Origin of the sequence: Streptomyces fuscichromogenes (assembly GCF_014645815.1) — a bacterium.
Classification (GTDB): Bacteria; Actinomycetota; Actinomycetes; order Streptomycetales; family Streptomycetaceae; genus Streptomyces; species Streptomyces fuscichromogenes.
In genome coordinates, this window is record NZ_BMML01000035.1 from 1 (window position 1) to 57,671 (window position 57,671).

The 57,671-nt window shown below is 69.6% G+C and carries 51 protein-coding genes, 3 tRNA genes and 1 pseudogene (1 of these 55 running past the window's edge); 41 read left to right on the plus strand and 14 right to left on the minus strand.

Annotated features, from left to right (window positions below; genetic code table 11):
• From IEZ11_RS44435 to IEZ11_RS44450, 4 genes are all read right to left on the minus strand, one after another.
• Window positions 1–905 (minus strand): 2-oxoacid:acceptor oxidoreductase family protein (locus IEZ11_RS44435; protein WP_189268785.1); only part of this gene is annotated, 905 nt, incomplete at its 3' end.
• 202 nt (window positions 906–1,107) lie between these two features.
• Complete coding sequence (locus IEZ11_RS44440) at window positions 1,108–1,815, minus strand: response regulator transcription factor (RefSeq protein WP_189268786.1); 708 nt, start codon at window positions 1,813–1,815, stop codon at window positions 1,108–1,110.
• Between the two features lie 419 nt (window positions 1,816–2,234).
• A complete protein-coding gene (locus tag IEZ11_RS44445; protein WP_189268787.1) occupies window positions 2,235–3,614 on the minus strand; it encodes a sensor histidine kinase in 1,380 nt (459 codons plus the stop codon).
• A 141-nt stretch (window positions 3,615–3,755) separates the two neighbouring features.
• The gene (locus IEZ11_RS44450) at window positions 3,756–4,946 is read right to left on the minus strand and encodes a sensor histidine kinase (protein WP_189268788.1); all 1,191 of its coding nucleotides are present in this window, start codon (window positions 4,944–4,946) and stop codon (window positions 3,756–3,758) included.
• A 245-nt stretch (window positions 4,947–5,191) separates the two neighbouring features.
• On the opposite strand from IEZ11_RS44450, the gene IEZ11_RS44455 reads away from it, so the two are divergent.
• From IEZ11_RS44455 to IEZ11_RS44515, 13 genes are all read left to right on the plus strand, one after another.
• A complete protein-coding gene (locus IEZ11_RS44455) occupies window positions 5,192–5,602 on the plus strand; it encodes an NADH-quinone oxidoreductase subunit A (RefSeq protein WP_189268789.1) in 411 nt (136 codons plus the stop codon).
• Window positions 5,593–6,219 (plus strand): NADH-quinone oxidoreductase subunit B, encoded by a 627-nt coding sequence (locus tag IEZ11_RS44460; RefSeq protein ID WP_189268790.1) that lies wholly within the window; start codon window positions 5,593–5,595, stop codon window positions 6,217–6,219. Before IEZ11_RS44455 ends, IEZ11_RS44460 begins: the two co-directional genes overlap by 10 nt.
• Window positions 6,216–7,826 carry an NADH-quinone oxidoreductase subunit C gene (locus tag IEZ11_RS44465; RefSeq protein ID WP_189268791.1) on the plus strand — a complete coding sequence of 537 codons (1,611 nt, stop codon included), beginning with the start codon at window positions 6,216–6,218 and terminating at the stop codon, window positions 7,824–7,826. The genes IEZ11_RS44460 and IEZ11_RS44465 overlap by 4 nt, the downstream gene beginning before the upstream one ends.
• Entirely contained in the window at window positions 7,823–8,791 is a 969-nt protein-coding gene (locus IEZ11_RS44470; protein WP_189268792.1) for a complex I subunit 1/NuoH family protein, read from the plus strand. Before IEZ11_RS44465 ends, IEZ11_RS44470 begins: the two co-directional genes overlap by 4 nt.
• Window positions 8,792–8,793: 2 nt before the next feature.
• The gene (locus tag IEZ11_RS44475) at window positions 8,794–9,366 is read left to right on the plus strand and encodes a NuoI/complex I 23 kDa subunit family protein (protein ID WP_189268793.1); all 573 of its coding nucleotides are present in this window, start codon (window positions 8,794–8,796) and stop codon (window positions 9,364–9,366) included.
• The gene (locus tag IEZ11_RS44480; protein ID WP_189268794.1) at window positions 9,363–10,088 is read left to right on the plus strand and encodes an NADH-quinone oxidoreductase subunit J family protein; all 726 of its coding nucleotides are present in this window, start codon (window positions 9,363–9,365) and stop codon (window positions 10,086–10,088) included. Before IEZ11_RS44475 ends, IEZ11_RS44480 begins: the two co-directional genes overlap by 4 nt.
• Complete coding sequence (gene nuoK, locus IEZ11_RS44485) at window positions 10,088–10,480, plus strand: NADH-quinone oxidoreductase subunit NuoK (RefSeq protein ID WP_189268795.1); 393 nt, start codon at window positions 10,088–10,090, stop codon at window positions 10,478–10,480. The genes IEZ11_RS44480 and nuoK overlap by 1 nt, the downstream gene beginning before the upstream one ends.
• Window positions 10,477–12,471, plus strand: coding sequence for an NADH-quinone oxidoreductase subunit 5 family protein (locus IEZ11_RS44490; RefSeq protein WP_189268796.1), 1,995 nt, complete (start codon window positions 10,477–10,479; stop codon window positions 12,469–12,471). The genes nuoK and IEZ11_RS44490 overlap by 4 nt, the downstream gene beginning before the upstream one ends.
• Window positions 12,472–12,477: 6 nt before the next feature.
• A complete protein-coding gene (locus tag IEZ11_RS44495; protein WP_189268797.1) occupies window positions 12,478–14,052 on the plus strand; it encodes a complex I subunit 4 family protein in 1,575 nt (524 codons plus the stop codon).
• Window positions 14,049–15,572, plus strand: a complete 1,524-nt coding sequence (locus IEZ11_RS44500; protein ID WP_189268798.1) for an NADH-quinone oxidoreductase subunit N — start codon at window positions 14,049–14,051, stop codon at window positions 15,570–15,572. Before IEZ11_RS44495 ends, IEZ11_RS44500 begins: the two co-directional genes overlap by 4 nt.
• A 206-nt stretch (window positions 15,573–15,778) precedes the next feature.
• Window positions 15,779–16,642: a zinc metalloprotease HtpX gene (gene htpX, locus IEZ11_RS44505; RefSeq protein ID WP_189268799.1), complete on the plus strand. Its 864-nt coding sequence runs from the start codon at window positions 15,779–15,781 to the stop codon at window positions 16,640–16,642.
• Window positions 16,639–17,031 (plus strand): YccF domain-containing protein, encoded by a 393-nt coding sequence (locus tag IEZ11_RS44510; RefSeq protein ID WP_189268800.1) that lies wholly within the window; start codon window positions 16,639–16,641, stop codon window positions 17,029–17,031. Before htpX ends, IEZ11_RS44510 begins: the two co-directional genes overlap by 4 nt.
• 129 nt (window positions 17,032–17,160) lie before the next feature.
• On the plus strand, window positions 17,161–17,334 hold the full coding sequence (locus IEZ11_RS44515) for a hypothetical protein (RefSeq protein WP_189268801.1): 174 nt from the start codon (window positions 17,161–17,163) through the stop codon (window positions 17,332–17,334).
• A gap of 118 nt (window positions 17,335–17,452) precedes the next feature.
• Here IEZ11_RS44515 and IEZ11_RS44520 read toward each other — a convergent pair whose 3' ends face one another.
• Window positions 17,453–18,697 (minus strand): APC family permease, encoded by a 1,245-nt coding sequence (locus IEZ11_RS44520; protein WP_373295058.1) that lies wholly within the window; start codon window positions 18,695–18,697, stop codon window positions 17,453–17,455.
• A gap of 203 nt (window positions 18,698–18,900) precedes the next feature.
• On the opposite strand from IEZ11_RS44520, the gene IEZ11_RS44525 reads away from it, so the two are divergent.
• The gene (locus IEZ11_RS44525) at window positions 18,901–19,167 is read left to right on the plus strand and encodes a GlsB/YeaQ/YmgE family stress response membrane protein (RefSeq protein ID WP_189268803.1); all 267 of its coding nucleotides are present in this window, start codon (window positions 18,901–18,903) and stop codon (window positions 19,165–19,167) included.
• A gap of 128 nt (window positions 19,168–19,295) precedes the next feature.
• On the opposite strand, the gene IEZ11_RS44530 is transcribed toward IEZ11_RS44525, so the two are convergent.
• Window positions 19,296–19,784: a YajQ family cyclic di-GMP-binding protein gene (locus IEZ11_RS44530; RefSeq protein WP_189268804.1), complete on the minus strand. Its 489-nt coding sequence runs from the start codon at window positions 19,782–19,784 to the stop codon at window positions 19,296–19,298.
• Between the two features lie 466 nt (window positions 19,785–20,250).
• Between IEZ11_RS44530 and IEZ11_RS44535 the strand changes: the two genes are divergently transcribed.
• Window positions 20,251–20,463 (plus strand): hypothetical protein, encoded by a 213-nt coding sequence (locus tag IEZ11_RS44535; protein WP_189268805.1) that lies wholly within the window; start codon window positions 20,251–20,253, stop codon window positions 20,461–20,463.
• Window positions 20,464–20,467: 4 nt separating this feature from the next.
• Here the strand turns inward: IEZ11_RS44535 and IEZ11_RS44540 are convergent, their stop codons facing one another.
• Both IEZ11_RS44540 and IEZ11_RS44545 read right to left on the minus strand, forming a co-directional pair.
• Complete coding sequence (locus IEZ11_RS44540) at window positions 20,468–21,124, minus strand: SDR family oxidoreductase (RefSeq protein WP_189268806.1); 657 nt, start codon at window positions 21,122–21,124, stop codon at window positions 20,468–20,470.
• Window positions 21,125–21,267: 143 nt separating this feature from the next.
• A complete protein-coding gene (locus tag IEZ11_RS44545) occupies window positions 21,268–22,536 on the minus strand; it encodes an amidohydrolase family protein (protein ID WP_189268807.1) in 1,269 nt (422 codons plus the stop codon).
• A gap of 266 nt (window positions 22,537–22,802) precedes the next feature.
• On the opposite strand from IEZ11_RS44545, the gene IEZ11_RS44550 reads away from it, so the two are divergent.
• The 8 genes from IEZ11_RS44550 (at window position 22,803) to IEZ11_RS44585 (ending at window position 27,667) form a co-directional block, all read left to right on the plus strand.
• Window positions 22,803–22,875, plus strand: a tRNA-Thr gene (locus IEZ11_RS44550).
• A gap of 44 nt (window positions 22,876–22,919) precedes the next feature.
• Window positions 22,920–22,992 (plus strand) — tRNA-Met (locus IEZ11_RS44555).
• 89 nt (window positions 22,993–23,081) lie between these two features.
• Complete coding sequence (gene rpmG / locus IEZ11_RS44560; RefSeq protein ID WP_003948671.1) at window positions 23,082–23,246, plus strand: 50S ribosomal protein L33; 165 nt, start codon at window positions 23,082–23,084, stop codon at window positions 23,244–23,246.
• A 116-nt stretch (window positions 23,247–23,362) separates the two neighbouring features.
• Window positions 23,363–23,824: a MaoC family dehydratase N-terminal domain-containing protein gene (locus tag IEZ11_RS44565; protein ID WP_189268808.1), complete on the plus strand. Its 462-nt coding sequence runs from the start codon at window positions 23,363–23,365 to the stop codon at window positions 23,822–23,824.
• 7 nt (window positions 23,825–23,831) lie between these two features.
• Window positions 23,832–24,260, plus strand: coding sequence for a MaoC family dehydratase (locus tag IEZ11_RS44570; protein WP_189268809.1), 429 nt, complete (start codon window positions 23,832–23,834; stop codon window positions 24,258–24,260).
• Between the two features lie 123 nt (window positions 24,261–24,383).
• A complete protein-coding gene (locus IEZ11_RS44575; RefSeq protein ID WP_189268810.1) occupies window positions 24,384–24,965 on the plus strand; it encodes a TetR/AcrR family transcriptional regulator in 582 nt (193 codons plus the stop codon).
• A gap of 87 nt (window positions 24,966–25,052) precedes the next feature.
• A complete protein-coding gene (locus tag IEZ11_RS44580) occupies window positions 25,053–26,489 on the plus strand; it encodes an MFS transporter (RefSeq protein ID WP_189268811.1) in 1,437 nt (478 codons plus the stop codon).
• Window positions 26,490–26,611: 122 nt separating this feature from the next.
• Window positions 26,612–27,667 carry a UDP-N-acetylmuramate dehydrogenase gene (locus tag IEZ11_RS44585; RefSeq protein WP_189268812.1) on the plus strand — a complete coding sequence of 352 codons (1,056 nt, stop codon included), beginning with the start codon at window positions 26,612–26,614 and terminating at the stop codon, window positions 27,665–27,667.
• 42 nt (window positions 27,668–27,709) lie between these two features.
• Here the strand turns inward: IEZ11_RS44585 and IEZ11_RS44590 are convergent, their stop codons facing one another.
• A complete protein-coding gene (locus tag IEZ11_RS44590; protein WP_189268813.1) occupies window positions 27,710–28,339 on the minus strand; it encodes an NAD(P)-dependent oxidoreductase in 630 nt (209 codons plus the stop codon).
• Between the two features lie 151 nt (window positions 28,340–28,490).
• Here IEZ11_RS44590 and IEZ11_RS44595 point away from each other — a divergent pair, with 151 nt between their 5' ends.
• Window positions 28,491–29,120 (plus strand): TetR/AcrR family transcriptional regulator, encoded by a 630-nt coding sequence (locus IEZ11_RS44595; protein WP_189268814.1) that lies wholly within the window; start codon window positions 28,491–28,493, stop codon window positions 29,118–29,120.
• 77 nt (window positions 29,121–29,197) lie between these two features.
• Here IEZ11_RS44595 and IEZ11_RS44600 read toward each other — a convergent pair whose 3' ends face one another.
• Entirely contained in the window at window positions 29,198–30,244 is a 1,047-nt protein-coding gene (locus IEZ11_RS44600; RefSeq protein ID WP_189268815.1) for an adenosine deaminase, read from the minus strand.
• A gap of 136 nt (window positions 30,245–30,380) precedes the next feature.
• Complete coding sequence (locus IEZ11_RS44605; RefSeq protein WP_189268816.1) at window positions 30,381–31,607, minus strand: pyridoxal phosphate-dependent aminotransferase; 1,227 nt, start codon at window positions 31,605–31,607, stop codon at window positions 30,381–30,383.
• Window positions 31,608–31,680: 73 nt separating this feature from the next.
• Between IEZ11_RS44605 and IEZ11_RS52125 the strand changes: the two genes are divergently transcribed.
• The 11 genes from IEZ11_RS52125 to IEZ11_RS44655 all read left to right on the plus strand — a co-directional run bounded on the left by IEZ11_RS52125 (window position 31,681) and on the right by IEZ11_RS44655 (window position 45,324).
• On the plus strand, window positions 31,681–31,815 hold the full coding sequence (locus tag IEZ11_RS52125) for a hypothetical protein (RefSeq protein WP_268239967.1): 135 nt from the start codon (window positions 31,681–31,683) through the stop codon (window positions 31,813–31,815).
• Between the two features lie 52 nt (window positions 31,816–31,867).
• Window positions 31,868–31,940, plus strand: a tRNA-Trp gene (locus IEZ11_RS44610).
• Between the two features lie 109 nt (window positions 31,941–32,049).
• Entirely contained in the window at window positions 32,050–32,331 is a 282-nt protein-coding gene (gene secE / locus IEZ11_RS44615) for a preprotein translocase subunit SecE (RefSeq protein ID WP_189268817.1), read from the plus strand.
• 80 nt (window positions 32,332–32,411) lie between these two features.
• Entirely contained in the window at window positions 32,412–33,287 is an 876-nt protein-coding gene (gene nusG / locus IEZ11_RS44620) for a transcription termination/antitermination protein NusG (protein WP_189268818.1), read from the plus strand.
• A gap of 235 nt (window positions 33,288–33,522) precedes the next feature.
• Window positions 33,523–33,957, plus strand: a complete 435-nt coding sequence (gene rplK, locus IEZ11_RS44625) for a 50S ribosomal protein L11 (RefSeq protein ID WP_005481290.1) — start codon at window positions 33,523–33,525, stop codon at window positions 33,955–33,957.
• Between the two features lie 81 nt (window positions 33,958–34,038).
• Window positions 34,039–34,764: a 50S ribosomal protein L1 gene (gene rplA, locus IEZ11_RS44630; RefSeq protein ID WP_189268819.1), complete on the plus strand. Its 726-nt coding sequence runs from the start codon at window positions 34,039–34,041 to the stop codon at window positions 34,762–34,764.
• 165 nt (window positions 34,765–34,929) lie between these two features.
• Window positions 34,930–35,850, plus strand: a complete 921-nt coding sequence (locus tag IEZ11_RS44635) for an SCO4651 family lipoprotein (protein WP_189268820.1) — start codon at window positions 34,930–34,932, stop codon at window positions 35,848–35,850.
• 401 nt (window positions 35,851–36,251) lie between these two features.
• Complete coding sequence (gene rplJ, locus IEZ11_RS44640) at window positions 36,252–36,782, plus strand: 50S ribosomal protein L10 (protein ID WP_189268821.1); 531 nt, start codon at window positions 36,252–36,254, stop codon at window positions 36,780–36,782.
• 121 nt (window positions 36,783–36,903) lie between these two features.
• Complete coding sequence (gene rplL / locus IEZ11_RS44645; RefSeq protein WP_189268848.1) at window positions 36,904–37,287, plus strand: 50S ribosomal protein L7/L12; 384 nt, start codon at window positions 36,904–36,906, stop codon at window positions 37,285–37,287.
• A 554-nt stretch (window positions 37,288–37,841) separates the two neighbouring features.
• Window positions 37,842–41,327 (plus strand): DNA-directed RNA polymerase subunit beta, encoded by a 3,486-nt coding sequence (rpoB, locus tag IEZ11_RS44650; RefSeq protein ID WP_189268822.1) that lies wholly within the window; start codon window positions 37,842–37,844, stop codon window positions 41,325–41,327.
• 97 nt (window positions 41,328–41,424) lie between these two features.
• On the plus strand, window positions 41,425–45,324 hold the full coding sequence (locus tag IEZ11_RS44655; RefSeq protein WP_189268823.1) for a DNA-directed RNA polymerase subunit beta': 3,900 nt from the start codon (window positions 41,425–41,427) through the stop codon (window positions 45,322–45,324).
• A gap of 85 nt (window positions 45,325–45,409) precedes the next feature.
• On the opposite strand, the gene IEZ11_RS44660 is transcribed toward IEZ11_RS44655, so the two are convergent.
• Complete coding sequence (locus IEZ11_RS44660; protein ID WP_229713750.1) at window positions 45,410–46,660, minus strand: putative hexosyltransferase; 1,251 nt, start codon at window positions 46,658–46,660, stop codon at window positions 45,410–45,412.
• Between the two features lie 503 nt (window positions 46,661–47,163).
• On the opposite strand from IEZ11_RS44660, the gene rpsL reads away from it, so the two are divergent.
• From rpsL to IEZ11_RS44690, 6 genes are all read left to right on the plus strand, one after another.
• Window positions 47,164–47,535, plus strand: a complete 372-nt coding sequence (rpsL, locus tag IEZ11_RS44665) for a 30S ribosomal protein S12 (RefSeq protein ID WP_003948652.1) — start codon at window positions 47,164–47,166, stop codon at window positions 47,533–47,535.
• A gap of 2 nt (window positions 47,536–47,537) precedes the next feature.
• A complete protein-coding gene (rpsG, locus tag IEZ11_RS44670) occupies window positions 47,538–48,008 on the plus strand; it encodes a 30S ribosomal protein S7 (RefSeq protein ID WP_005481264.1) in 471 nt (156 codons plus the stop codon).
• 39 nt (window positions 48,009–48,047) lie between these two features.
• Complete coding sequence (fusA, locus tag IEZ11_RS44675) at window positions 48,048–50,174, plus strand: elongation factor G (RefSeq protein ID WP_189268824.1); 2,127 nt, start codon at window positions 48,048–48,050, stop codon at window positions 50,172–50,174.
• A 170-nt stretch (window positions 50,175–50,344) separates the two neighbouring features.
• Entirely contained in the window at window positions 50,345–51,538 is a 1,194-nt protein-coding gene (gene tuf, locus IEZ11_RS44680) for an elongation factor Tu (RefSeq protein ID WP_189268825.1), read from the plus strand.
• A gap of 252 nt (window positions 51,539–51,790) precedes the next feature.
• Window positions 51,791–54,778: a glycosyl hydrolase 115 family protein gene (locus IEZ11_RS44685; protein ID WP_189268826.1), complete on the plus strand. Its 2,988-nt coding sequence runs from the start codon at window positions 51,791–51,793 to the stop codon at window positions 54,776–54,778.
• Window positions 54,779–54,898: 120 nt separating this feature from the next.
• Window positions 54,899–55,468, plus strand: a complete 570-nt coding sequence (locus IEZ11_RS44690) for an RHS repeat domain-containing protein (RefSeq protein WP_189268827.1) — start codon at window positions 54,899–54,901, stop codon at window positions 55,466–55,468.
• Window positions 55,469–55,676: 208 nt separating this feature from the next.
• On the opposite strand, the gene IEZ11_RS44695 is transcribed toward IEZ11_RS44690, so the two are convergent.
• On the minus strand, window positions 55,677–57,059 hold the full coding sequence (locus tag IEZ11_RS44695; RefSeq protein ID WP_373295059.1) for a S41 family peptidase: 1,383 nt from the start codon (window positions 57,057–57,059) through the stop codon (window positions 55,677–55,679).
• A 109-nt stretch (window positions 57,060–57,168) separates the two neighbouring features.
• Window positions 57,169–57,671, minus strand: a pseudogene (locus IEZ11_RS44700) (hypothetical protein) (it continues 270 nt past the right edge of the window).

Below are 57,671 nucleotides of genomic sequence, written 5' to 3' on the forward strand. Positions count from 1 at the left end.
CTGGACAGCTCGTGCAGGATGTCCGAGGCCGGCGTGATCGGATACGAACCCAGGAACAACGGCAGCCCCGCCTGCCGCGACGCCGCCACCAGACCATAGGCCAACGCCAGGTTGCCGGAGATGTTGCGGTAGGTACCCACCGGGAACGCCGTCGCCGCCGGAGCGATCTCGTAGGAGACCGCGAAGTCCTCCGTCGTCTCCCCGAAGTTCCAGCCCGCCCGGAACGCCACCAGATTCGCCTTCATCACCTCCGGCTTCCGGGCGAACTTCTCCCGCAGGAACCGCTCCGTACCCTCCGTCGGCCGGTGATACATCCACGACAGCAGACCGAGCGCGAACATGTTCTTGCTCCGCTCCGCCTCCTTGCGGGTGAGGTCGAACTCCTTCAGCGCCTCCACGGTGAGCGTGGTCAGCGGCACCGGGTGGAGGCTGTACCCGTCGAGTGACCCGTCCTCCAGGGGCGAGGTGTCGTAGCCGACCTTCTGCATCGCCCGTTTGGTGAATTCGTCCGTGTTGACGATGATCTCCGCACCGCGCGGCACATCGGCGATGTTGGCCTTGAGCGCGGCCGGGTTCATCGCGACCAGGACGTTCGGCGCGTCCCCGGGGGTGAGGATGTCGTGGTCCGCGAAGTGCAGCTGAAACGAGGAAACCCCCGGCAGTGTGCCTGCGGGGGCCCGGATCTCGGCCGGGAAATTCGGCAGCGTCGACAGATCATTACCGAAGGACGCCGTCTCCGACGTGAACCGGTCGCCCGTCAGCTGCATACCGTCACCCGAGTCCCCCGCGAACCGGATGATCACCCGATCCAGGCGCCGGACGGCCTTCACACCGCCCGGCTTGCGCTGTTCTCCCACGACGGTTCCGTCGGCCTGTTCCGTTGTCCTGCTGACCTGGCTGGTCACTGAACTGGACCTCCTTCGAGGCGGCTGTCCGGGAGCGGTCGTCCCACGGACCATCCCGTAATCAACCCTACGTCGGTTAGGGTCGCCTTCCCGTGCCCACTCACATGCTGGACGGGTTTCTGAGACGACCTGTCGCCCTGACTTGTCACGATTTTCCCTCCCCCTGGCCGCCTTCCGGCGCCGACACGGTGCCGTCGGCCCGTCAGGAGTTCAGATACGTCAGAACGGCCAGAACGCGCCGGTGGTCACCGTCGCTCTGGGCGAGCCCGAGTTTGAGGAAGATGTTGCTGACGTGCTTCTCGACGGCTCCGTCGCTCACCACCAGCTGGCGCGCGATCGCCGAGTTCGTCCGCCCCTCGGCCATCAGCCCCAGCACCTCCCGCTCCCGCGGGGTGAGGCCCGCAAGGACGTCCTGCTTCCGGCTCCGGCCCAGCAACTGCGCGACGACCTCCGGGTCCAGCGCCGTACCGCCCGCGGCGACCCGCACCACGGCGTCCACGAACTCCCGCACCTCGGCGACCCGGTCCTTCAGCAGATAGCCCACGCCCCGGCTGGAACCGGCCAGCAGTTCGGTGGCGTAGCGCTCCTCCACGTACTGCGACAGCACCAGCACCCCGAGCCCCGGATGAGTCTTCCGCAGCCGTACGGCCGCCCGCACGCCCTCGTCGGTGTGCGTCGGCGGCATCCGCACATCCGCGACGACGACGTCCGGCAGCGCGTCCTGGGCGTCCAGGTCGGCGATGGTCTTGACCAGCGCCTCTGCGTCTCCGACACCCGCGACGACGTCATGCCCCCGATCGGTCAGCAGCCGGGTCAGCCCCTCCCTGAGCAGCACGGAATCCTCGGCGATGACCACCCGCACCCTGTCCTCCACGATCTCCCGGCCCCCCACACCCCGTCCGGCATACATGCCTGCCCTGTCCAAAAGACCAGCATTCCAGCATTCGAACCGGAGCGCGTGCGGGTAACGAGAGGAGCCGAACCAAATCAGGCCGCCCACTGGCCCGCGTCCCCACCCCCCAGCCTGTCCGCCGCCTGAGGACGGAAGTCCCCCCAGCCCGTCCGGCGTCTGAGGACGAGATCCGGTCCGCGCCCCTTCCAGCCTGTCCGGCGTCTGAGGGCGAGATCGGGTCCGCACTCCTTCCAGCCTGTCCGGTGCTTGAGGGCGAGATCGGGTCCGCCCCCCTCCAGCCCGTCCGGCGTTTGAGGACGAGGCCGTTCAGGCCGAAGCGGGGGTCCGGGGGCGGCAGCCCCCGAATCGGGCGGTCGAAGGGGGCCCACCCCCTGGAGGATGGGACGGGTAGGGGCGGCGGGGGCGAGAACCCGCCCTCAGCCACGCCAGGGCAGCTCCGCCGTCACCCGCGTAGGCCCACCCACCGGCGAGTCCACCACCAGAATCCCGTCCACGGCGTCCAGCCGCTCGGCCAGCCCCGCCAGCCCCGACCCCGCCGCGGTGTCCGCACCCCCCAACCCGTCATCCACGACCTGCAGCATCAACCGGTCCTCACTCCGCCACACATCCACCTCCGCCCCCCTCGCCCGCGCATGCTTGCTGACGTTCTGAAGCAGCTCGGACACCGTGAAGTACGCGATCCCCTCGATCGCCGCCGCCGGCCGCTCCGCCAGGTCGACCTCCACCCGCACCGGCACCGTGCACCGCGAGGCCACCGCGGACAGCGCCGCGTCCAGCCCCCGGTCGGTCAGCACCGCCGGATGGATCCCGCGGGCCAGATCCCGCAGCTCCTGCAACGCGGTCTTCACCTCACCATGCGCCTCGTCCACCATCCGCGCCGCGACCTGCGGATCCTCCCGCAGCTTCTCCTTCGCCAGCCCCAGATCCATGGCCAGCGCCACCAGCCGCGCCTGCGCCCCGTCATGCAGATCCCGCTCGATGCGCCGCAGGTCGGCGGCGGCGGTGTCCACGACGACCCCCCGGTCGGACTCCAGCTCCACCACCCGCGACGCCAGCCTCGACGGCCCCAGCAGCCCGTGCACCATCACCCGGTCCACCAGCGTCAACGCTCGTACGATCCACGGCGTGGCCAGCGTGAACAGCAGTCCCACCAGCGCGGTCACCGTGATCTCGAACGGGTTGTCGAGGTAGACGCTGTGGTGCGCGTCGCCGTACAGCTGGAGCCCGCCCTGCCCGGCCCACACCGGGAACACCCAGAACCACAGCGGATACGTCAACAGGGCCCAGCCGTACGCCCAGAAGTTGACGGCGACGACGAAGGAGAACATCGACCACGGGAACTGGATGACCGCGTACAGCAGATGACGCCAGGACGTACCGCTCTTCAGCACCGCGCCGACCCAGGGGAAGAATCCCGGCTTGCGCATCCGCAGCGGCTCCGGGTCGGCCACCTCCAGCTTCAGCAGCCCACGCGCGCGTGCCCGTTCCAGAGCCCCGAAGCCACGGCATCCGGCGAGGGCCACCGCCAGCAGCGGGATCCCGATGAAGGTCACCAGCAGACCGACGCCCAGGGCCAGCATCGTCACGGTCCACACGAACAGCGTGACGCCGACCGGAAGGCCCAGCAGGACATAGCCGAACTCACGCCAGCTGCGAGCCTCGAACGGTGCCCGCAGCACGGCCGGTACCCGATGCCGACGCCCGCCGTACGGCTCGTATCCGTACCCGTCGTCCTGCCCGTACCCGTACCCGTACCCGTAGCCGTGCTCGTACCCGTGTCCGTATTCCGTGGCCATCGGCGCCGTCCCGTCCTGTCCAGCCCTGCCTCATCGGCCTGTCCTGCCGTACCTCCACCCTGCTGTGCCGCAGGTCCACGGACCATGGAGTCCGTCGGCCTCTTGAACGGGGGGTTTTCCCCACCCCTCCCACGCGCTTCGCTACGCCCGGTCGCGCCAGGGCAGCTCCGCGGTCACCGTCGTGGGACCGCCGGCCGGTGAGTCCACGACGAACAGGCCGTCGACCGCACCCAGCCGCTCCGCGAGCCCCCGCATCCCGGAGCCGCCGTCCAGGCTCGCCCCGCCGTGCCCGTCGTCCCGCACCTGGATCAGCAGCCGGTCGTCGGCCCGCCACACGTCCACCGACGCGGTCCGCGCCCCGCTGTGCTTGCTGATGTTCTGGAGCAACTCGGAGACGGTGAAATAGGCGATGCCCTCGATCGCGGGCGCCGGTCTCGACGGCAGGTCGGCGGTCACCTGGACCGGCACCGTGCAGCGCGTCGCAACCGACGACAGCGCCGCGTCCAGCCCCCGGTCGGTCAGCACCGCCGGATGGATGCCCCGGGCGAGATCTCTGAGCTCCTGGAGCGCCAGCTTCACCTCGCCGTGGGCCTCCTCGACCATCGCGGCGGCCCCGTCGGGATCCTCCAGCAGCTTCTCCTTCGCCAGGCCGAGCCCCATCGCCAGATTGACGAGCCGGGCCTGCGCGCCGTCGTGCAGATCCCGCTCGATGCGCCGCAGGTCGGCGGCGGCCGTGTCGACGACCACCCCCCGGTCCGACTCCAGCTCGGCGATACGGCGCTCCAGCTCGTCCGAGGGCGACAGCAGCCCGCGCACCATCGCCCGGTCCACGTTCGCCAGCCCGCGTGCGACGAACGGCAGCACCGGCCACAGCACGAACAGCGAGACCAGCGTCGTGCAGAAGGTGAGCACGCCCCACGGCAGCCGGATGAAGTCGTACAACAGCGTCCGCCAGGCCACCGGATCCTTCAACGTCATCCACAGCCGCTGAGTGCCCGCACCGCGCCCGGCCCACGGCAGCGGGGTCGGCTCCTCCACCCGCACCCCGAGCAGCGCACGCGCGCGTGCCCGCTCCAGCTTCCCCAGCTGCCGGGCGCCCAGCAGGGTCGCGGCGAGCAGAGGGATACCGATCACCGTCAGCGTCAGTACACCGCTCACCCACACCGTCGTGACGACATAGACGAAGCCGAGCAGCGACATCGGCAGGTTCAGCAGGAGGTGCGCGATCTCCTTCCAGGTGTGACCGTCGAAGGCGAAGCGCACGGGCGGCAGCCGCTCGTGGTCCTCCGCGCCGTCGGCGAAGCTGCGGGATCTGGGTGCGGGTGCGGTCATGTGCGCCAGCGTGCCGTGTGCCGTGGCGCGACGCCATGGAGTTCGCCGCCCGGGACGTCCTGGGGAAAACCCCACCAGTCGCCCCCGGTCCCGCTTTCCCCTGTCCCACCGTGTGACGGCCTGCTTACCGTGTCTTTATCAGGGCCTAGACTCCCGTGCGTACAGATCGTCGAATCAAGAGTTGACTGAGGTCACGGCACCGGGCCGGTCGGGCCCGTGGTCTGTCGAGGGAGCGAGGACGGGCTATGCGGGAGACGGTGGGCGGTGAACCGACCGCGGTCCTCGCCGCGGACTACTTCGCGTCCTACTCGGTCGTGGGACTGCTGGCGCTGGTCGGCGTGGTCTTCGTCGCCGTCGCCTTCGGCGCCGGCCGGCTGCTGCGCCCGGTGGTCCCCACCCCCGAGAAACTCCTCACCTACGAGTGCGGCGTCGATCCCGTCGGCGAGGGCTGGGCCCATACCCAGGTCCGCTACTACGTCTACGCCTTCCTCTACGTCATCTTCGCCGTCGACTCGATCTTCCTGTTCCCCTGGGCGACGGTCTTCGCCGCCCCCGGCTACGGCGCGACCACGCTCGTGGAGATGTTCGTCTTCCTCGGCTTCCTCACCGTCGGCCTGCTGTACGCATACAAGAAGGGCGTCCTGACATGGACGTGACGCCGGAGCCCGTGCCGCTGCCGGAGCCGCAAAGGCTGGGCGCGCTCGCCCGCCTCGCCCCCGAACCGATGAAGGTCGTCCTCAACTGGGGCCGCCGCTACTCGCTCTGGGTCTTCAACTTCGGTCTCGCCTGCTGCGCGATCGAGTTCATCGCCGCGTCGATGGCCCGCCACGACTTCATCCGCCTCGGGGTGATCCCCTTCGCACCGGGCCCCCGCCAGGCCGACCTGATGGTGGTCTCGGGCACGGTCACCGACAAGATGGCCCCGGCGGTCAAGCGTCTGTACGAGCAGATGCCCGAACCGAAGTACGTCATCTCCTTCGGCGCCTGCTCGAACTGCGGCGGCCCCTACTGGGACTCCTACTCCGTCACCAAGGGCGTCGACCAGATCATCCCCGTCGACGTCTACGTCCCCGGCTGCCCGCCGCGCCCCGAGGCGCTCCTCCAGGGCATCCTCAAACTCCAGGAGAAGATCGCCGCGGAGTCCCTGGGCGAGCGCTACAGCACCACCCCCCGCCCGTCCGCCGCGGCCCTCCAGAGCGGCCTGGTCCGGCCGCCGGCCCCCACGGCTTCCGCGGCCCCCGCGGCCGACGAGGGCGAGGGGGACGCGCGATGACGACCCCGCCCGGCTGGCTGCCGGCCCCCGTCGAGGAACTCTTCGGCACGGACGCCACAGCCGACGAGTCCTACGACGTGCTGACCGTCGACGTGCCTCCCGCCGCCTGGCTCGCCGCCCTGGAGACCGCCCGTACTACCCTCTCCTGCACCTACTTCGACTGGCTGAGCGCGGTCGACGAACCCGGCACCGGCTTCCGCGTCTCCGCCCATGTCGTCGCCCTCGCCCCGGTCCGCCGTCTGCTCCTGCGTACGACCGTCCCGCACACCGCCCCCGAACTCCCGTCCGCCGTGGGCGTCTACGCGGGCGCCCGCTGGCACGAACGCGAGACCCACGAGATGTTCGGCGTCCGCTTCACCGGCCACCCCGGCCTGGACCACCTCCTCCTTCCGGAAACCTTCGAGGGCCACCCCCTCCGCAAGGACTTCGTCCTCGCCGCCCGCGTCGCCAAGGCCTGGCCCGGCGCCAAGGAACCGGGCGAGTCCGACCACGGCGGCCCCAAGCGCCGCCAGATGCTCCCCCCGGGCGTCCCCGACCCCAACGAGTGGGGCCCCCTCAAGGGCCAACTCCCGCCCGCCCCCACCCGCCCGACACGAGCCGCAGCAGGCCGCACCACCGGCGAACGCCCGGCCCGCGCTGTCGCCGAACGCCCGGCCCGCGCTGCCGTGGACCGCCCGGTACGCCGCTCACGAACGGCCGCGGAAGGCTCGGCGAGCCAGCCGACAGGAATGGCCGAGCCGACAGGAACGGCCGAGCCGACCGAGTCGGTCGAGCCGAGCGGGCCGAGCGGGCCGACTGCGGTGGGTGCGGCAGATGCGACCCGGCCGACGGTCGCTCCGCGCCGGGCACGGACTGCGAGCGAGGGTTCCGCCACGCAGCGGACGGTCTCCGGTGCGGAGGAGGCGCCGACAGAGGAGAGCGCCGTGGAAGGCACCGGTGTGGCGGCGACCGCACCTGCCACCGAGCCGCCGGCTGCTCCCCGAGGGCCGCGCCGGGCACGCACCGCCTCGGGCGGCTCCGCTTCACAGCGCGCGCAGGAGACGGAAGCGCCTGCGGCACCGGCCGAGCCGCCCCGCCCCGCAGCCCCCCGCAGCTCGGACGCGCCGTGGCACCACGCCCGTCCGGCCTTCGACGAACCGGAGGCCGGAACGGCAACCGGGACGCCGACCGCCCTGACGGAGACAGTAGGAACCGAGGCCGGAACCGGGTCCGGGACCGGGTCCGGGTCTGAGACCGAGACCAAGGCTGACGCGCCGGAGGCGGGGGAGCCGACGGCATCCGCGACGCCAGCTTCGGAGCCGACGGCGCTGAAGCCGACTGGACCGCAGCCGACGGCACCGGAGCCGACCGAACCGAGGGCGGCCGAACCGAGGGCGGCCGAGTCGGACCCCGCCGCGTCCACGGAGCCCGAGCCGGAGCCTGCCGAGCCCGACGCATCCGAGGACTCCGGCCCTGAACCGTCAACATCACAGGCTCCGGTCTCCGATACCCCGGCCCCCGAAGCCGCCGTGTCCGACGCCCCGCACGGCCCCGAAGTCCAGCCCACGGACGCCGCCACCCCCGAACGCCCCACTCCCCACGACGACCCCGCAGGAGGCCCGCAGTGAACGACGCTCTGGACGTCGGCCTGCGACTGCTCGCCGTGTTCGTCGTCTTCCTCACCTTCCCCCTGATCGTTGGTCAGACCGAGCACAAGGTGATGGCCCATATGCAGGGCCGCCTCGGCCCGATGTACGCCGGTGGTTTCCACGGCTGGGCCCAGCTGATCGCCGACGGCGTGAAGTTCGCGCAGAAGGAGGACGTGGTCCCGGCGGGCGCGGACCGCCGCGTCTTCCAGCTGGCCCCCGCGGTGGCCCTCCTCCCGTATCTGCTCGTGCTGCTCGCCATCCCGATCGGCCCCGGCGAGGGCGCGGTCGGCCAGGTCCTGGACGCGGGTGTGTTCTTCGTACTGGCCGTGATGGGCGTCGGTGTCCTCGGCTCGCTCATGGCCGGCTGGGCCAGCGCCAACAAGTTCTCCCTCCTCGGCGGCCTGCGCACCGCCGCCCAGCTCCTCGCCTACGAACTCCCGATGCTGCTCGCCGCCGCCTCCGTGGCGATGGCGGCCGGCACCGTCTCCCTGCCGGGCATCGTCAGCTCCTTCCACTGGTGGTGGCTGCCCTGGCAGATCACCGGCGGCCTGGTCTTCTTCGTCGCCGGTCTCGCGGAGCTCCAACGGCCTCCGTTCGACATGCCCGTCGCCGACTCGGAGATCATCTTCGGCGCGTACACCGAGTACACCGGCCTGCGTTTCGCGCTGTTCCTGCTCGCCGAGTACGCAGGGATCGTCGTCCTGTGCGGCCTGACCACCGTCCTCTTCCTGGGCGGCTGGCACGGTCCGTGGGGTGCGGACGGCCTCGGCTGGCTGTGGACCCTCCTGAAGACGGCGCTCCTCGCCTTCGTCGTGATCTGGCTTCGCGTCACCTACCCCCGCCTGCGTGAGGACCAGCTGCAGAAGTTCTCCTGGACCCTCCTCGTCCCCCTCTCTCTCGCCCAGATCGCCCTCACCGGCATCGTCAAGGTGGTGATCTCCTAACCGTGGCTCCCATTCCCGGCAGTGGCCTCGCCAAGGGCCTGGCCGTCACCCTGCGCACGATGACCCGGAAGTCGGTCACCGAGCAGTACCCGGACGCCCTGCCCGACCTCCCGCCCCGCACCCGGGGTGTGATCGGGCTGTTCGAGGAGAACTGCACGGTCTGCATGCTCTGCGCCCGTGAGTGCCCCGACTGGTGCATCTACATCGACTCCCACAAGGAGACCGTCCCGGCGGCGGCCCCGGGCGGCCGCGAGCGCAGCCGCAACGTCCTGGACCGCTTCGCCATCGACTTCTCCCTGTGCATGTACTGCGGTATCTGCATCGAGGTCTGTCCTTTCGACGCCCTGTTCTGGTCCCCGGAGTTCGAGTACGCCGAGACCGACATCCACGAACTCACCCACGAACGCGACAAGCTCCGCGAGTGGATGTGGACGGTCCCGGCCCCGCCCGCCCTCGACCCCGGCGCGGAGGAACCGAAGGAGATCGCCGCCGCACGCAAGACCGCCGAGAAGCTCGCGGCCGCCCAGGCCGAACCGGTCGCCGACCGGGCCGAGCCGGGAGAGGGGGAGTCGTGAGCCCGCTCGCCCAGGCGCCGCACGGCTTCCTGTCCCCGACCGGCGTGGAGATCGCCTTCCTCCTCGTCGGCCTGGTCACCTTCGGCGCCGCCCTCGTCACGGTCACCACCCGCCAGCTGGTGCACGCCGCCCTGTGGCTGGTGGTCGCCCTCGGCGGGATCGCCGTCGAGTACCTGCTGCTCACCGCCGAGTTCATCGCCTGGGTACAGGTCCTCATCTATGTGGGTTCCGTAGTCGTCCTCCTCCTTTTCGGTCTGATGCTCACCAAGGCTCCGATCGGCCGCTCCCCGGACGCCGACTCCGGAAACCGCTGGGTCGCGCTGGCCGTCGCCGCGGCCGCCGCGGCCTCCCTGGTCTGGGTGGTCGTGGACGCCTTCCGTGCCACCTGGATCGACCTGGACGGCGCCGCCGCCGGCTCGACGAAGGTCACCGGTGCGAGCCTCTTCCAGAACTGGGTCCTGCCCTTCGAAGCCCTCTCCGTCCTCCTTCTCGCGGCCCTGGTCGGCGCGATCGTCCTGTCCCGGAAGGCGAAGGCGGAGTCGGCCCCGCCCCCTGTGAACGGCCGAGCCGTCACACAGAGTTCCCCTCCCGTCACGGATTCCGGGATTCACCCGATCGGGGACAGGACAGAGCAGGATCCCCAGCAGCAACCCCAGCAGCAACCCGAGTCGGGGTCTGAGCCGAAGTCCGAGCCGAAGCCCGAGCAGGAAGGCGCCCGCTGATGCACCTCGCCTATCCCGCCGTTCTCTCCGCTCTCCTCTTCTGCACCGGCCTGTACGGAGTCCTGGCCCGCCGCAACGCGATCCTCGTCCTGATGTCGGTGGAGCTGATGCTCAACGCCGTCAACCTCAACCTCGTCGCCTTCGACGTCTGGCTCAGCAAGGCCGCCCGGGACACCCTGCACTCCGGCCAGGCCCTGACCCTGTTCACCATCGCCATCGCGGCCGCCGAGATCGGCATCGGCCTGGCGATCGTCCTCGCCGTCCACCGCAACCGCGGCACCTCCGACATCGACCGGCTCCGCGACACCGCCGAGGGCCACGACGACGGCACGCCCACCGGAGAGACCGACGAGGCCGGAGAGGCCGACGAGAAGGCTGAGGCCACCGCGTGACCACGACCACCCTCGCCGTCCTCGTCCCCCTCCTGCCGTTCCTCGGCGCCGCCGCCGGTCTGCTCCTCGGGCGCACCGCCCCCGGATTCGTCCGCCCGCTCGCCGTCCTGCCGACGCTCGCCGCGCTGGCCCTCGCCTGCACGGTCGCCGCCGACCAGGGCGGCGGCCAGGCCGTGGACGCCCACACCGAGCTCACCCCGACCGGCTCGGTCCCCATCGAACTCGCCCTGCACATCGACGGCTTCGCCGCCCTCGTCGCCGTCCTGGTCGCCTTCGTCGCCACCTGCGTGCAGATCTACTCCACCGGCTACCTGCGCGACGACCCGCGCTACCCCTCCTACGCCGCCCTCGTCTCCCTGTTCACCTCCGCGATGCTGCTGGTCGTCTACTCCGGCGACCTGATCGTGCTGCTGGTCGGCTGGGAAGTCATGGGCATCTGCTCCTACTTCCTGGTCGGCCACTACTGGGAGACCCCCGAGGCACGCGCCGCCTCCGTCAAGGCCTTCCTGGTCACCAAGCTCGGCGACGTGCCGTTCCTGATCGGCCTGTTCGCGCTGGCCACCGACGCCGGGTCGTTCCGCATCAGCACGGTCCTCGGCGCCGTCGCGAACGGCGGGCTGCACCATCCCACCCTGGTCGGCCTGCTGCTCCTGTGCGGTGTGGCCGGCAAGTCCGCGCAGTTCCCGCTGCACACCTGGCTCCCCGACGCGATGGCCGGCCCGACCCCCGTCTCCGCGCTGATCCATGCCGCGACGATGGTCGCCGCCGGTGTCTACTTCGTCGCCCGTCTCCTTCCGGTCTTCGAAGCCAGCGCGGCCGTGATGGTCGTCCTCGCCGTGATGGCCGCGGTCACGATGGTCGGCTCGGCCCTCGCCGCACTCGCCCAGGACGACATCAAGCGCGTCCTCGCCTACTCGACGATCGGCCAGCTCGGCTACATGACCGGCGCCCTCGCCGTCGGCGACCGCGGTGCCGCCGTCTTCCACCTCCTGTCCCACGGCGCCTTCAAGGCGCTGCTGTTCCTCGCGGCCGGCGTGGTCATCCACGCCTCCGGCACCAACTCGCTGGCCGTCATGTCCCGCACCTCCGGCCTGCGCGACCGCGTCCCGGACGCCTACTGGACGATGACCGTGGCCCTGCTCGCGCTCGCCGCGATCCCTCCCTTCAGCGGCTTCTTCTCCAAGGAGTCCGTCCTGGGTGCCGCCGAGCACGTCGCCACCGGCCACACCGAGCACGCCCCCGGCAGCGCCGGCTGGATCGTCCTGGCCGCGGGCCTGGCCACCGCCCTGCTCACCGCCGCCTACGCGACCCGGCTGTGGCTGCTGACCTTCCGGGGCCAGGGGACCGAGGCCGTGGACCACGGACGGCAGCCGCTGTCCATGACCGTGGTGCTGTGGGTCCTGGCCGTCCCGTCCCTCGCCTTCGGCGGGTTCGCCTACCGCTCGCTGCCCGGCTGGTTCGACGGCCGCGCCCTCACCCCGACCCTCACCACGTCGGTCCTCGGCACCGGCCTCGCGCTCGTCGGCGGACTGCTCACCTACGGCGCCTGGCAGCGCACCAGGGCGCTGGCCGCCCGCACCCCGCTGGGTGCCGTCGCCGCCCACCCGGAGGGCGACGCGGGGCTGGTCGAGGCCGAGGTCATCGCCGCCCACAAGCCCGCCTTCGGCGACGTGGCCTACGCACCCGACCCGGCCGACCCCGGCCGGCTGCTGCTCGGTCCGCTGCAGCGTCACGCGGCCGATGGTTTCCACCTGGACGCCGCCTACGACGCGCTGTTCGTCCGTCCGGTGCTGGCCGCCGCGAGCCTCGTCCAGTTCCTCGACCGAGAGGTCGTCGACACCTACGTCCGCGGGGCAGGTGCTCTGCCCCGAGTGCTCGGCGCGGCCGTACGGCGGGCCCAGACCGGCAACGTCCAGACCTATGTGAGCGCGCTGCTCGCCGGCACCGTCGTCCTGGCGGTCGCCGTACTCCTCGTCGCCACGGGAGCGTGAGCAGGCGTGATCGATATCAGCGAATCCGTGATGCAGTTCCTTCTGGCATTGATCGTCGCCGGCCCGCTCCTCGGCGCCGTCGCCGCCCTGCTGCCCGCCCCGCCCGGGCTGAGAGGGAAGTCGCCCGAGCAGGCCGTGCTCCGCCACGGCGTGACCGTGACCGGCGCGGTCCTCGTCGCCGCGATCGTCCTCGCGCTCGGCTTCGACCAGGACCATCCGTCGAGGATGCAGGCCACGACCGACATCAGCTGGATCCCCGCACTCGACGTGCGCATCCACCTCGGCATCGACGGCATCTCCCTCCCCCTCGTGGTCCTGACCGCGCTGCTGACCTTCCTCTGCGCGCTCTACTCGTACTTCAACCCGCCCAAGGGCCCGTCCCCGAAGGCCTTCGTCGCCCTGCTGCTCGTCCTGGAGTCCGGCACCCTCGCCAGCTTCGCCGTCCTCGACCTGCTGCTGTTCTTCCTCGCGTTCGAGACGGTGCTCATCCCGATGTACTTCCTCATCGCCCGCTGGGGCGGCGAGGGGCGGACCCGGGCCGCCTGGAAGTTCATCCTGTTCACGCTGCTCGGGTCCGTCGTCATGCTGCTGGGCCTGCTCCTGATCGGAATCAAGGCGGGCACCTTCGACATGGTGGCACTCGCCACTGACAACGGCCGGTCGCTGACCTCGTCCGTGCAGGTCATCGCCGTTCTGGCGATCGGGATCGGGCTCGCGGTCAAGACCCCGATGTGGCCCCTGCACAGCTGGCTGCCGGACGCCCACACCGCCGCGCCGACCGTCGGCTCGGTCCTGCTGGCCGGTGTCATGCTCAAGATGGGCACGTACGGGTTCGTGCGGATCCTGCTGCCGGTCGCGCCGGACGGATTCCGCACCTTCGCGCCGTACCTCGCCGCCTTCGCCGTCGTCGGGATCATCTACGGATCCCTGGCCTGCCTGAACCTGGCCAAGAAGGGCGCGAAGGGCGACCTCAAGCGACTGATCGCCTACTCCTCCGTCGGCCACATGGGCTTCGTCCTGCTCGGCATCGCCACCATGACCCCGACCGGCGTGAACGGCGCCCTGTTCGCCAACATCGCCCACGGCCTGATCACCGGCCTGCTGTTCTTCCTGGTCGGAGGCCTGAAGGACCGCACCGGCACGACCGACCTGGACGCACTCGCCGAGGAGACCGGCGCCGCGCTGTACGGCAAGGCACCGCGCCTCGGCGGACTGCTCGCGTTCGCCGCCGTCGCCTCTCTCGGACTGCCCGGCCTCGCCGGATTCTGGGGCGAGATGCTGGCCCTCTTCGGCGCGTTCGAACCCGCCGCCGGCCTCAGCCGCCCGGCCTTCCTGACCTTCATGGCGATCGCCGCCTTCGGCACCCTGTTGACGGCCGCGTACATGCTGGCCGTGGTCCGCCGCGTCTGCATGGGCGCCCTACCGCAGGACATGCCGGAACTCGCCGACGTCCGCACCTACGAGTTCGCGGCCTGGACCCCGCTCGTCGTCCTCACCGTCGTCGCCGGACTGTGGCCGAAGGCCCTGCTCGGTCTGACCGACCCGGCCGTTCAGCAGCTCCTCGCAGGAGGCACCCGATGAGCGCCCTGGCCCAGCCGCCGGTCGCGAACCTCGTCCAGTCCGTCGACTGGCTCGCCATCGCCCCGCCCACCCTCACCGCGGTCGTCGGCCTGGTCGTCCTGGTCGCCGACCTGTTCGTGCCCGAGGCCAGGAAACCCCTCCTCGGCTGGGTCTCGGTCGCCGGACTCGCCGCGGCCGCCCTGCTGCTGCTCCCGCTCCTCGGCCACGACCGCAGCACCTTCTGCCTGACGGGCGCCACGCGCGCGTGCAGCTACACGGCCGACCGGTTCACCCTGGTCGTGCAGTTCCTCGTCCTCGGCGGCGCCCTGCTCACAGCTCTGCTGTCCATCACCACCCTCAAGGACGGCAACCGCCGCTACCCCCAGGGCGAGTTCTGGTTCCTGCTGCTCTCCTCGGCCGCCGGAGCGGCCCTGCTGCCCGCCTCCCGCGACCTCGCCACCCTCATCGTCGCCCTGGAAGTGGCCTCGCTGCCCGCCTTCGCCCTCGTCGGCATCCGGCACGGCGACAAGAGGTCCTCCGAAGCGGCCCTGAAGTTCTTCCTGTCCTCGGTGACCGCGACCGCCGTGAGCCTCATGGGCGTCAGCTTCGTCTACGCCACCACCGGCAGCCTCTACCTCACCCAGGTCGCCGACCGGATCCAGCACGTCGACGGACAGCTGCACACGCTCGCCCAGACGGGCGTCGTCCTCACCCTTGTGGGTTTCGCGTTCAAGACGGCCGCCGTACCGTTCCACTTCTGGGTGCCCGACACCTACGTCGGCGCCCCACTCCCGGTCGCCGCCTACCTGTCGGTCGTCGGCAAGGCCGTCGGCTTCTCCGGCCTGATCCTGGTCACCGTCGTCGCCTTTCCGTCGTACGCCGACGTCTGGGGACCCGCGCTCGCCGCCCTGGCCGCCCTCACCATGACCGTCGGCAACGTGGCAGCCCTGCGCCAGCAGGCCACGCGCGCGTACAGCGCGGTACGGCTGCTCGCCTGGTCGTCGGTGGGCCAGGCCGGCTATCTGCTGGTGCCGATCGCCGCCGCCGGATACACCAGGGACGCCCAGAAGGCCGTCGGCTCCACCGTCGCCTACGCCCTCATGTACGCGGCCGTGAACCTCGGGGCCTTCGCGGTGGCCGCCGCCGTCGCCCGTACCGCACGGCTCAACCGGGTCTCCGACTACCGCGGCCTGTACGCCAGGAACCCGCTCGCCGCACTGCTCCTCGCGTTCTTCCTGCTCTGCCTCGCCGGACTCCCACCTGGTGTCATCGGCCTGTTCGCGAAGGTCACCGTCTTCTCGGTGGCCGTCGACTCCGGCCTCGGCTGGCTCGCCGTCGTCATGGCCGTCAATGTCGTGATCGCTCTCTACTACTACCTCCAGTGGGCGGCCCTGCTGTTCCGCGCTCCCGAGGGCGAACCCGCCCGGCACCGGCTCCCGGCCCCCCTCACGGCCGCGCTCGCCCTCACCGGCACCCTCGGCGTCGTCCTCTCCGGGGCACCGCAACTCGTGCTCCGCTTCGCCGGCACCGGCCTGTTCTGACGCCCCGTACGCGCGCCCGGCGCGGCTGTCACCCGGACGGCTCACGCGGCGCACCGCGGGCACAAGGGAACTAGTGGCCGTCGCCTGGCGTTGACCAGTGCGAAAGGGTCCACTGGACGTGACACCACGACACCGGTGGCATCGCAGATCGGAAGGCAGCACCGCAGGCAAAGGGTTCCCCTGCCGCACGACTTGGAGGGCGTACCGTGCACCGCCGGCACAACGGGCTCAGGACCGCAGTTCTCCTCGGGGGACTGTCGGCACTCATCATCGTCATCGGCAGCTTCTTCGGCCGAACGGGTCTGATCGTCGCGGTCCTCGTCGCCCTCGGCACGAACGCGTACGCGTACTGGAACAGCGACAAACTGGCGCTACGCGCGATGCGCGCACGCCCGGTCAGCGAGTTCGAGGCCCCGGCCCTGTACCGGATGGTCCGCGAGCTCTCCACCCAGGCCCGCCAGCCCATGCCCCGCCTGTACATCTCCCCGACGGAGGCACCGAACGCCTTCGCCACGGGCCGCAATCCGCGCAACGCCGCCGTGTGCTGCACGGAGGGCATCCTGCGCATCCTGGACGAGCGCGAGCTGCGCGGTGTCATCGGCCACGAGCTCAGCCACGTCTACAACCGCGACATCCTCATCTCCTCGGTCGCCGGAGCCCTCGCCTCGGTGATCATGTTCCTGGTCAACTTCGCCTGGCTGATCCCGGTCGGCCGTTCGGACGACGACGACGGCCCCGGCTTCCTCGGCCTGCTGCTCATCATGATCCTGGGCCCGCTCGCCGCCACCGTCATCCAGCTGGCCATCAGCCGTTCCCGGGAGTACGAGGCGGACGCGTCCGGCGCCCAGATCACCGGCGACCCCCTCGCCCTCGCCAGCGCCCTGCGCAAGCTGGACGCCGGCACCAAGCAGCTCCCGTTGCCCCCTGAGCCCCGGATCGAGACCGCGAGCCACATGATGATCGCGAACCCCTTCCGCCCGGGCCAGGGACTGTCCAAGATGTTCTCTACGCACCCGCCCATGGCGGACCGGATCGCCCGGCTAGAGAAGATGGCAGGTCGCCAGCAGTGAAGACCATCCTGAACATCATTTGGCTCGTCCTGAGCGGCTTCTGGCTGTTCCTCGGCTACCTGCTCGCGGGCGTGATCCTCTGCGTCACGGTCATCGGCATTCCCTTTGGCATAGCGGCGTTCCGTATCGGCGTGTACGCCCTGTGGCCCTTCGGGTACACGACCGTGGAGCGGCGCGACGCGGGTGCTCCCTCCTGCGTCGGCAACGTCCTGTGGCTGGTCCTCGCGGGCTGGTGGCTGGCCCTCGCCCACATCGTCACCGGCATCGCGATGTGCCTGACGATCATCGGTATCCCGTTCGGCATCGCCAACTTCAAGCTGATCCCGGTGTCCCTGCTCCCGCTCGGACGCGAGATCGTGCCCACGGACCAGCCGTTCGCGACCCGCTGACCACTTCTCGTCTCCCCGCTCGATCTCATCCGATGCCTCCGGCCCACGAGTTGTCCACAGGCCGGAGCGTCGGCGGGAGGTTGTCCACAGGCTGGCCCGGCACTCGGCGGCGGACTGCATCATGAAGCCATGACCGAGATCCCGCAGTTGCTGACACGGGTGACCGCACAGGTCGACAAGTCCTGCCCGTGGGGCTGGCCTTCGCTTCTGCGGCCCCTCCTGCCCGCGCTCTACGAGCGAGTGGGCGACGGAGGGTTCAGCCAGTCGTACGGCAGACGCACGACTCCAGAACAGGCCTCCTGAGAGGGGAAGCCCCCGGGCACTGCCGCCACCGTCCTGCGCCACAGGTCGCGGTGGCTGTAGCGATTGCGATCGCCGTGTGTTGCCGCGGGCCGCCGCCGGTCGTCAACGGTCGCCGTGTCTACCGGGCCGTCACCCGCCGCCGCGCGGCGTACGCGAGCGCACCCACCGCCAGCACGGCCGCCCCCGCGGCCACCGACGCCGCCGGCAGCGCGAACGCGAGGATCACGCACCCCAGCAGTCCCACCACCGGAACCAGCCGAGCCCGCGGTGCCGGATCCAGCGTCCATGCCGAGGCGTTGGCCACCGCGTAGTACGCCAGCACACCGAAGGAGGAGAAACCGATGGCACCCCGGACGTCCACGGTCGCCGCCACCACGGCGACCACCGCGCCGACGGCCAGTTCCGCGCGGTGCGGCACCTGGAAACGGGGGTGCACGGCGGCCAGCGCCGGAGGCAGATGACCGTCACGGGCCATGGCCAGCGTCGTCCGCGACACCCCGAGGATCAGCGCCAGCAGCGAGCCGAGCGCGGCCACCGCAGCCCCCACCCGCACCACGGGCACCAGCCCCGGCACCCCGGCCGCCCGGACCGCGTCGGTCAGCGGTGCGGCCGCCCGCCCGAGCCCGTCGGCGCCCAGCACCGAGAGCGCGGCCACCGCCACGCACGCGTACACCACCAGCGTGATCCCCAGAGCCAGCGGGATCGCACGCGGGATGGTCCGTGCCGGGTCCCGTACCTCCTCGCCGAGGGTCGCGATCCGCGCGTACCCGGCGAACGCGAAGAACAGCAGACCGGCCCCCTGAAGCACCCCGCCCACGCCCGACGGCAGTCCGATGTCCAGCCGCCCCGCGTCCGCCGCCCCGGACGTCAGGCACACGACCACCACGGAAGCGAGGACCGCCAGCACCACGGCCACGATCACCCGGGTCAGCCAGGCCGACTTCTGGATGCCGCCGTAGTTCACGGCGGTCAGCGCCACCACGGCCGCGACCGCCACCACATGCGCCTGCCCCGGCCGGACGTATGCGCCCACGGTGAGCGCCATCGCGGCGCAGGACGCCGTCTTGCCGACGACGAACGCCCAGCCCGCGAGATATCCCCAGAAGGCGCCGAGCCGCTCCCGCCCGTACACGTAGGTGCCGCCCGACTGCGGGTAGCGGGCGGCGAGACGCGCCGAGGACATGGCGTTGCAGTAGGCGACCAGCGCGGCGACGGCCAGGCCCGGCAGCAGCCCCGACCCGGCCGCGCGGGCCGCGGGGCCCAGAGCGGAGAACACGCCGGCTCCGACCATCGAGCCGAGTCCGACGACCACGGCATCGCGCACGCCCAGCGTGCGCCGCAGATCGGAACGGGAGGCAACCACGCGCCGCAGCCTACTGACCATCGCAACCGCGCGGTGTCGCCCAGACGTCCTCGCCATCGACAAGGCACGAACATCCGCGCGTCGGACAGATGCGGACCGCTCGGACGGCCTGTCCGGCACCTTCCTGCCCGGCACAGTCGGCCCGGACCCAAGTCACAGCGCCGGAGCAGTGCGAAAACAGCGTGGCAGGGCAGGTTCAGGTCATGGGCATCATCAGCTGGATCATCCTGGGACTCTTGGCCGGCGCCATCGCCAAGTTCCTGCTGCCGGGACGCGACCCGGGCGGCTTCATCGGCACGACTCTCATCGGCATCGTGGGTGCGTTCCTCGGCGGCTGGATTTCGGCCCGCTGGCTGGACCACCCGGTCACCAAGAACTTCTACGACGGCGCGACCTGGGTGGCGGCGATCGGCGGTTCGCTGGTCCTGCTGATCGCCTATCGCGTCCTGTTCGGCAACTCGCGCGACTGACCGCCCCGGCCACCTCCGGCCACGGCCGGTGTACGAGAAGGCCCGAGAAGCTCCGAGACGGCATCAGGAGGCACCAGAAGGGCAGGTGCCGCGAGGTACCCGCCCTTCTGGTGCGTCGACGACGCTGCCTACCGGTAGTTCACGAACTGGAGCGCGAAGTCGAGGTCCTGGGCCTTCAGGAGCGCGATCACGGCCTGGAGGTCGTCGCGACTCTTGGAGGTGACGCGCAGTTCTTCGCCCTGGACCTGGGCCTTCACGCCCTTGGGGCCCTCGTCGCGGATGATCTTCGCGACCTTCTTCGCGTTCTCCTGGGAGATGCCTTCCTGGATCGACGCGAAGATCTTGTACTCCTTGCCGGAGAGCTGCGGCTCGTCCGCGTCCAGGGCCTTCAGCGAGATACCGCGCTTGATCAGCTTCGACTGGAAGACGTCGAGGATCGCCTTGACCCGCTCCTCGGAGTTCGCCTGCATCAGGATCTTCTCGCCGGACCAGGCGATCGAGGCGCCCACGCCCTTGAAGTCGTAGCGCTGTGAGACCTCCTTGGCGGCCTGGTTGAGGGCGTTGTCGACCTCCTGCCGCTCGACCTTCGAGACGATGTCGAAACTGGAGTCGGCCATGTCCTGTGGCTCCTTGTATCCGGGGGCGTAACGGGATGCGTTCCGGCGTGCGGCGACGGCCGCCGAGCCCGGTGCGGGGACCGGGCCGCATCCGCACCAGCCTAGCCATCCCGCGTCCCGCGGGCGGCGATCAATCGAGTGGCGGAGCACCCCTGTGCATCGGGTATTGTTTACGTCGTTGCCAGGGAGCACCGCAGAAAAGCGGTTCGGCCTGGTGGCAAATCCCCGGCGGTGTGGCTTCGCCTTCCCAGGTTCGAATCCTGGCGCCGCCACACGGGAACGAAGGGCCCGTGACCTGCTGTCCAGCAGGTCACGGGCCCTTCGTCATGAGTTCGAGCGCATGCCTTCACGGCCCCGGGCCGCGTGGAGGCGGAGGCGTGATGAAGATCATGTAGGTGCTTCGTGGGTGGTGCGGCAGGAGTCGGCGGTCCGTCGCGCGGGCCTCGCTCCGGGGCACACTGAGCGCATGTCCTCCCGCCGTAGAACCTGCCCGGTGTGCCACCGTGAAATCGCCGTCGTGGCGGGCCGCTTCGCACGTCACGACCCGCCCGGGGCGCGCGAGGCCGGGGAACTGGTCTCGTGCTCCGGCTCGCGGCAGCAGGCCCAGATCGGGGCCGTACAGCCCTCGTTGGACGGTTACGTCGTGCCCGAGTTCCCCGGGCAGCTGCCGCTGTTCTGAGAACTCAGTTCCCGGCCACCGACTTCACGGCCACCGAGACCGGCGTCGACCCGCCGATCAGCTCCAGGGTCAGGCCGGCCGTCGCCGAGGTGTCCACCAACTCCGCCAGTACGGCGGCCACATCGTCCCGGGTGATCGCGCCCCGGCCCGTATGGGCCTCCAGGCGGACCAGACCGGTGCCCGGCGCGTCCGTCAGCGCTCCGGGGCGCAGGATCGTCCAGTCCAGGGCGCTCTGCCCGGTCACGTAGGCGTCGGCCTCGCCCTTGGCCCGCAGGTAGGCGTCGAAGACCTCACCGCCCTGGTGCGCCGGGTCCGCGCCCATCCCGGAGACGACCACGAACCGGCGTACGCCCGCGCGCACGGCCGCGTCCGCGAACAGCACCGCCGCACCCCGGTCCACCGTGTCCTTGCGGGCCGAACCGCTGCCCGGGCCCGCACCCGCCGCGAACACCGCCGCGTCCGCTCCCCGCAGATGCTCCGCGACGTCCTCGGCCGACGCCGACTCCAGGTCCAGCAGCACCGGTTCGGCACCTGCCGCCCGCAGGTCGTCGCCCTGTTCGGCCTTCCGGATGATCCCCGCGACCTCGTCCCCGCGCGCGGAGAGCAGCCGCTCCAGCCGCAACGCGATCTGACCATGACCACCAGCGATGACAATGCGCATGTTTCAGACCGTACGCCCGAAGCCCCGCATCCGCCGCATGACTTCATGCGCCCCACGCGCGCGTGGGGTTCCGCCGAGTGTGCCGGTCCGGTTCGGGCGTCCCGCGGTGACGCCAGGCTCCGGGCGGCGCGCTCCCGGGCCCGTCAGGACAACTCCCCGCGCCCCTGCCGCGGCAGCCCCAGTTCCGCCGCCACCGCCGAGTTGCAGTACTCGCGGACCGCGCTCGTGCGTGCCACCACGCGCCCCCGGTGCACCACGATCCGGCTGTAGGCGAGGGAGAGGGCGCCGGCCAGGTGGTCGCCGCGTACGGCGAGGAGCTCGGCGGGGAAGCCGGCCTCCACGCGGACCTCGGGGAGGCCGAGGGCGGCGCGGGAGGCGGCGCTCACGGTGTCGTAGGCGTCCTCGGGGCGCAGGCCGTGACGGGAGGCCAGGAGGTAGGCCGCCTCCAGCGGGTCGCCGCGGCCCACGGGGTTCGACAGGTCGCGCAGGGCGCCGCTGCCTGCCGCGATCCGTACCCCGGCCGCGCGCAGCAGCCGTACCGGAGCCGTGCCGCGGCGGTCGACGGAGCCGCAGCCGCCCTGGGGCAGGCACACCACCGTGATGCCGGCCGCGGCGAGCTGGTCCGCGACCCGCGCGGCCACCTCGGAGGGCAGGCGTGCGAGCCCGGCGCACGGACCGAGGACCACGCCGGGGCGCATGCCTCCCGCCATCGCCGCGAGCCGGGCCAGCCGGGCCGGGTCGGTGGCGTCCGTGTGCAGGTCGACCGGGCAGCCGTGTTCGGAGGCCACCTCCAGGACCGCCTCCGCGTAGCCCGTGGGGTCGGGGTCCAGGTCCGGGCAGCCGCCCACCACGGACGCGCCCATCTTCGCGGCGTCCCGCAGCATCGCGAGCCCGTCGGCACCGGCGATACCGGTCAGCACGCGTGGCATCGCGACCGTCGTGAGCTCCGCGAGCCCGCGCAGCGAGCGGCGCGCCTGGAGGACCGCGGCAAGGGCGCCCAGCCCCTGTACGTCGCCGACGCGTACGTGCGCGCGTACCGCCGTCGAACCGTGCCCGAGCTGGAGCAGAGCGGCCTCGGTGGCGCGGCGCTGGACGTCCTCGGGTTCGTACGAGACCGGGCCGCCGTGTTCGGCGGAGAGCGCGGTGTCGCCGTGGGCGTGTGGCTCGGCCGGGGCCGGGAGGAGGAGGTAGCCGGTCAGGTCCACGCGTGTGCCGCCCGCGCAGGCCGGGCCCGGCGCCAGGCTGCCGGCCGTGCCCACCGCCTCGATGCGTCCGCAGCCCAGCCGTACGTCCACGGTCCGGCCGTCGGTGAGCCGTGCCCCGCACAGCAGGAGCGCGGCCGGGTCGGGCTGGCCCGAGGAACCCTGCGGATCGGACGACGACGGGGGCGGCTGCGGCTGGCTGTCGGGCATCGCGCTCCATGAGGGTCGGTCCAGGCATTGGACTCAAGATCACGCAGAGTGAGTCGAGCCTAGGGTGGCGAGCCGCGTGGGGCGGGGAGGAGCGCAATAGTCGTACCGGAGCCGTCGGACCTGCGAGGAACGGTTCGCCACGCGTGCGTGGGGAGTGCCGGAGGGGGTCCAGGAGGCTGTCGTGAGCCGCGCGGAAGGGGCCGGGAAGGGCGGCGGGAAACGGATTTGGGCGAACGGCGGCCGAGCGTGTAATGTCTTCATCGCTCGCCCCAATAGCTCAGTCGGCAGAGCGTCTCCATGGTAAGGAGAAGGTCTACGGTTCGATTCCGTATTGGGGCTCTGGTGTGAGAAGTCCCGTCGCGAGGCGGGACTGATCTCATCAAAGCGGTGTAGCTCAGTCGGTAGAGCAAGCGGCTCATAATCGCTGTGTCACCGGTTCAAGTCCGGTCACCGCTACTGACAGTAGCCGATTGTGGGGTCGGTCCTTCGATCGGCTACTCTTTTATGCGTTAAACCATCCCACCCGTTCGTCAAGGAGCACTCACGTGGCTGCCACCGACGTCCGCCCGAAGATCACGCTGGCCTGCGTGGAGTGCAAGGAGCGGAACTACATCACCAAGAAGAACCGGCGTAACAACCCGGACCGACTGGAGATGAAGAAGCACTGCCCGCGTTGCAACGCGCATACTGCGCACCGCGAGACGCGATAACAACAGGCTCGTCCGTGAGGCCGTCCCCATCCGGGGGCGGCCTCACGGCGTTTCGGGGGACGGCTTTCCCGCTAGTTTGTGGGGCATCACAGCAGACATCAGGAGGTGCCGGGCCAATGGCGCTCGACCAGTCCTTCGTGGGACGGACCTACCCACCCACCGAGCCCTACGAGGTGGGCCGGGAGAAGATCCGTGAGTTCGCCGAGGCGGTGGGCGACGCCAACCCGGTGTACACGGACCCGGAGGCCGCCAAGGCACTCGGCTATTCCGATGTGATCGCCCCGCCGACTTTTGTTTTCTCGATCACGTTCCGTGCGGCCGGCCAGGTCGTCCAGGACCCGCAGCTCGGCCTGGACTACAGCCGGGTGGTGCACGGCGACCAGAAGTTCGCCTACCGGCGCCCGGTGCGGGCCGGTGACCGGCTGACCGTGACCTCGACCATCGAGGCCATCAAGTCCCTCGCGGGCAACGACATCGTGGACATCCGCGGCGATGTCCACGACGAGGCGGGCGAGCTCGTGGTGAGCGCCCTGACCAAGCTGGTGTCCCGCGCGGCGGACGTGGCAGAGGGGGCGTGAGGATCCGATGACGGCGAAGATCGCTTACGAGGACGTCGAGGTCGGCACCGAACTGCCGGCGCAGACCTTTCCCGTGACCCGCGCCACGCTGGTGCGGTACGCGGGCGCCTCCGGGGACTTCAATCCCATCCACTGGAACGAGAAGTTCGCCAAGGAGGTCGGCCTGCCGGACGTCATCGCGCACGGCATGTTCACCATGGCCGAGGCGATCCGTGTGGTCACCGACTGGACCGGCGACCCGGGTGCGGTCGTCGACTACGGCGTCCGCTTCACCAAGCCCGTCGTCGTCCCGAACGACGACCAGGGTGCCCTGATCGAGGTCAGCGGCAGGGTCGCGGCCAAGCTCGACGACAACACCGTGCGCGTCGACCTGACGGCGACGAGCGCCGGGCAGAAGGTGCTGGGCATGTCACGGGCGGTCGTGCGGCTGGGCTGAGCCCGACGACTCGGTAAGGGGCGCCCTCCCTGGCAGGGCGCCCCTTACCTGCGTACGGCCCCTGGAAGTACGGCGCCCCGGGCCCCCTTGACGTGGTTAGTGATTGAGTACTAACTTCGTCGCATGGTCAGAATGAGCGCAGAGGAGCGGCGCGAGAGCGTCATCCGCGCGGCGATGGCCGAGTTCGCGCAGAGGGGCTACTACGGCACCTCCACCGAGACGATCGCCAAGCGGGTCGGGGTCTCGCAGCCTTATCTCTTCCGGCTCTTCCCGGGCAAGAAGGCGATCTTCGCCGCGGCCTCGCAGCGCTGCATCGACGACATGCGGCAGGTCTTCGAGGAGGTGGCCGAGGGGCTGAAGGGCGAGGAGGCCCTGCATGCCATGGGCGAGGCGTATGTGCGGCTGATCCAGGAGCGGCCGGAGCGGCTCCAGATGCAGATGCAGACGTACATCACCGTCGCGGCCGCGGAGGCGGAGGGCGAGCACGAGTTCGGAGAGCTGGTGCGGGCCGGCTGGATGCGGCTCTGGGACACGGTGCACCTGCTCTCGGGGGTCGATGTCGACGCCACCACGGCCTTCCTGGCCAAGGGGATGCTCATCAACACCTACGCGGCCATGGGGTTTCCGCCCGAACACCGCGTCTGGCAGGGGATGTTCTCGGACGCCGAGGCCACGGGGCGACTGGGGAAGTGCAACGAGGGGTGACGGGCGGTTCGCCGGTCCCGGCATTTTCGTGGGCCAAAAAATTAGTGATCAATAACTAATCTACGCAGAGCATGCTCTGGGGGAGCGATGTCACAAGAGACCGCACGTCGCGGGGGCGCCGGATGGGCGCTCGTCATCACCAGCGTCGCCGGATTCATGGCGGCCCTCGACAACCTCGTCGTCACCACCGCCCTGCCGTCGATCCGCAGGGACCTCGGCGGAGCCCTGGACGACCTCGAGTGGACCGTGAGCGCCTACACGCTCACCTTCGCCGTCCTGTTGATGTTCGGCGCCGCCCTCGGTGACCGCTTTGGCCGCCGCCGGCTCTTCCTCGCCGGACTCGCCGTCTTCACCGGCGCCTCCGCCGCCGCGGCCATGGCGCCCGGCATCGACTCCCTGATCGCCGCCCGCGCGGTGCAGGGCGTCGGCGCGGCGATCATGATGCCCCTCACGCTCACCCTGCTGACGGCCGCCGTGCCCGAGGCCAAGCGCGGGATGGCGTACGGCATCTGGGGTGCCGTCAACGGGCTCGCCGTCGCCTCCGGACCGCTCATCGGCGGCAGCCTCACCGAACACGTGTCCTGGCACTGGATCTTCTGGCTGAACGTGCCGCTCGGCCTCGTCCTGCTGCCGCTCGCCCGCCTGCGCCTCGCCGAGTCCCACGGCACCGGTGCCCCGCTCGACATCCCCGGCACCCTGCTCGCCAGCGGCGGCCTCTTCGGGATCGTCTACGGCCTGGTACGCGGCCCCGCCGACGGCTGGACCAGCCCGCTCGTGCTCACCGGGCTCTTCGCGGGCGGCGTCCTGCTCGTCGGCTTCGTCCTGCACGGCAGCCGCGCCAAGAACCCCATGCTGCCGATGCGGCTCTTCCGCTCCCGCGCCTTCTCCGGGATCAACGCGGCCAGCCTGCTGATGTTCCTCGGCATGTTCGGGTCGATCTTCCTGCTCAGCCAGTACATGCAGGGCGTGCTCGGCTACTCGCCCACCGAGGCCGGCCTCAGGATGCTGCCCTGGACCGGCATGCCGATGATCGTCGCACCGATCGCGGGCATACTGTCCGACCGGATAGGCGGCCGCCCCGTCGTCGCCGCCGGACTCTTCCTCCAGGCCGCCGGACTCGGCTACCTCGCCTCCGTCGTCACCGCGCACGCCTCCTACGGAGCCCAGCTGCCCGGTCTGATCGTCAGTGGCATCGGCATGGCCCTGTACTTCGCCCCGGCCGCCAACCTGGTGATGTCCGCCGTACGCCCGCAGGAACAGGGCATCGCCTCCGGCGCCAACAACGCGCTGCGTGAGGTCGGCGGCGCACTCGGCGTCGCGGTCATGTCGTCGATCTTCGCCGCCCAGGGCGGCTACGAGAGCGCTCAGAGCTTCGTGGACGGACTGCGGCCCGCCCTGGTCACCGGTGCGGCCGTGGTGGCCCTCGCCGGGATCGCGGCCCTGGTCATCCCCGGCCGGCGGCGCGCCGCGCGGCTCGTCGCCGAGGGTGAGCCGGTCCCGGCGCTGGAGACCGTCGGCGGCTGAGAACGACCGGTCATGACCGACGGCACGCGCGCGTGGGGCCCCGTTTCCGGTGGACGGGGTCCCACGCGCGCGTGCGGCTCGTGGCGGCCGGGCTGCCGGTGGCGTCTCGTAGTCTTGGGCGCGTGCAGGAACTCCACGACGCCCCACTCGCCCCGCTCACCACCTTCCGGCTCGGCGGCCCCGCCACCCGGCTGGTCACCGCGACCACCGACGCCGAGGTGATCGCCGCCGTCCGCGCGGCCGACGACAGCGGGACCCCGCTGCTGGTCATCGGCGGCGGATCGAATCTGGTCATCGGTGACAAGGGTTTCGACGGCACTGCCCTGCGCATCGCCACCACCGGCTTCGAACTGCGCGGCACGACGCTGGAGCTGGCGGCCGGCGAGGTGTGGACCGACGCGGTCGCCCGCACCGTCGAGGCCGGCCTCGCGGGCATCGAGTGCCTCGCCGGGATCCCGGGGTCCGCGGGGGCCACGCCCATCCAGAACGTGGGGGCGTACGGGCAGGAGGTCTCCTCGACCGTCACCGAGGTCGTCGCGTACGACCGGCGGAGCGGCGAGGCGGTGACGCTGACCAACGAGGAGTGCGCGTTCTCCTACCGGCACAGCCGCTTCAAGGCCGACCCCGAGCGGTATGTCGTGCTGCGTGTCCGGTTCGGCCTGGAGGACGCCGGCGGGCTGTCGGCGCCGGTGCGGTACGCGGAGGCCGCGCGGGCGCTCGGGGTGGAACCGGGGGACCGGGTGCCGCTCGCCCACGCCCGTGAGACCGTGCTCAAGCTGCGCGCCGGCAAGGGGATGGTGCTGGATCCCGAGGATCACGACACCTGGTCGGCGGGGTCCTTCTTCACCAACCCGATCCTCACGGACGAGCAGTTCGCCGCCTTCCACACGCGCGTGCGGGAGCGGCTGGGCGACGCGGCCGAGCCGCCCGCCTACCCGGCGGGGGACGGACGTACCAAGACCTCGGCGGCCTGGCTGATCGACAAGGCCGGGTTCACCAAGGGGTACGGTGCCGGCGCGGCCCGGATCTCCACGAAGCACACGCTGGCGCTGACCAACCGGGGCGGAGCCACCACCGAGGATCTGCTGGGGCTGGCCCGGGAGGTCGTCGCCGGGGTCCGGGAGGCCTTCGGCGTGACCCTGGTCAACGAGCCGGTGACCGTCGGCGTGACCCTCTAGGCGCTCGGAGACGTCCCAGAGGCGTCCGGGGACCCGGCGGGTTCAGTACGCCACCCCCACCCCCTGCTTCACCGTTCCCTCGTCATCGGTCATCGCCAGCATCGAGTGGGCCACGTCGGCCCGCGCGATGAAACGGCCCCTGGGCGGGAAGCCGCCGATCACCGTGCGGTACCTGCCGGTGAGGGGCTTGTCCTGGAGGCGGGGCGGGCGGACGGACGTCCAGTCGGTGCCGCTGCGGGACAGTTCCGCCTCCATCTCGCGCAGGTCGTCGTAGACCGGCTTGAGGATCCTGCTCACCAGGCCACGTACCGTGCGGTCGACGACCCCGTCGTCCGGTTCCGGGCCCACCGGTGCCGCGCTGACCACCAGGAGCCGCCGTACGCCCTCGGCCTCCATGGCCGTCAGCACCGTACGGGTCAGGCGGGCGGCGACCCCGGCGTCCTTGCGGCTGCGCGGGCCCAGGCCGGACAGGACCGCGTCCCGGCCCGTGACCGCAGGGCGGACCGCCTCCGCGTCGGTGAGGTCCGCGCGCACGACCTCCAGGCCGGAGCCGGTCACGGTCAGCCGGGCGGGGTCGCGGACGACCGCCGTGACCCGGTGGCCGGACGCCAGTGCCTGGCGGACGATCTCCCGGCCGATCCCGCCGGTCGCGCCGAAGACAGTGAGGTTCATGACTGCTCCCGTGTGTTCGTGCGTCAGGAGGTGGGTGAGTATTCACTCACCTCTGCTCGGTCTCTAGAGTGAGTAAGTACTCACCCACTCGTCAAGCCTCTGCGGGGCATCCGTCGCACCCGCTGGAAAGGACATGTGATCCTTGGGCCTCATGCAGCAGAAACCGGCCCGCGTCCGCATCCTCGACGCCGCTCACGAGCTGATGCGGACCGTCGGGCTCGCCCGCGCCACCACCAAGGAGATCGCCAGGGCGGCCGGCTGCTCCGAGGCGGCCCTCTACAAGTACTTCCCCAGCAAGGAAGAGCTGTTCGTGCACGTGCTCACCGAGCGGCTGCCGCGGCTTCTCCCGCTGCTGGGCCGGCTCACCGTCGAGCCCGGCCGGGGCAGCCTGGAGGACAACCTCACCCAGATCGCCCGCCAGGCCGCGCTCTTCTACGAGGAGAGCTTCCCGATCATCGCGTCCCTGTACGCCGAGCAGCAGCTCAAGCGGAAGCTCGACGACACGCTCCGCACCATCGGCGCGGGACCGCATGTGCCGATGCGGGCGCTCGACGCCTACCTGTGCGCCGAGAAGGCGCTCGGCCGGATCCGGCCCGACGCGGACACCACCGCGGCGGCCACCCTGCTCCTCGGCGCCTGCGTCCAGCGCGTCTTCGCCTACGACGCGACCCCGACCGGCGAGCGCCCGCCGGTCGACGCGTTCGCCGCCCGCGTCGCCCGCACCCTGCTGGGCGGGATCTCCGTCGCCGCGGAACCCGCCCGCCCTGCCACCGGCGCCTGACCAGGACTCAGGGCAGGGGACTCAGGGCAGGGGACTCAGGACAGCGGAATCAGGACACGGGAATCAGGACACGGGAGTCAGGACACGGGCAGCGGGGCGACGAGCCAGGTGTCGATGTCGGCGAGGAGCCTGGCCTTCGCATCCTCCGGTGCCGCCGAGCCGCGGACGGACTGGCGGGCCAGCTCGGCCAGTTCCGCGTCCGTGAAGGCGTGGTGCACGCGCGCGATGTCGTACTGCGCGGCCAGCCGGGAGCCGAACAGGAGCGGATCGTCGGCGCCCAGGGCCATCGGGACGCCCGCCTCGAAGAGGGTCCGCAGCGGGACGTCCTCGGGCTTCTCGTAGACGCCCAGGGCCACGTTGGAGGCCGGGCACACCTCGCAGGTGATCTCCCGGTCCGCCAGGCGCTTGAGCAGCCTCGGGTCCTCCGCCGCCCGTACGCCGTGGCCGATCCGGGAGGCGTGCAGGTCGTCCAGGCAGTCCCGCACGGACGCCGGGCCGGTCAGCTCGCCGCCGTGCGGGGCCGCCAGCAGGCCGCCCTCGCGCGCGATGTGGAACGCCCGGTCGAAGTCCCGTGCCATGCCGCGCCGCTCGTCGTTCGACAGCCCGAAGCCGACCACACCCCGGTCCGCGTACCGGACGGCGAGCCGGGCCAGCGTGCGCGCGTCCAAGGGGTGCTTCATACGGTTCGCGGCCACCAGGACGCGCATGCCGAGGCCGGTCTCCCTGGAGGTCGTCTCGACCGCGTCCAGGATGATCTCCAGGGCCGGGATCAGGCCGCCCAGACGCGGGGCGTAGGACGTCGGGTCCACCTGGATCTCCAGCCAGCCCGAGCCGTCCTTGAGGTCCTCCTCGGCGGCCTCCCGGACCAGCCGCTGGATGTCCTCGGGCGCTCTGAGGCAGGAGCGCGCGGCGTCGTACAGCCGTTGGAAGCGGAACCAGCCCCGTTCGTCGGTGGCCCGCAGTCTCGGTGGTTCGCCGCTGGTCAGGGCATCGGTCAGCGCCTCGGGGAGGCGCACGCCGTACTTGTCGGCCAGTTCCAGGACGGTTCCCGGCCGCATCGAACCGGTGAAGTGCAGATGCAGATGAGCTTTCGGCAGCTCAGTGACATCACGTACGTGCTCCATTCCAGGATCCTGCCGTACGTACCTGTCGTACCGGTAGCGGATTCACCTTTAGTGGCCTTGCTCGCACACGGGAACGGGCCGCCTCCCCGCGGGGAGACGGCCCGTTCCCGTGTGCGTGGCGCGCGCTGTCGTGAGGTCAGTCCTTGGCGTCCGCCAGCAGCTTCTGCATGCGGCTCACGCCCTCGGCGAGGTCCTCGTCACCGAGCGCGTAGGACAGGCGCAGGTAGCCGGGCGTGCCGAAGGCCTCGCCGGGGACGACCGCGACCTCGGCCTCCTCCAGGATCAGCTCGGCCAGCTCCACCGAGGAGGCCGGGCGCCTGCCGCGGATCTCCTTGCCGAGCAGCGCCTTGACCGACGGGTAGGCGTAGAAGGCGCCCTCGGGTACGGGGCAGAACACGCCGTCGATCTCGTTGAGCATCCGCACGATCGTCTGGCGGCGCCGGTCGAAGGCCTCCCGCATCTTCGCCACGGCCGCCAGGTCGCCGGAGACGGCGGCCAGGGCGGCGACCTGCGCCACGTTGGAGACGTTGGACGTGGCGTGCGACTGGAGGTTCGTGGCCGCCTTGACGACGTCCTTGGGGCCGATGACCCAGCCGACCCGCCAGCCGGTCATGGCGTACGTCTTCGCCACGCCGTTGACCACGATGCACTTGTCGCGCAGCTCGGGCAGGACCGCCGGCAGCGAGGTGAACTTCGCGTCGCCGTAGACCAGGTGCTCGTAGATCTCGTCCGTGAGGACCCACAGGCCGTGCTCCACGGCCCAGCGGCCGATCGCCTCGGTCTCGGCCTCGCTGTAGACCGCGCCGGTCGGGTTGGACGGGGAGACGAAGAGCACGACCTTCGTCTTCTCGGTACGGGCCGCCTCCAGCTGCTCCACGGAGACGCGGTAGCCGGTGGTCTCGTCCGCGACGACCTCGACCGGGACACCGCCGGCCAGCCGGATGGACTCCGGGTAGGTCGTCCAGTACGGGGCGGGGACGATGACCTCGTCGCCCGGGTCGAGGATCGCGGCGAAGGCCTCGTAGATGGCCTGCTTGCCGCCGTTGGTGACGAGGACCTGGGAGGCGTCGACCTCGTAGCCGGAGTCCCGCAGGGTCTTGGCGGCGATCGCGGCCTTCAGCTCGGGCAGACCGCCGGCCGGGGTGTAGCGGTGGTACTTCGGGTTCTTGCAGGCCTCGATGGCGGCCTCGACGATGTAGTCCGGCGTCGGGAAGTCGGGCTCACCGGCGCCGAAGCCGATCACCGGACGCCCGGCGGCCTTGAGGGCCTTGGCCTTGGCGTCCACGGCGAGGGTGGCGGACTCGGAGATCGCGCCGACTCGGGCGGAGACCCGGCGCTCGGTGGGAGGGGTTGCAGCGCTCATGGTGCCCATCGTTTCAGACCGGAAACCTGCCCGGCACGCCGGTTTCACAGACTGAACAACTACGGGCCGAACCATGAACAAGCGTGCGGATCCGGCCCCCGGCCAGGACGATCTTCCGTACGGCGGCCCCGACTGCCGCTTTCTGTTCGACGCGGCGCCGCGGACCACGTACACTCTCACCTCGTTGGCCTTCAACAGCCGTGCCTGAGCGGGTGCACACCGAGCACGCGGGTGGATGCGGTACGTTGGGGAACACACAAAGGGTCGTAGCTCAATTGGTAGAGCACCGGTCTCCAAAACCGGCGGTTGGGGGTTCAAGTCCCTCCGGCCCTGCTACACACACCGCCAGGATGTGTGCGCATGTACGTACAAGTATTGCACCGCCGTGCGGCTCCAGAAACCGGGCGCGGCACGGCCATGACCCGGGACCAGGTGAGGACGAATGACGGACGCCGTGGGCTCCATCGACACGCCTGATGCCGATGAGGTGCAGGAGTCCAAGAAGGGCCGCAAGGGCGGTAAGCGTGCCAAGAAGGGCCCGCTGAAGCGTCTCGGTACCTTCTATCGCCAGATCATCGCGGAGCTCCGCAAGGTCGTCTGGCCGACTCGAAACCAGCTGACGTCGTACACCACCGTGGTGATCTTCTTCGTCGCCATCATGATCGCTCTGGTGACCGTGATTGACTATGGACTCAACCACGCGGCCAAGTACGTCTTCGGCTGAGCACAGAGCGAAGGGCGCCGTGGTACCGGCGCCCGTTTTCGCATGTTCCACCCCTATGTATCCAGGAAGAAGCAGCCATCGTGTCTGACCCGAACCTGAACGACGCCGTCGAGGCCGTCGAGCCCGAAGAGGCCGTCGAAGACGAGCTGGACATCGTCGAGGGCGCGGACGAGCAGGACGAGTTCGAGGCTGCCGAGGCCGAGCTGGAGGAGCCGGCCGAGGAGACCGCGGTCCACGCCGAGGACGAGGACGAGGACTCCGAAGAGGACGAGGACGCCGTCGAGGCCGAGGAGACCGACGAGGTCGAAGAGGCTGTCGAGGAAGAGCCCGCCGAGCCGGTCGACCCCGTCCAGGCGCTGCGCGACGAGCTGCGCGTGCTCCCCGGCGAGTGGTACGTCATCCACACGTACGCCGGCTACGAGAACCGCGTGAAGACCAACCTGGAGCAGCGCGCCGTCTCGCTGAACGTCGAGGACTACATCTTCCAGGCCGAGGTGCCGCAGGAAGAGGTCGTCCAGATCAAGAACGGCGACCGCAAGACCATCAAGCAGAACAAGCTGCCCGGTTATGTGCTCGTCCGTATGGACCTGACCAACGAGTCGTGGGGTGTCGTCCGTAACACCCCCGGCGTCACCGGCTTCGTCGGCAACGCGTACGACCCCTACCCGCTGACCCTGGACGAGATCGTCAAGATGCTCGCGCCGGAGGCCGAGGAGAAGGCGGCACGCGAGGCGGCGGAGGCCGAGGGCAAGCCGGCGCCGCAGCGCAAGGTCGAGGTCCAGGTGCTGGACTTCGAGGTGGGCGACTCGGTGACGGTGACCGACGGTCCGTTCGCCACGCTGCAGGCCACGATCAACGAGATCAACCCGGACTCCAAGAAGGTCAAGGGTCTGGTGGAGATCTTCGGGCGTGAGACGCCTGTCGAGCTTTCGTTCGACCAGATTCAGAAGAACTGAGTCGGTCGGTCGTTCGTCGGCCGCGGGCCGGTGGGGGCTGTTCGCGCAGTTCCCGGCGCCCCTCAGGGGGCGCGCCCCAGCTGGATGTCCGTGTCAGGTCAGGTGCCGTTTCCCGGCCCCTGACCTGCTCGGTTTTTGGCCGCGCATCTATACCCGTTATCGTTGTGCGGTATGCCTGCGTTCGGGTTGGTCCCCTCGCGCAGGCAGGACCCGAAATGAAAGGACCCGGAGAGCTATGCCTCCCAAGAAGAAGAAGGTCACGGGGCTCATCAAGCTCCAGATCAACGCCGGTGCGGCGAACCCGGCCCCGCCGGTCGGCCCCGCGCTCGGTCAGCACGGCGTCAACATCATGGAGTTCTGCAAGGCCTACAACGCCGCGACCGAGTCGCAGCGTGGCTGGGTCATCCCGGTGGAGATCACGGTCTACGAGGACCGTTCCTTCACCTTCGTGACCAAGACCCCGCCGGCCGCGAAGATGATCCTCAAGGCCGCTGGCGTCGAGAAGGGCTCCGGCGAGCCGCACAAGACCAAGGTCGCCAAGATCACCGAGGCGCAGGTCCGTGAGATCGCCACGACCAAGCTTCCCGACCTGAACGCCAACGACCTGGACGCCGCGTCGAAGATCATCGCCGGCACCGCCCGTTCCATGGGCATCACGGTCGAGGGCTGAACCCCACCTTCGTAGAACCACCGTGGTAGGGCCTGCTCGGCCCGTACACCACGACTCCTTCAGAACACACAGGAGCAAGTTGTGAGCAAGCGCAGCAAGGCCCTTCGCGCTGCGGACGAGAAGATCGACCGGGAGAAGCTGTACGCCCCGCTCGAGGCCGTCCGTCTCGCCAAGGAGACCTCCACGACCAAGTTCGACGGCACCGTCGAGGTCGCCTTCCGCCTGGGTGTCGACCCGCGCAAGGCCGACCAGATGGTCCGTGGCACCGTGAACCTCCCGCACGGCACCGGTAAGACCGCCCGGGTCCTGGTCTTCGCGACCGGTGACCGTGCCGAGGCCGCGCGTGCCGCGGGCGCCGACATCGTCGGCGCCGACGAGCTGATCGACGAGGTGGCGAAGGGCCGTCTGGACTTCGACGCCGTCGTCGCCACCCCGGACCTCATGGGCAAGGTCGGCCGCCTCGGCCGCGTCCTCGGCCCGCGTGGTCTGATGCCGAACCCGAAGACCGGCACCGTGACCCCCGACACGGCCAAGGCCGTCACGGAGATCAAGGGCGGCAAGATCGAGTTCCGCGTCGACAAGCACTCGAACCTGCACTTCATCATCGGCAAGACGTCCTTCGAGGACGACAAGCTGGTGGAGAACTACGGCGCCGCTCTGGAGGAGATCCTCCGTCTGAAGCCGTCCGCCGCCAAGGGCCGCTACATCAAGAAGGCCGCGGTCAGCACCACCATGGGCCCCGGCATCCCGGTCGACCCGAACCGCACCCGCAACCTCCTCACCGAGGAGGACCCGGCCGCCGTCTGAGCCCCGCGCTCGGTCCGGTAGCCGCGTCAGGGACGCGACACCACCAGGACGGGCCCCGCAACCGAAAGGTCTGCGGGGCCCGTCCTGCTGTTTGTACGACTACCGGCGCGTTGTCAGTGCCCTGGGTTAGCGTCGGAGTACGGGACCTTCATGGGGGTGGGCGGGATGAAGAGCAGGCGGGTGCGCCGTACGGCCGTCTCGATCGCGGTGGTGGCAGCGCTGACCGGGGTGGCGGCCTGCAGCTCCGCGGGGGGCTCAGGGGGCTCGGGGGGCTCCGGCAAGGAGGACCGGGACGGCGCCCGTGCCGCGACCAGGGTCAGCCCCGTCGCCGCGCTGCGCTCGGCGGAGAAGTCCACCGACCGCGCCGACTCCGCCCGGGTCCGCTCCACCACCACCATGGGCTCTCTGCTGTCCATGACGACGAACGGCAGCCTGGCCTGGGACGACGGTATATCCGGCACGGTCACCATCACCTACACCGGCGGCAGCACGGCCGAGCTGATGCGCCGGCTCGGTTCGACGTCGATGGAGGCCCGCTATCTGTCCGACGCCTACTACGCCAGGATGAGCGACACGTTCGCCGCGCAGACCGGCGGCAAGCACTGGATCCGGTACGGGTACGGCGACCTGGCCTCCGTCGCCGGCGGCTCGGGCGCGCTGCTCAAGGACCAGATGCAGAACACCACGCCCAACAAGTCCGTGCAGATGCTGCTGGCCTCCGGTGACGTGCGCAAGGTCGGCGAGGAGAAGGTCGACGGCCAGGCCACCACCCACTACTCCGGCACGGTGGACGTGGCCGACCTGGCCGGGCAGAGCAGCAGCCTCACGGCGAGCCAGCTGGCCGGGCTGAAGAAGCAGCTCACCCAGGCCGGCGTCAGCACCGAGACCGTCGACATCTGGGTCAACGACCAGGACCTGCTGGTCAAGAAGACCGAGAAGGCCGACACGGCGAACGGCACGATGACCCAGACCGCGCACTACAGCGACTACGGCGTCAAGGTCAGCGCGTCGAAGCCCCCGGCCGCCGACACCGCGGACTTCAAGACGCTGCTCAGGACACAGGGCGCGAGCGGGCTGACCTCCTGAGCCGTCGGGCTGACTCCCGGGGAGCGGTGGGGTGGAGCGGCGGCTGTTCGGCTGACGGTCGGTGCGGGCTGGTCGCGCAGCTCCCGTCGCCCCTTTGGGGTGCGTTGCCGTGGCGCCCGCCCCACCGGGCCGATTTGCTTCGCCGTGCACAGGTCCCGTACTCTCCTAAAGAAGCCAAAGACCGCTGGTCGTTGCCGTGTGCTCGCAAGAGTGTGCGGTGGCCGAAGGATCCGCTGAACCGCGGACGACCCGCGCAGGTGACTGTGGAAGTGCTCCCGGAGACGCATACATCCCGTGTGTGATTTCGGTCGAGCTACGCCCCGTGCGCCTGCGCCGGGGCGTTTCGTTTTCCTCAGCCCCTTCTGAGCGGTCCTCATCACCCGGAAGGAGGCCGACGCTCTATGGCAAGGCCCGACAAGGCTGCCGCGGTGGCCGAGCTCACGGAGCAGTTCCGTAGCTCGAACGCCGCCGTGCTGACCGAGTACCGGGGTCTCACCGTGGCGCAGCTCAAGACGCTGCGTCGTTCGCTCGGTGAAGACGCCCAGTACGCCGTGGTGAAGAACACGCTGACCAAGATTGCGGCCAACGAGGCCGGGATCTCGACGCTCGACGACCTGTTCAACGGTCCGACGGCGGTCGCCTTCATCACCGGTGACCCGGTGACGTCGGCGAAGGGTCTTCGTGACTTCGCCAAGGACAACCCGAACCTCGTCATCAAGGGCGGTGTCCTTGACGGCAAGGCGCTCTCCGCCGACGAGATCAAGAAGCTTGCGGACCTCGAGTCCCGCGAGGTTCTGCTCGCCAAGCTGGCGGGTGCCATGAAGGGCAAGCAGACGCAGGCTGCGCAGCTCTTCCAGGCGCTTCCGTCGAAGCTCGTCCGCACCGTGGACGCGCTTCGTGCCAAGCAGGACGAGCAGGGCGGTGCCGAGTAACTCGGCTCGCGAAATGACCGCCGCCTGAGGCCCAGCGCCCGAGGAAGCGGTCGTAGCGGGCCGAACGTACGCCCGCCAGACATGTACATCCGGCACCAGCCGAATTAGTGGAAGGAAAGCCATCGTGGCTCTCACCCAGGACGAACTGCTCGCCGAGTTCGAGACGATGACCCTGATCCAGCTCTCCGAGTTCGTGAAGGCGTTCGAGGAGAAGTTCGACGTCACCGCCGCCGCCGCGGTTGCCGTCGCGGGTCCGGCCGGTCCGGCCGCCCCGGCCGAGGCCGCCGAGGAGCAGGACGAGTTCGACGTCGTCCTCACCGGCGCCGGCGAGAAGAAGATCCAGGTCATCAAGGTCGTGCGCGAGCTCACCTCGCTCGGCCTGAAGGAGGCCAAGGACCTCGTGGACGGCGCCCCGAAGCCCGTTCTCGAGAAGGTCGCCAAGGAGGCCGCGGAGAAGGCCGCCGAGTCCCTCAAGGCCGCCGGCGCCTCCGTCGAGGTCAAGTAACACCTCTGAGGTCGTACAGACCTCTGTGTGCTGAAACACCCCCTCGGGGGCTGTAACGCGCAGACCGCGAAGAGCGATCATCCATCCGGGTGGTCGCTCTTCGGCGTTCCCGGGAGGCCGACCACGGTTGCCTTGCACCTGTGACGGCGGGGGGTATGGTGATCTTCGTCGTGTCTCCGGCGCACCGGGTTTGCGCAGCGGGGCCTTGACGAACCGCACGCAGCGCGCAATTCTCAGGACGCGTCGCCAGAACGGTCCGAATCCGAGGCATGGATCGGCGACGAAGAGGGCAGTATCAACGTGCGTTGAGGGCAGGCATGACGCAGGCGTTGACGATGAAGAGGGTCTCAGAAAATGGGGACTGGACATCAGTGTGCCAAGTGGCTACACTGACCCTTTGCGCTGCCTGTTAGCTGTCCCCTGCCCGTCACCAGGGGTCTGCCCTCACTCGAACGCCGACGACCGAACCTCCTCTGAACTGGGGTTTCTGTCTCTGTGTCCGGGAAGGGACCGGGGAGCGCGTAGTGAGTCCGAGCCCTCGGAAGGACCCCCTCTTGGCCGCCTCGCGCACTGCCTCGAACGCGAATATGAACAACGGCGCCAGCACCGCCCCGCTGCGCATCTCTTTTGCAAAGATCAAGGAGCCTCTCGAGGTTCCCAACCTGCTCGCGCTGCAGACCGAGAGCTTTGACTGGCTGCTCGGGAACACCGCCTGGCAGAGTCGGGTCGAGGAGGCTCTGGAGTCCGGTCAGGACGTCCCCACCAAGTCCGGTCTGGAGGAGATCTTCGAGGAGATCTCCCCGATCGAGGACTTCTCCGGGTCGATGTCCCTGACGTTCCGCGACCACCGCTTCGAGCCGCCGAAGAACAGCATCGACGAGTGCAAGGAGCGCGACTTCACGTACGCCGCCCCGCTCTTCGTCACGGCCGAGTTCACCAACAACGAGACCGGCGAGATCAAGTCCCAGACCGTCTTCATGGGTGACTTCCCGCTCATGACGAACAAGGGCACCTTCGTCATCAACGGCACCGAGCGTGTCGTGGTGTCGCAGCTGGTCCGTTCGCCCGGTGTCTACTTCGACTCCTCCATCGACAAGACGTCCGACAAGGACATCTTCTCCGCCAAGATCATCCCGTCCCGGGGTGCCTGGCTGGAGATGGAGATCGACAAGCGCGACATGGTCGGTGTCCGTATCGACCGCAAGCGCAAGCAGTCGGTCACCGTGCTGCTCAAGGCGCTCGGCTGGACCACCGAGCAGATCCTCGAGGAGTTCGGCGAGTACGAGTCCATGCGCGCCACCCTGGAGAAGGACCACACCCAGGGCCAGGACGACGCGCTGCTCGACATCTACCGCAAGCTGCGTCCGGGCGAGCCCCCCACGCGCGAGGCCGCGCAGACGCTCCTTGAGAACCTGTACTTCAACCCGAAGCGCTACGACCTCGCCAAGGTCGGCCGCTACAAGGTCAACAAGAAGCTGGGCGCGGACGCCCCGCTGGACGCCGGCATCCTGACCGTCGAGGACGTCATCTCGACGATCAAGTACCTGGTCAAGCTGCACGCCGGCGAGACCGAGACGACCGGTGACAGCGGTGGCATGATCGTCGTCGAGACCGACGACATCGACCACTTCGGCAACCGTCGTCTGCGCAGCGTCGGCGAGCTCATCCAGAACCAGGTCCGTACCGGTCTGGCCCGTATGGAGCGCGTCGTCCGTGAGCGCATGACGACCCAGGACGTCGAGGCGATCACGCCGCAGACCCTGATCAACATCCGGCCGGTCGTCGCCTCCATCAAGGAGTTCTTCGGCACCAGCCAGCTGTCCCAGTTCATGGACCAGAACAACCCGCTGTCGGGTCTCACCCACAAGCGCCGTCTGTCGGCGCTTGGCCCGGGTGGTCTCTCCCGTGAGCGGGCCGGCTTCGAGGTCCGTGACGTGCACCCCTCGCACTACGGCCGTATGTGCCCGATCGAGACCCCCGAAGGCCCGAACATCGGTCTGATCGGCTCGCTCGCCTCCTACGGTCGCGTCAACGCGTTCGGTTTCGTCGAGACCCCGTACCGCAAGGTCGTCGACGGCCAGGTCACCGACGAGGTGGACTACCTGACCGCCGACGAGGAGGACCGCTTCGTCATCGCGCAGGCCAACGCCGGCCTCACCGACGAGATGCGCTTCTCCGAGGCCCGGGTGCTCGTCCGCCGTCGTGGCGGCGAGGTCGACTACGTCGCCGGTGACGACGTGGACTACATGGACGTCTCGCCGCGCCAGATGGTGTCGGTCGCGACCGCCATGATCCCGTTCCTGGAGCACGACGACGCCAACCGTGCCCTCATGGGCGCGAACATGATGCGGCAGGCCGTCCCGCTCATCAAGAGCGAGTCCCCGCTCGTCGGCACCGGCATGGAGTACCGCTCCGCGGTCGACGCCGGCGACGTGGTCAAGGCCGAGAAGGCCGGTGTGGTCCAGGAGGTCTCCGCGGACTACATCACCACCGCCAACGACGACGGCACGTACATCACGTACCGCCTGGCCAAGTTCGCCCGCTCCAACCAGGGCACCTCGGTCAACCAGAAGGTCATCGTCCTGGAGGGCGACCGGGTCATCGAGGGCCAGGTCCTCGCCGACGGTCCCGCCACCCAGAACGGCGAGATGGCCCTCGGCAAGAACCTGCTCGTGGCGTTCATGCCGTGGGAGGGTCACAACTACGAGGACGCGATCATCCTGTCGCAGCGCCTCGTGCAGGACGACGTCCTCTCCTCGATCCACATCGAGGAGCACGAGGTCGACGCCCGTGACACCAAGCTCGGCCCCGAGGAGATCACCCGGGACATCCCGAACGTCTCCGAGGAGGTCCTCGCCGACCTCGACGAGCGCGGCATCATCCGCATCGGCGCCGAGGTCATCGCCGGTGACATCCTGGTCGGCAAGGTCACCCCGAAGGGTGAGACCGAGCTGACGCCGGAGGAACGCCTGCTGCGCGCGATCTTCGGTGAGAAGGCCCGTGAGGTCCGTGACACCTCGCTGAAGGTGCCGCACGGCGAGACCGGCAAGGTCATCGGTGTGCGCGTCTTCGACCGCGAGGAGGGCGACGAGCTCCCCCCCGGTGTGAACCAGCTGGTGCGCGTCTACGTCGCGCAGAAGCGCAAGATCACCGACGGTGACAAGCTCGCCGGCCGGCACGGCAACAAGGGTGTCATCTCCAAGATCCTGCCGATCGAGGACATGCCGTTCCTGGAGGACGGCACCCCGGTCGACATCATCCTCAACCCGCTGGGTGTCCCGTCCCGAATGAACCCGGGACAGGTCCTGGAGATCCACCTCGGCTGGCTCGCCAGCCGCGGCTGGGACGTCTCCGGCCTCGGCGAGGAGTGGGCGCAGCGCCTCCAGGCGATCGGCGCCGACCAGGTCGCCCCCGGCACCAACGTCGCGACCCCGGTCTTCGACGGTGCGCGCGAGGACGAGCTCGCGGGTCTGCTCCAGCACACCATCCCGAACCGGGACGGCGAGCGGATGGTGCAGCCGACCGGCAAGGCGCGGCTGTTCGACGGCCGCTCCGGCGAGCCGTTCCCGGACCCGATCTCCATCGGCTACATGTACATCCTCAAGCTCCACCACCTGGTCGACGACAAGCTGCACGCCCGTTCGACCGGCCCGTACTCGATGATCACCCAGCAGCCGCTGGGTGGTAAGGCCCAGTTCGGTGGCCAGCGATTCGGTGAGATGGAGGTGTGGGCGCTGGAGGCATACGGCGCCGCGTACGCCCTCCAGGAGCTGCTGACGATCAAGTCCGACGACGTCACCGGCCGCGTGAAGGTCTACGAGGCCATCGTCAAGGGCGAGAACATCCCCGAGCCCGGCATCCCCGAGTCCTTCAAGGTGCTCATCAAGGAGATGCAGTCGCTCTGCCTGAACGTGGAGGTGCTGTCCAGCGACGGTATGTCCATCGAGATGCGTGACACCGACGAGGACGTCTTCCGCGCTGCGGAGGAGCTCGGCATCGACCTGTCCCGGCGCGAGCCGAGCAGCGTCGAAGAGGTCTGACGGGAGTCCGGCGGGCCCTGAGGAACCAGGGCCCCGCCGACCCCCAGGCCCCCGTTTCAGACCACAGACTTACAACCCTGAGAGGGATTGACGCATAGTGCTCGACGTCAACTTCTTCGATGAGCTCCGGATCGGCCTGGCCACGGCTGACGACATCCGTCAGTGGAGCCACGGCGAGGTCAAGAAGCCCGAGACGATCAACTACCGCACCCTGAAGCCGGAAAAGGACGGGCTCTTCTGCGAGAAGATCTTCGGCCCCACCCGGGACTGGGAGTGCTACTGCGGCAAGTACAAGCGTGTCCGCTTCAAGGGCATCATCTGTGAGCGCTGCGGCGTCGAGGTGACCCGCGCCAAGGTGCGCCGTGAGCGGATGGGCCACATCGAGCTGGCCGCGCCCGTCACGCACATCTGGTACTTCAAGGGTGTCCCGAGCCGGCTGGGCTACCTGCTCGACCTGGCTCCCAAGGACCTCGAGAAGGTCATCTACTTCGCGGCGTACATGATCACGTTCGTCGACGAGGAGCGCCGCACCCGCGACCTGCCCTCCCTGGAGGCGCATGTCTCCGTGGAGCGTCAGCAGGTCGAGAACCGCCGGGACGCCGACCTGGAGGCCCGCGCCAAGAAGCTGGAAAGCGACCTGGCCGAGCTGGAGGCCGAGGGCGCCAAGGCCGACGTGCGCCGCAAGGTGCGCGAGGGTGCCGAGCGTGAGATGAAGCAGCTGCGTGACCGTTCGCAGCGCGAGATCGACCGCCTCGACGAGGTGTGGACCCGCTTCAAGAACCTCAAGGTCCAGGACCTGGAGGGCGACGAGCTCCTCTACCGCGAGCTGCGGGACCGCTTCGGCACGTACTTCGACGGCTCGATGGGTGCCGCGGCGCTGCAGAAGCGCCTGGAGTCCTTCGACCTCGACGAGGAGGCCGAGAAGCTCCGCGAGATCATCCGCACCGGCAAGGGCCAGAAGAAGACCCGTGCGCTCAAGCGCCTGAAGGTCGTCTCCGCGTTCCTGCAGACCAGCAACAGCCCCAAGGGCATGGTGCTCGACTGCGTGCCGGTCATCCCGCCGGACCTCCGCCCGATGGTGCAGCTGGACGGTGGCCGCTTCGCGACCTCCGACCTGAACGACCTGTACCGCCGTGTGATCAACCGGAACAACCGCCTGAAGCGCCTTCTCGACCTCGGTGCGCCCGAGATCATCGTGAACAACGAGAAGCGCATGCTCCAGGAGGCCGTGGACGCCCTCTTCGACAACGGTCGTCGTGGTCGCCCGGTCACCGGTCCCGGCAACCGCCCGCTGAAGTCCCTCAGCGACATGCTGAAGGGCAAGCAGGGTCGATTCCGTCAGAACCTGCTCGGCAAGCGAGTCGACTACTCGGCGCGTTCCGTCATCGTCGTCGGCCCGCAGCTGAAGCTGCACCAGTGCGGTCTGCCCAAGGCGATGGCGCTGGAGCTCTTCAAGCCGTTCGTGATGAAGCGCCTGGTCGACCTGAACCACGCGCAGAACATCAAGTCCGCCAAGCGCATGGTGGAGCGCGGCCGCACCGTCGTGTACGACGTCCTCGAAGAGGTCATCGCCGAGCACCCGGTGCTGCTGAACCGTGCGCCCACCCTGCACCGCCTCGGCATCCAGGCCTTCGAGCCGCAGCTGGTCGAGGGCAAGGCCATCCAGATCCACCCGCTCGTCTGCACCGCGTTCAACGCGGACTTCGACGGTGACCAGATGGCCGTGCACCTGCCGCTGTCCGCGGAGGCGCAGGCCGAGGCCCGCATCCTGATGCTGTCCTCGAACAACATCCTCAAGCCCGCCGACGGCCGTCCGGTGACGATGCCGACCCAGGACATGGTCCTCGGTCTGTTCTTCCTCACCACCGACGGCGAACTCCGTGACACCAAGGGCGAGGGCCGCGCGTTCGGCTCCACGGCCGAGGCGACCATGGCGTTCGACGCCGGCGAGCTGGCGCTGCAGTCGGCGATCGACATCCGCTTCCCGGTGGGCACCATCCCGCCGCGCGGCTGGACCCCGCCGGCCGTCGAGGAGGGCGAGCCGGAGTACCAGACCGGTGACACCTTCCGGCTGCGCACCACCCTGGGCCGCGCGCTCTTCAACGAGCTGCTGCCCGAGGACTACCCGTTCGTCGACTACTCGGTGGGCAAGAAGCAGCTCGGCGAGATCGTCAACGACCTGGCGGAGCGCTACCCCAAGGTCATCGTGGCGGCGACGCTCGACAACCTGAAGGCGGCCGGCTTCTACTGGGGCACCCGCTCCGGTGTCACCGTGGCCATCTCCGACGTCGTCGTCCCCGAGGCGAAGAAGGCCATCGTCGCGGGCTACGAGGCCCAGGACGAGAAGGTCCAGAAGCAGTACGAGCGCGGTCTGATCACCAAGGAAGAGCGCACGCAGGAGCTCATCGCGATCTGGACCAAGGCGACCAACGAGGTCGCCGAGGCGATGAACGCGAACTTCCCCAAGACGAACCCCATCTTCATGATGGTTGACTCGGGTGCCCGAGGAAACATGATGCAGATGCGGCAGATCGCCGGTATGCGTGGTCTGGTGTCGAACGCGAAGAACGAGACCATCCCGCGTCCGATCAAGGCCTCGTTCCGTGAGGGCCTGTCGGTGCTGGAGTACTTCATCTCCACGCACGGTGCCCGTAAGGGTCTGGCCGACACCGCCCTGCGTACCGCCGACTCGGGTTACCTGACCCGTCGTCTGGTGGACGTCTCGCAGGACGTCATCATCCGCGAGGAGGACTGCGGCACCGAGCGCGGCCTCAAGCTGCACATCGCGGAGGTCGGCGCGGACGGCGTGCTGCGCAAGGCGGAGAACGTCGAGACCAGCGTGTACGCACGTGCGCTGGCCGAGGACATCGTCGTCGACGGCGTGGTGCTGGCCCCGGCCAACACCGACCTCGGTGACGTCCTCATCGACGAACTGGTCGCCCGTGGCGTCTCCGAGGTCAAGACCCGCTCGGTCCTGACCTGTGAGTCCGCCGTCGGTACCTGCGCCATGTGCTACGGCCGCTCGCTGGCCACCGGCAAGCTGGTCGACATCGGTGAGGCGGTCGGCATCATCGCGGCCCAGTCCATCGGTGAGCCCGGTACCCAGCTGACGATGCGTACCTTCCACACCGGTGGTGTGGCCGGTGACGACATCACCCAGGGTCTGCCGCGTGTCGTCGAGCTCTTCGAGGCCCGTACCCCGAAGGGTGTCGCCCCGATCTCCGAGGCGGACGGCCGTGTCCGCATCGAGGAGACCGAGAAGACCAAGAAGATCGTCATCACGCCGGACGACGGCAGCGACGAGACGGCGTTCCCGATCTCGAAGCGTGCCCGGCTCCTGGTCAGCGAGGGCGAGCACGTCTCGGTGGGCCAGAAGCTCACCGTGGGTGCCACCAACCCGCACGACGTGCTGCGCATCCTGGGCCAGCGCGCCGTCCAGGTCCACCTGGTCGGCGAGGTCCAGAAGGTCTACAACTCGCAGGGTGTGTCGATCCACGACAAGCACATCGAGATCATCATCCGGCAGATGCTGCGCCGTGTGACGATCATCGAGTCCGGCGACGCCGAGCTGCTGCCCGGCGAGCTGGTCGAGCGCTCGAAGTTCGAGCACGAGAACCGTCGTGTGGTCCAGGAGGGCGGTCACCCGGCCTCCGGCCGTCCGCAGCTGATGGGTATCACGAAGGCGTCGCTGGCGACGGAGTCGTGGCTGTCCGCGGCCTCCTTCCAGGAGACGACCCGAGTCCTGACGGACGCGGCGATCAACGCCAAGTCCGACAGCCTCATCGGTCTGAAGGAGAACGTGATCATCGGTAAGCTCATCCCGGCCGGTACGGGTCTGTCCCGCTACCGCAACATCCGGGTGGAGCCGACCGAGGAGGCGAAGGCCGCGATGTACTCGGCCGTCGGCTACGACGACATCGACTACTCGCCGTTCGGCACCGGCTCCGGCCAGGCCGTTCCGCTGGAGGACTACGACTACGGTCCGTACAACCAGTAGCAGTCGGTTCCGAAGGGCGGTCACCCCGACACGGGGTGGCCGCCCTTCGGCGTGTCCGGACCCGCTCGATCCCGAACGGCGTCCGCTACGGAATCCCCAGCTCGAAGATCACGTAGTGCGCGTACCACCCCGACGCCACCGCGGCCGTGCTGAAGAACACCAGCAGGCTCGGCCACCTCAGCCGGGCCATCGCCGCCGCCGGGGCCAGCAGCAGCGGGAAGACGGGGAGCAGATAGCGCGGGGTGTTCCCGAACATCTGCTGGGTGCCCAGGATCGTCACGATCGAGGCGAGGGTGTACGCCGTCAGCACCAGCGGCGGCCGTTTCCGCAGCATGAGCGCGACCAGGAACGGCAGCGCCAGCACCAGCTGCACGGCGATCAGGTCCGGGACGGGGTAGGCGAAGAGATAGTCGCCGTGCCCCACCGCGACGTTGCGCAGCACGTCCAGCGTGTACGCGCCGAAGTCGAAGTAGTGGGCCCAGGCCTCCCTCTGGAGCGCGAAGTAGGCGCCCGGGCCGCCCATCGACCAGCCGACCCAGGCGATGTACGTGAGGAGGCCCAGAGGCGCGGCGAGGGCCGCGTACAGCGGGGCGGCGACGCCCTGCTCGCGGCGGCCGTCCCGGCTCAGCAGCGTCGCCAGGGCGGCCAGGCCGACCGCTCCGATCAGCACCGCCGACGTCGGGCGGCTCAGGCCGGAGAGGAAGGCGAGCAGGCCCGCCGTCACCCAGCGGCGCTTCAGGACGGCGTGACAGGTCCACGCGGCGATCGCCACGAACAGGGACTCCGTGTAGACCGCCCACTCGACGCCGGCGGCGGGGGCCACGGCCCAGAGGCCGGCGGCGATGGTGCCGGCGCGGGTCCCCGCGAGCATCGAGACCACCGCGTGGACGCCGGCCGCCGCCACGAAGGAGGCGAGGACCGAGACGAGGATCGCGGAGCCGTACAGGCCGATGCCGGTGAGCTCGGAGACCGCTCGGATCAGGCCCGGATACAACGGGAAGAACGCGACCGAGTTCTGCTCGGCGCTGAACTGGCCGCCGGGGGCGAGCGGCCGGAGCGGCCCGGGGTGGTAGCCCTTCTGCGCGACCTGGAGGTACCACCAGCCGTCCCAGCCGGCCAGGACGTCCCACCAGTGGGCGCCGCCGCCGAAGCGGGGGTCCTTGCGGCGGTAGTCGCCGGCGTACGTCAGCAGCCAGGCGAAGACGAGGAGGCCGGTGAGTTTGGCGGCGCCGTAGAGCGCGAGGGGTGGGAGGTAGGGGCGGGCGGCCCGGGGGAGGCGGAGTGAGCGGGGCGCCGGGGCGTGGGTGGTCGCTGTGCTGCTCTGAGCTGTGCTCATGACCGTGATGCCCCCTGAAGAACGCCGATGGGAGTGCCTCGCCTGGCCGTCTGGCGTCTGCGGGACCGTTGTGGCTGGTGGCGCAGTTCCTCGCGCCCCCAGGGGGGCGGCCCGAGTGACCCGGCGATCAGAAGATCGGATCAGCGTTGCACAGCCGCTGAATCGATCCCCGCAGGGCCGCGTCGCTCTCCGTTCGCGTGTCGTTCGTGTTCGTGGTATATCCGAAGCCTCCGTAAAACCCCAGCTCACGTCCCCCGCAACCGGTCCCCGTTCTTTTGTTTTGACCGGAGTGAATGCGCTAGGTACGCTCAGACCTTGTGCCTGGGGTGTGCCCTGACCCTCGTGCGTGCCTTCAAACCGCACCTGAGTGACGAAGTGGCCACCGTGATTCGCGCCCCCTTCTGCCTTCCGGCAGGAGGCCGCGGCATCCGACACACCCGACCGCGTGGGTCGGCGATGTTCCAGGTTAGCTTCACCATCGGCACACAGAAACCGGAGAAGTAGTGCCTACGATCCAGCAGCTGGTCCGGAAGGGCCGGCAGGACAAGGTCGAGAAGAACAAGACGCCCGCACTCGAGGGTTCCCCTCAGCGTCGTGGCGTCTGCACGCGTGTGTTCACGACCACCCCGAAGAAGCCGAACTCGGCCCTGCGTAAGGTCGCGCGTGTGCGTCTGACCAGCGGGATCGAGGTCACCGCTTACATTCCGGGTGAGGGACACAACCTGCAGGAGCACTCCATCGTGCTCGTGCGCGGCGGCCGTGTGAAGGACCTGCCGGGTGTTCGCTACAAGATCATCCGCGGCTCGCTCGACACCCAGGGTGTCAAGAACCGCAAGCAGGCCCGCAGCCGCTACGGCGCCAAGAAGGAGAAGTAGAAATGCCTCGTAAGGGCCCCGCCCCGAAGCGCCCGGTCATCATCGACCCGGTCTACGGTTCCCCTCTGGTGACCTCCCTGATCAACAAGGTGCTGCTGAACGGCAAGCGCTCCACCGCCGAGCGCATCGTGTACGGCGCCATGGAGGGCCTGCGCGAGAAGACCAGCAACGACCCGGTCATCACGCTGAAGCGCGCGCTGGAGAACATCAAGCCGACCCTTGAGGTCAAGTCCCGCCGTGTCGGTGGTGCGACGTACCAGGTTCCGATCGAGGTCAAGCCCGGTCGTGCCAACACGCTCGCGCTGCGCTGGCTGGTCGGTTACTCCCGCGCCCGTCGCGAGAAGACCATGACCGAGCGTCTGCTCAACGAGCTTCTCGACGCTTCGAACGGCCTCGGTGCGGCCGTCAAGAAGCGCGAGGACACGCACAAGATGGCCGAGTCCAACAAGGCCTTCGCGCACTACCGCTGGTAGTCGCAGTCCACATCGAGACCGAGAGAAGACTGAAGCCTTATGGCTACCACTTCGCTTGACCTGGCCAAGGTCCGCAACATCGGGATCATGGCCCACATCGACGCGGGCAAGACGACCACCACTGAGCGGATCCTGTTCTACACCGGTGTGTCGTACAAGATCGGTGAGGTCCACGACGGTGCTGCCACCATGGACTGGATGGAGCAGGAGCAGGAGCGTGGCATCACGATCACCTCTGCTGCCACCACTTGTCACTGGCCGCTCGAAGACGTCGATCACACCATCAACATCATCGACACCCCGGGTCACGTCGACTTCACCGTCGAGGTGGAGCGTTCGCTCCGCGTCCTCGACGGTGCCGTGACGGTGTTCGACGGCGTTGCCGGTGTCGAGCCCCAGTCCGAGACGGTTTGGCGTCAGGCGGACCGCTACGGCGTGCCGCGTATCTGTTTCGTCAACAAGCTCGACCGGACCGGCGCCGAGTTCCACCGCTGTGTCGACATGATCAGCGACCGCCTGGGCGCGACGCCGATCGTCATGCAGCTGCCGATCGGCGCCGAGGCCGACTTCAAGGGTGTCGTCGACCTGGTCACGATGAAGGCCCTGGTGTGGTCCGCCGAGGCGGAGAAGGGCGAGATGTACGACGTCGTCGACATCCCGGCCACCCACACCGAGGCTGCCGAGGAGTACCGCGGCAAGCTCGTCGAGACCGTCGCCGAGAACGACGACGAGATCATGGAGCTGTACCTGGAGGGCCAGGAGCCTTCCGTGGAGCAGCTGTACGCCGCGATCCGTCGGATCACCATCGCGTCCGGCAAGTCCAAGGACGTCACGGTCACCCCGGTGTTCTGTGGCACCGCGTTCAAGAACAAGGGCGTCCAGCCCCTGCTCGACGCGGTCGTGCGCTACCTGCCCTCCCCCCTGGACGTCGAGGCCATCGAGGGCCACGACGTCAAGGACCCGGAGGTCGTGGTCAAGCGCAAGCCGTCCGACGACGAGCCGCTGTCCGCCCTCGCGTTCAAGATCATGAGCGACCCGCACCTCGGCAAGCTCACCTTCGTCCGGGTGTACTCGGGCCGCCTGGAGTCCGGCACGGCCGTGCTGAACTCCGTCAAGGGCCGCAAGGAGCGCATCGGCAAGATCTACCGCATGCACGCGAACAAGCGTGAGGAGATCGAGTCGGTGGGCGCCGGCGACATCATCGCCGTCATGGGTCTCAAGCAGACCACGACCGGTGAGACGCTGTGCGACGACAAGGCCCCGGTGATCCTGGAGTCCATGGACTTCCCGGCGCCGGTCATCCAGGTCGCCATCGAGCCCAAGTCGAAGGGCGACCAGGAGAAGCTGGGCATCGCGATCCAGCGCCTGGCCGAGGAGGACCCGTCCTTCCAGGTCCACTCGGACGAGGAGACCGGCCAGACCATCATCGGTGGTATGGGCGAGCTGCACCTCGAGGTGCTGGTCGACCGTATGCGCCGTGAGTTCAAGGTCGAGGCCAACGTCGGCAAGCCGCAGGTCGCGTACCGCGAGACGATCCGCAAGGCCGTCGAGCGCGTCGACTACACCCACAAGAAGCAGACCGGTGGTACCGGTCAGTTCGCCAAGGTGCAGATCGCGATCGAGCCCCTTGAGGGCGGCGACACGTCGTACGAGTTCGTGAACAAGGTGACCGGTGGCCGTATCCCGAAGGAGTACATCCCTTCGGTGGACGCCGGTGCGCAGGAGGCCATGCAGTTCGGCATCCTCGCCGGTTACGAGATGACCGGTGTCCGCGTGATCCTGCTCGACGGTGCCTACCACGAGGTCGACTCCTCCGAGCTCGCCTTCAAGATCGCCGGTTCGCAGGCCTTCAAGGAGGCCGCGCGCAAGGCGTCCCCCGTGCTCCTTGAGCCGATGATGGCCGTCGAGGTCACCACGCCCGAGGACTACATGGGTGAGGTCATCGGCGACATCAACTCCCGCCGTGGCCAGATCCAGGCCATGGAGGAGCGGGCGGGTGCCCGCGTCGTGAAGGGCCTCGTGCCCCTCTCGGAGATGTTCGGTTACGTCGGCGACCTGCGCAGCAAGACGTCCGGCCGGGCCAGCTACTCCATGCAGTTCGACTCCTACGCCGAGGTTCCGCGGAACGTCGCCGAGGAGATCATCGCGAAGGCCAAGGGCGAGTAGCGCACCGCGTTCCACGCACCGCGCGCACACGCTTTAGGCTTGACCCCGGAGCCTCACGGGCCGTTCCTCCGCATTCGTGGCGGAATGGCCCGGGGCCCGGGAACCAACAGCAAAGATCACCTGGCGCCGATCGAATCAAGGCGTACAGAACCACTCCCAGGAGGACCCCAGTGGCGAAGGCGAAGTTCGAGCGGACTAAGCCGCACGTCAACATCGGCACCATCGGTCACATCGACCACGGTAAGACGACCCTCACGGCCGCCATTACCAAGGTGCTGCACGACGCGTACCCGGACCTGAACGAGGCGACCGCGTTCGACAACATCGACAAGGCGCCCGAGGAGCGTCAGCGCGGTATCACGATCTCCATCGCGCACGTCGAGTACCAGACGGAGACCCGTCACTACGCGCACGTCGACTGCCCCGGTCACGCGGACTACATCAAGAACATGATCACGGGTGCCGCGCAGATGGACGGCGCGATCCTGGTCGTGGCCGCCACCGACGGCCCGATGCCGCAGACCAAGGAGCACGTGCTCCTGGCCCGCCAGGTCGGCGTTCCGTACATCGTCGTCGCCCTGAACAAGGCCGACATGGTGGACGACGAGGAGATCATGGAGCTCGTCGAGCTCGAGGTCCGTGAGCTCCTCTCCGAGTACGAGTTCCCGGGCGACGACCTGCCGGTCGTCAAGGTCTCCGCGCTGAAGGCGCTCGAGGGCGACCCCGAGTGGACCCAGTCCGTCCTGGACCTGATGTCCGCCGTCGACGAGGCCATCCCGCAGCCCGAGCGTGACGTCGACAAGCCGTTCCTGATGCCGATCGAGGACGTCTTCACGATCACCGGTCGTGGCACCGTCGTCACCGGTCGTATCGAGCGTGGTGTCCTCAAGGTCAACGAGACCGTCGACATCATCGGCATCAAGACCGAGAAGACCACCACCACGGTCACCGGCATCGAGATGTTCCGCAAGCTGCTCGACGAGGGCCAGGCCGGTGAGAACGTCGGTCTGCTCCTCCGTGGCATCAAGCGCGAGGACGTCGAGCGCGGCCAGGTCATCATCAAGCCGGGCTCGGTCACCCCGCACACCGAGTTCGAGGCGCAGGCCTACATCCTCTCCAAGGACGAGGGTGGCCGCCACACGCCGTTCTTCAACAACTACCGCCCGCAGTTCTACTTCCGTACGACGGACGTGACCGGCGTCGTGACCCTCCCCGAGGGCACCGAGATGGTCATGCCGGGTGACAACACCGAGATGTCGGTGCAGCTCATCCAGCCCATCGCCATGGAAGAGGGCCTGAAGTTCGCCATCCGCGAGGGTGGCCGCACGGTCGGCGCCGGCCAGGTCATCAAGATCACGAAGTGATCTGGGCCCGCAAGGGCTGACCAGGCAGGACTCTGAAGGGGCCCGTACGACTCCGGTCGCACGGGCCCTTTCGGCGTCCCCCGTTCCTTTTCGGTGTGCCGGCCCCTTCCGGCGACAAGGTGCTTCGCGGGAGCGGGAGCGGGAGTTCGAAACTATTCGACGGGTTCGACCCCTGGTTCCCCCGGAGCCGCTCGCCCACCATTTGTCATGGCGCTGACCAAATTCGGGTGGAGTCGGGTGGAGGGGTGAGCCATGTCTGTCAGCCGTAGGGCTGTGCTGGGCGCAGGTGCCGCCGCGGTGCCGGTGCTGTCGGCGGGGACCGCGTGGGGTGCCCCGGACGCCGGGCTCCGGGCGACGGACCCCGGTGCGTACATCTCCTTCACCTCGGGGGCGTTCTCCCTGGTCGGTGCCCCCGTCGTGGTGAGCGCCGACGACCACCCCGGCGTCGTACGGGTGGCCGGCGACCTCCGCGACGACATCGCGCGGGTGACGGGGGTGCGGCCGGCCGCGACGATCGCCCGCCGTGCGGTGCTGGTCGGCACGATCGGCCGCAGCCCGCTGATCGACGGCCTGGTGGCCTCCGGCAAGCTGGACGTGACGGGGATCAGGGGCCGCTGGGAGACCTCGCTGCAGACGGTGGTCGACCACCCCGTGCCCGGCGTCGACCAGGCGTTCGTCATCGCGGGCAGCGACCCGCGCGGCACGATCTTCGGGGTGTACGACGTCTCGTACGGCATCGGCGTCTCGCCCTGGTACTGGTGGGACGACGTGCCCCCGGTCCATCGCGACCAGGTCTGGGTACGGCCGGGCCGCCACACCCAGGGCACCCCGGCGGTGCGGTACCGCGGCTTCTTCCTCAACGACGAGAACCCGGCGCTCGGCACCTGGGCGCCGTCGTACTTCGGCCCGGGGAAGGCGCCCGGCTATCCCGGCGGCTTCAACGCGGACTTCTACGCGAAGGTCTTCGAGGTCCTGCTGCGACTGAAGGGCAACTACCTCTGGCCCGCCGTCTGGGGGCGGGCGTTCGCGGAGGACGACCCGGAGAACCACCGGCGGGCCGCACAGTACGGCGTTGTCATGGGCACGTCTCACGAAGCGCCCATGATGCGGGGCATCGAGGAGTGGAACCGCCACGCGTCCGGCGGCACCGACCCCCACGGAGGCACCGGCGAGTGGTCGTACCTCCGCAATGCCGAGGCGATCCGGGCCTACTGGCGGGCCGGCATCCAGCGCATGGTGGACCAGGGCTTCGAGGGCGTGGTCACCCTCGGCATGCGCGGCAACGGCGACACCGGGCTTCCCGACGGCGACGGCATCGAGCTGATGCGGGAGATCATCGCGGCCCAGCGGCAGATCATCGAGGAGGTGACGGGGAGGCCGGCCGCCGAGACCCCCCAGGTGTGGACCCTGTACAAGGAGGTCCAGCGCTACTGGGACCGCGGCCTGCGCGCACCGGACGACGTGACCGTGGTCCTGACGGACGACAACTGGGGCAACATCCGCAAGCACCCTTCACCGCAGGAGCCGCGCGCCGGCGGCCACGGCCTCTACTACCACTTCGACTACGTGGGCGCCGGCCGCAACTACAAGTGGGTCGACACCGCGAACCTCCGCAACGTCTGGGACCAGCTCCACCAGGCGCACGCCTACGGCAACCACGGCCTGTGGGTGGCCAACGTGGGGGACCTGAAGGGGAACGAGCTCCCCACGGAGTTCTTCCTCGACTACGCCTGGAATCCCGACCGCCTGCCCTTTGACCGGCTGGGGGAGTGGGAACGGGGGTACGCCCGCCAGAACTTCGGCGCGGCGGTGGCCGACGGGACCGCCGAACTGCTCGCCCGCTACGGCCAGTTGCAGGCACGCCGCAAACCGGAGCTGCTCAACCGCCGCATCACCCTCTCCGACACCGGCCAGGTGGTCTACGACGACCTGCAGACCCCCTTCTTCTTCGGCCACCGTGAACTGGAGCGGGTCACGGAGGAGTGGCAGGAGCTGGCGAGACGGGCGGCACGGATCGCCCGCCGGTTGCCGGCCGCCGTCCAGGACGCATGGTTCGAACTGGTCGGGTACGAGGTGACGGCGACCGCGAACCTGTACGCGCTGCGGGCGGCCGAGTTCACGAACCTCCTCTACGCGAGGCAGGGCAGGGCCGCGACGAACGCCCGCGCGGACGCGGCGGAAGCGGGCCTGGCGACGGACCTCGCCCTCGCCGACCGCTTCAACTCCCAAGTGGCGGACGGTAAATGGCGAGGCTTCCAGACCCAGCCGCACATCGACTACGGGGACGTGGACCGGTACGGCCCCAACGCGCCCTGGCAGCAGCCGGAGAAGGACAACGTGGCGCTCCCCGACGTGCTCTTCCCGGCGGTACGGCGGATCGAGGTCCCGGAGGCGGCGGGACTGGGGGTGTCGGTGGACCCCGACGGAGGATCCATGACCCTGCCCCCGTTCAGCCCGTACCAGACCAGGCCACAGCAGTGTCTGGAGGTGTTCAACCGGGGCCGTACGTCCTTCGACTACCGGGTGGAGGCGTCGGTGCCGTGGCTGGTGGTGGACCGGCCGCGCGGGCGGGTGGCCGAGCAGGTCAGGGTGGAGGTGCGGGTGGACTGGTCACGGGCTCCGGCCGGCCGCGGGGAGGGGACGCTGACGGTGCGCGGAGCGGGGGAGTCGGTGACGGTGGAATGCGTGGCGGAGCAGCCTCCGGCTCGCGGGCTGCGGGGCTTCGTCGAGGCGGGCGGCTACGTGGCGATCGACGCGGAGCACTACGACCGTGCGGTCGGAGGGTGGCGCAGGCTGGACGGGATCGGCCGCACCGGAGCCGGGATGACGGCGTGGCCGGTGACGGGCGGCCGGGGCGACTCCCCGGACTCCTGGCCCCGGCTGGAGTACGAGGTGAGCCTGCTGTCGGCGGGCGAGGTGACGGCGTGGGCGTACCTGTCCCCCCGCAACCCGGCACTGCCGACGGGCGCCGGTCTGCACTACGCCCTGTCCTTCGACGACGAGGAGCCCCAGCGGGTCGACATCACCGCGGGTGCGGACGACGGCCTGCTCAACGCGGTCTGGGCACGCAACACCTCCGACAACGTCAACCGGACGGCGACCCGCCACACACTCGCACCGGGGGTCCACCGCCTCACCTTCTGGTCGGTGGACCCCACGGTGGTGCTACAGCGCCTGATCCTCGACACGGGCGGCCTGACACCGACGTATCTGGGACCGCTGGAGAGCCGGCGGCTGTAGCCACCGGCTCCACCGGGCTCAGCCGAAGGCGAGCTTCCCCGTCCAGCTGCTGATCACCGTGTTGTAGCTGCCGATCGCCGTCCTGCCGCCGAAGCAGAGGCGCACGCTGCCGCTGCTCATGTGGGCGTACAGGTCGGGGATGCCGTCGGCGTCGTCACCCGCTACGGCTACGACGAGTTCGGCCGTCCGACCACGGGCTGGCTCCCCGGCGGCGACGACGCCCTGCCGTCGACGAGGATCAGCTACGCCCTCGGCGCCAAGACCCCCACCCGGGTCACCACCAGCACCCTGCGCGACAACGGCAACGCGGCCCGCACGGACAACGGCTACTACGTCCTGGGCCTGCCGGCGAAGTCCTGGTGCCTGCCGACCAGCCAGCAGCCCATCCCGAACTCGACGAAGGCGACCTACGACGCCCTCGGCCGCGCGGTCAAGCAGATCACGTACACCAACGCCGACCGCTCGGCGAGCACGTACACCGAGACGACGTACGACCCGCTGGGCAACCGCACGCAGATCAAGGACAAGTCCGGCCGCGTCTGGTCCTGGACCTACGGCTCCCGCCACCGCGTCCTGACCAGCACCGATCCCGACTCCGGCACCAGCCGCACCTGGTACGACGACCAGGACCACGTCACCCAGACCAAGGACGCCAAGAACCAGGACGGGGGCGCGGCTGGCCGTTTTTGAAGATCAGGATCGCAAGGTCTCACGTGTGGACCTGATTGTCGCCTTGGGGTGCGATTGGCCATCCGCCGCGCTCGTCGAGCGTCATTGTCGACTTCCGCAAGACGACTACGACTGCGGTGGCGTACGGCCGGCAGGGTGTCGCGACGACCGGGAGTTGCGAATTGTCCGAACGGGCCGACTTTTCGCGGTGACGGGGGCGAACAGAGTGTCATGACCTCTGACGGCGCAGCAGTGCCACCGCCCGGTCGAACGCCGAGTCGCGGTTCTTCGTGAACTCCTTGTCCGTGAAGACCGGTTCGGTGATCTGCGGCGGGATCCCGGTGCCGTCGAAGGTGCGGTCGTCCCGCGTCAGGTACTCCTCGTTCGGGAGCCAGACGGCCATGCCGTTGGGGAGGTCGCGGGTCATGACGTCCGAGAAGACGCCCTGGGTGGGCTGGCCGATGCGGACCGTACGCCCCGGGCGGTCGATCAGGGCCTGGGTGAAGGTCTCGCCGGCGCTGACGGTGGAGCCGCCGGTGAGGAGGGCGATCGGGCCGGTGTAGCGGGGTTTGGGGGAGGGGGTCACGGGGATCGGCTCGGGGTGGGTGTGCTTGGCCGCGTCGGTCGGGTCGTTGCGGGCGCGCTTGGAGTAGGCGGTGTACGGAGTGTCCGTGAGGCGTTCGGCGATGCGGATGCCGAGGGCGTCCGAGCCGCCGCCGTTGATACGGAGGTCGATGACCAGGCCGTGGAGGGCGCGGGTGCGGGCCGGGGTGAGGACGGTGTCGAGGGCCCGGTCGAGCTCGGCGAGCTGGGCGGTGTACGACGCGTCGTCCTGGTCGTATCCGTCGAAGCTCGCGATCCGGAGGTAGCCGAGGCCCTGCTGCTTCAGGTCGGCGTACGTGATGAGGCCGCCGGCGAAGTCCTGGCGGTCGGCCGCTGTCCGGAGGTCGCGGTCGACGATGAACCTCTTGACCCTGTCGTTGAGTTCTCCGGTCGGGATGACCGTGCCCGGCCGGGGCACGCCGTAGTGGCGGTCGCCGTCCAGGACTGCGACGTGCGCGTCGTGCAGCGGGGTGATCATGCGGCTGAAGGTGTCGAAGAGCTGGGCCCGGGTGGTGTTCTTGTGGACCAGCGGGCGGTAGTGGTCGCGTACGGCGTGCCAGTCGATGCCCTTGACGGCGAAGAAGGGGTAGTTCTCCTCGAACGACTGCCAGAAGACGTCGAAGGAGGTGCGGGGGTCGGTCGCGGCCGGGCGGGTGCAGGCGGCGGGGAGGGAGCCGATCCGGCGGAGTTGCCGGTGCCCCACCGCGATGTCGGCGCCGAACCGGGCGTGTTCCCTGTCGGGGGCGGGCCGCACGGTGAGCACGGCGCCGTCGACGTCGTACGTCCCCGGTTTCGGGGCCGCCTTCGCGAAGTACCCCTTCAGGCAGCTGACGGCGGTCGTCTGGTACTCCTGCGCGCCTCGGCCGTCGATGGCGAGGACGGTCCCGTATCCGTCCATGCGCCACAGACCGGTCGCGGTCGCGGTTGCGGTGCCTGTGTTCGGCGCCGCCCCCACGGCCGGCACGGCGAGGGCGAGGAGCAGAGCTGCGGTCCCGACGGCGTTGCGCACGATGGCGTCCTTCCACCCACACGCGAGTGACGCTTCCGCCCCTCACGGTGCCGGACGCCGAGGTGCCGCGACCATCCGGCAGACGGGTGGGCCGGGGGTGGGGACAGCCTCAGGCGTGCGGCGCGAAGAGCTCGGCCGTGGTGGTGGCCGTGGCGGCGCGGGTCAGCCAGGTGGTGAGGGTGTCGTGGTCCTCACAGGAGGTGATGAGGTCGCGGGCTTCGTCGCTGACGTCGATACCGCGGCCGCCGAGAACGACGAGGAGGGCTTCGGAGAGCCCTTCGGAATGACCTTCGGAATGACCTTCGGCGCGCAGGGCCTCGGCTGTCTGGGACTGGAAGATGGAGAGGTCGACGGCCATGAGGTGCCTCCAGAGATCCGCGGCCGGCGTCCTGCCCAGGCCTTGTTCGGTGAGCTCGATGCAGATGCTCGCGGTGTCTTCGTCGTCAGCCTGACGGGCACGGTGTCCGGGCCCAGGACGAGTGGGCGCAGGGTGAGGGTGGGCCACTGCGGGGGGCCGAGGCTGACCTGTTGTGCCGCCCAGGCGGCCGTGTGCCTGTCCTGGCAGACGACCAGCAATACTGCAGGCAGCTTGTACTTGGCGTAGAGGTATGC

Bases quoted from the DNA above. Each gene is read 5' to 3' on its own strand.
- IEZ11_RS44515 (WP_189268801.1), top strand. From the start codon at position 17,161: ATGACCGAGATCCCGCAGTTGCTGACACGGGTGACCGCACAGGTCGAC.
- IEZ11_RS44445 (WP_189268787.1), bottom strand. From the start codon at position 3,614: ATGGCCACGGAATACGGACACGGGTACGAGCACGGCTACGGGTACGGG.
- IEZ11_RS44590 (WP_189268813.1), bottom strand. From the start codon at position 28,339: ATGAACCTCACTGTCTTCGGCGCGACCGGCGGGATCGGCCGGGAGATC.
- IEZ11_RS44605 (WP_189268816.1), bottom strand. From the start codon at position 31,607: ATGAGCGCTGCAACCCCTCCCACCGAGCGCCGGGTCTCCGCCCGAGTC.
- IEZ11_RS44440 (WP_189268786.1), bottom strand. From the start codon at position 1,815: ATGTATGCCGGACGGGGTGTGGGGGGCCGGGAGATCGTGGAGGACAGG.
- IEZ11_RS44660 (WP_229713750.1), bottom strand. From the start codon at position 46,660: ATGAGCACAGCTCAGAGCAGCACAGCGACCACCCACGCCCCGGCGCCC.
- IEZ11_RS44530 (WP_189268804.1), bottom strand. From the start codon at position 19,784: ATGGCCGACTCCAGTTTCGACATCGTCTCGAAGGTCGAGCGGCAGGAG.
- IEZ11_RS44535 (WP_189268805.1), top strand. From the start codon at position 20,251: ATGTCCTCCCGCCGTAGAACCTGCCCGGTGTGCCACCGTGAAATCGCC.
- IEZ11_RS44580 (WP_189268811.1), top strand. From the start codon at position 25,053: ATGTCACAAGAGACCGCACGTCGCGGGGGCGCCGGATGGGCGCTCGTC.
- rplJ (WP_189268821.1), top strand. From the start codon at position 36,252: ATGGCAAGGCCCGACAAGGCTGCCGCGGTGGCCGAGCTCACGGAGCAG.
- IEZ11_RS44685 (WP_189268826.1), top strand. From the start codon at position 51,791: ATGTCTGTCAGCCGTAGGGCTGTGCTGGGCGCAGGTGCCGCCGCGGTG.
- IEZ11_RS44465 (WP_189268791.1), top strand. From the start codon at position 6,216: ATGACGACCCCGCCCGGCTGGCTGCCGGCCCCCGTCGAGGAACTCTTC.
- IEZ11_RS44460 (WP_189268790.1), top strand. From the start codon at position 5,593: ATGGACGTGACGCCGGAGCCCGTGCCGCTGCCGGAGCCGCAAAGGCTG.
- secE (WP_189268817.1), top strand. From the start codon at position 32,050: ATGACGGACGCCGTGGGCTCCATCGACACGCCTGATGCCGATGAGGTG.
- IEZ11_RS44575 (WP_189268810.1), top strand. From the start codon at position 24,384: ATGGTCAGAATGAGCGCAGAGGAGCGGCGCGAGAGCGTCATCCGCGCG.
- IEZ11_RS44500 (WP_189268798.1), top strand. From the start codon at position 14,049: ATGAGCGCCCTGGCCCAGCCGCCGGTCGCGAACCTCGTCCAGTCCGTC.
- IEZ11_RS44540 (WP_189268806.1), bottom strand. From the start codon at position 21,124: ATGCGCATTGTCATCGCTGGTGGTCATGGTCAGATCGCGTTGCGGCTG.
- IEZ11_RS44570 (WP_189268809.1), top strand. From the start codon at position 23,832: ATGACGGCGAAGATCGCTTACGAGGACGTCGAGGTCGGCACCGAACTG.
- rplK (WP_005481290.1), top strand. From the start codon at position 33,523: ATGCCTCCCAAGAAGAAGAAGGTCACGGGGCTCATCAAGCTCCAGATC.
- IEZ11_RS44455 (WP_189268789.1), top strand. From the start codon at position 5,192: ATGCGGGAGACGGTGGGCGGTGAACCGACCGCGGTCCTCGCCGCGGAC.
- IEZ11_RS44635 (WP_189268820.1), top strand. From the start codon at position 34,930: ATGAAGAGCAGGCGGGTGCGCCGTACGGCCGTCTCGATCGCGGTGGTG.
- IEZ11_RS44595 (WP_189268814.1), top strand. From the start codon at position 28,491: ATGCAGCAGAAACCGGCCCGCGTCCGCATCCTCGACGCCGCTCACGAG.
- rpsG (WP_005481264.1), top strand. From the start codon at position 47,538: ATGCCTCGTAAGGGCCCCGCCCCGAAGCGCCCGGTCATCATCGACCCG.
- fusA (WP_189268824.1), top strand. From the start codon at position 48,048: ATGGCTACCACTTCGCTTGACCTGGCCAAGGTCCGCAACATCGGGATC.
- nuoK (WP_189268795.1), top strand. From the start codon at position 10,088: ATGCACCTCGCCTATCCCGCCGTTCTCTCCGCTCTCCTCTTCTGCACC.
- IEZ11_RS44545 (WP_189268807.1), bottom strand. From the start codon at position 22,536: ATGCCCGACAGCCAGCCGCAGCCGCCCCCGTCGTCGTCCGATCCGCAG.
- IEZ11_RS44525 (WP_189268803.1), top strand. From the start codon at position 18,901: ATGGGCATCATCAGCTGGATCATCCTGGGACTCTTGGCCGGCGCCATC.
- IEZ11_RS52125 (WP_268239967.1), top strand. From the start codon at position 31,681: ATGAACAAGCGTGCGGATCCGGCCCCCGGCCAGGACGATCTTCCGTAC.
- IEZ11_RS44565 (WP_189268808.1), top strand. From the start codon at position 23,363: ATGGCGCTCGACCAGTCCTTCGTGGGACGGACCTACCCACCCACCGAG.
- IEZ11_RS44450 (WP_189268788.1), bottom strand. From the start codon at position 4,946: ATGACCGCACCCGCACCCAGATCCCGCAGCTTCGCCGACGGCGCGGAG.
- IEZ11_RS44600 (WP_189268815.1), bottom strand. From the start codon at position 30,244: ATGGAGCACGTACGTGATGTCACTGAGCTGCCGAAAGCTCATCTGCAT.